Consider the following 57,671-nt stretch of genomic DNA (forward strand, 5'->3'; position numbering starts at 1 on the left):
GGCGACAAGCGCCCCATGGAAAACATATCCGCTTTTGCCGGAATACGCTGATCCACGACCACGGCGAAATCGCCTTCATTCCCGGGCATATAATTTCAGCAGTCCGGACAGAGGCCCGCAGCGGCATGCCCGCCCGTCCACGCTGCATTGGCGTCCACCACATCTGTCCCACCATAATACAGATGCCACATGTGTTTTTTCATGGCCTTGCCTTGAAAACCACCATCGTCATGGATAGCGCTGCTCCTGATATCCATTCGCAAACACGTGAAGAATATTCTCCAGCTGTCCGTCCACATAGCCGAACAGAATCTGATATCCGGCAGGGTTTTCCTGGCCATGCTCTCTCTGCCGGACCATGATGGAATGGAGGCGATCATCCTCATACAGATAATCGTAAGTCCCTTCGCCAAATTTCCCGAAATTGATGTCCTGCGCGATGCGTGCCCCGTCAAGAAAACTGAGCATGACATTCCTCAAGCTCCCTCCCGCATTGAAATGCACGCTTTTCAGTTCGCCGCGCTCATGAAAATAGAAGCTCCTGTTGATGATGGCAGCAGATCCGCCATAGCTTTCCACCAGGATGACCCTGCCTTCCCCATCGAAATAGTAGACATGGGTATCTTTCAGCGTCGCGGGCAGCGACTTCAGCTCTTTTCCCGGCTTGAAGCCGGCCCTTTGGGCTTCGAATGGCCTGACGTTACATAACGGCCCTTTGCTGATCTGCGTTCGCGCCACGCGCAGTTTGACGGCATCCAAATACGTCGCCATGAAAAAGTCGGATTTCGACGCTATCGCGTGGAATTGCTCGCCCAGTTTGTGGATTTCACTCATGCTATATCGCTCCCGCTACGACACTTCCAGCAATCAAGCCTTGCGCGGACGCTTGATCTGCAACAAGATGAAATGCGTCCACGCCAGCGCCGGCAGTACCATCAGCAACAACATCAGTCCGGCCGGCATGTCCGGCACGAAACGCACGAAGCAGGCGAGAAAGCCGGCGATGGCCAGCCAGAAGCGCCAGTTGAACGCATACGCCTTGCGCGCCACCGTCGCCAGCGCGATGCGCCAGAATTCCAGCAAGGCCCACAGGCCGCCCGTCAGCAGCAGCGCGGCCAGGGCATTGGCGCCGGGGGCGTCAGCCCAGGTGCGCACCAGGTTGTACAGCAGCACAGGATAGCCGGCCGTAATGGCCAGGGTGGCCGGGCCGGCGGCGATGACAGCTTCCAACAGCTGCCCTTTGGAACGATGATCCACTAAATCTTGCTCCTCAAGCCACGACGCCGGAATGGGCGGCGATCACTTGCAGCGCGCCGGCCGCATTGTGCGCCCAGACGCGCGTAAAACGGAAGTCGCCATGCGTTTCCACGTCGTGGTAGCTGCCCGTCAGTTGCATGCGCACGGAAACCACGGCCACGTGGCCGTTGACGCGCACGTGGCGCTCGGAGGCGCGCAAGTCCGTGATGGTCAGCAAGCGCTGCTCATGCGCGGCCAGGTCCGCATGCTTGCTCAGCAAATGCCCCAGGTGATTGGTGAACAACAAGTCATCGGCCAGCAAATCTTTCAGTACCGCAACGTCGGAGGCCATCATGGCCAGGCGCAAGCGTTCTTCCGCATCGAGTACCTGCACTTCCGTTAAAGCATTCATCTTTTTCCTTGAAATAATTGGCACGATATTAATAAATAGGCAAAACATGCTGGCATGAAATCATGTTTTTCACAATCCGCCGGAAGACTTATGCCTGTGGAGCATATTCATATAGCGTAATATTCGCAGCGGTATTGCGCAAAACGCCACCATAGTACTGTACAGTGCTTGCCCTTTCGCCCGGGGCAAGAACGAAAGTTACTGGTAGCAAAGTTCCACGCGCTCTCCGCAGTCTCGAATAAAACCAAGATAAGGCCCACTTATGGCAATTAACATCATTCTGAACCTGCTCGTTGCGCTGATCGTCTTCGCCTTCATGTTCCACCAGCAACGCAAACACGCGACGTTTACCGTGCGCGTCTTCACGGGCCTGGGCCTGGGCGTGCTGCTCGGTGCGGCCGTGCAGTGGCTGTACGGCGCCGGCTCGCCCATCATCGCCGGCACCAATGAATACATCGACATCGTCGGCAGCGGCTACGTCAAATTGCTGCAAATGATCATCATGCCGCTGATCATGGTGTCCATCATCTCCGCCATATTAAAACTCAAGGACGCGAGTTCCCTGGGCAAGATCAGCGCGCTGACCATCGGCACCCTGCTCATCACCACCACGGTCGCCGCCGCGCTGGGCATTTTGATGGCCAAGCTGTTCGGCCTGACGGCTGTCGGCCTGACGTCGAGCGCCGCCGAAGTGGCGCGCGGCGTGCAGCTGCAAGGCTCGCTGGAAACGGCGAAGGCCCTGTCCCTGCCGAAACTGCTGGTCAGCTTCGTGCCGACCAACCCCTTCCTCGACATGACGGGCGCGCGCAAGACGTCGACCATCGCCGTGGTCGTGTTTTCCATATTCATCGGCATCTCGGCCACGGGCATCGCCGCCAAGAAGCCGGAAATTTTCGCATCCTTCGAAAACTTCATGAAAGTGGCGCACGCCATCGTCATGCGCATGGTCACCCTGGTGTTGCGCCTGACGCCGTACGGCGTGTTCGCGCTAATGTTTGAAGTGGTGGCCTCGTCGAGCTACACGGACATCTTGAAATTGATCAACTTCGTCGTCGCCTCGTACAGCGCGCTGATATTGATGTTCCTCGTGCACCTGGCCATCATCGCCGGCGTGGGCCTGAACCCGCTGCGCTTCGTGAAAAAAGTCTTCCCCGTGCTGGCCTTCGCGTTCACCTCGCGCACCAGCGCCGGTTCGATCCCGATGAGCGTGCAGACGCAAACCCAGCGCCTGGGCACACCGGAAGGCATCGCCAACTTCGCCGCCTCGTTCGGTTCGACCATCGGCCAGAACGGCTGCGCCGGCATCTATCCCGCCATGCTGGCCGTCATGATCGCCCCCACCGTCGGCGTCGATCCATTCACGATCAGCTTCCTGCTGCCATTGCTGGCCATCATCACCATCGGTTCCGTCGGCGTAGCCGGCGTGGGCGGCGGCGCCACGTTTGCCGCCCTGATCGTGCTGTCGGCGATGGACTTGCCCGTCGCGCTGGCCGGCTTGCTGATCTCCGTCGAGCCGCTGATCGACATGGGCCGCACGGCCCTGAACGTGAGCGGTTCGATCACGGCGGGCACCGTCACCAGCCGGGTCATGGGACAAACCGACCTGGCCGTCTACAACAGCGACGACGCGCCCGACCTGGACGAAGCGGAACACGCCGCCTAGGAAGTTATCCAGCGCCGTGCCTTGCCGCCTCCCTCTATATTGATTGACAATAAACATGGAGGAAGGCGCAAGGCGATGAAACAGAAATGGCCGCAGCACATCTGGATCGTGCGTCACGGCCAAAGTGCCGGTGACGTGGCGCGCGATGCCGCTGAAGAGGAAAAACAGTTACTGATCGCCATCGCCGAGCGCGATGTCGATACCCCCCTCTCCCAACTGGGCGCGCGCCAGGCGCAAGCCCTGGGCGACTGATTCGCCCCCCCCCTGAACAACAGGCAACTGTCGTGCTGTACTCGCCCTACATGCGGGTGCAGCGGACAGCACAAGCCGTGCTGGCGCGCATCGGTGCGGACAGCCTCCCCTGCGTGGTAGCCGACGAGCGCCTGCGTGAAAAGGAGTTCGGCATCCTCGACCGCAGGAAGCGGCCGGCACACCCGTCACGGCCCAGCCCGACATGCCGGCCGCGCCGAAAGCCTGAGCGGAGGGTCATAACGGCATAAAAACAACAGCATAAGCATATCCAGAAAGAATCGTTAGCGCCGGCGGGCGCCTCCCTTAAGCTCATGGCAACTGTTTCCACACCGACACTAATCGAGCCCAAAGGACACCGCCTTGCATCCGCGCCATTCATCCGCCCCCGCCTCCCTTCCCGCCACGCCGCTGCGCGCCATCGTGCTGGCCTGCGCCATGCTGGGTGCACCGTCCGCCTGGGCCCAGGACGCGCAAGCCACCGCCGGCACAGGCGCTGCCGCTGACACGGCCGGCGCCGGCATCGACCAGGTCACCGTCGTCGGCTCGCGCGCGCGCAACCGCACGGTGTTCGACAGCAGCGTGCCCATCGACCGTTTCGGCGCGCGCGAAGTGAGCAATGCGCTGGCGACGGGCGACGTGGGCGCGGCCCTGCAAAACCTGTCGCCTTCGATCAACTTCCCCCGCATCGAGTCGAGCGGCGCGTCGGACTCCGTGCGCGGCATCCAGTTGCGGGGACTGGCCCCGGACCAGGTGCTGGTGCTGATCAACGGCAAGCGCCGCCACACGAGCGCCGTGCTCGACACGGAAAGCAGCTTTGCCGGCACCGTGCCGGTGGACATCAACGCCATTCCGCCGAACGCCATCGACCATATCGAAATCCTGCGCGACGGCGCCGGCGCCCAGTACGGCAGCGATGCCGTGGCGGGCGTGATCAACATCGTGCTAAAAAAAGCCCGTACGGGCGGCGCCGCGTCCATCAGCTATGGCGCCAACCACACGCATTTCGACCCGACCGATCAAACCCTGATGGATGGCCAGACCGTCATCGTCAACGCCGACTATGGCGTGCCGCTGGGCGAGGCAGGCTACTTCCGCTTCGGCGCGGAAACGCGGCGCCGCTCGCCCACGGAACGTGCCGGCCCCAGCGACGCGGGCTGGACTTCCTACAACTTCACGCCTGCCGACCAGGCGCTCGACGGCAAGGTGGTGTTCAAGTCGGGCGACTCGCGCCAGCGTAACCACTATCTGTTCTACAACACCCAGCTCACCCTGGATAACGGCCTGGACCTGTACTCGTTTGCCACCCTCAACGAGCGCACATCGGACGGCAGCGCCTACTTCCGCTATCCGGGCGACCCGTCGAATGTACTGGCCCTGTATCCGAACGGCTACCGCCCTGTCACCAACGGCGACAAGCGCGACCTCAGCATCGTAGCCGGCGTGCGCGGCAGCTTGGGCGAGTGGAACTGGGACGCCAGCGCGCGCCACGGCAGCGACCGCTTTGACTACGGCGTGAGCCACTCCGTCAACGCCTCGCTGGGCGCCGCCAGCCCCACGCGTTTTAATTTGGCCGGCTTCGACTTCCGCCAGAACGCCTTGAATCTCGATGCCACGCGCAGTATCGACATCGGCTTGCCCGCCCCCTTGAACCTGGCGGTGGGCGCCGAATGGATGCGCGAAACCTACACCAGCTCGGCTGGCGACCCTGCCTCGTATGCGGCCGGCAGCTTTACCGATGCGCCGCCGGGCGCGCAGGCAGGACCCGGCTTGCGCCCATCGGACGCCTACGACGGCAGCCGGCAAATCCGCTCCGTGTATGCGGACGTGGAAAGCGACCTCACGCCGCGCCTGCTGGTAGGCGCCGCCGCCCGCTATTCCGATTACAGCGACTTCGGCAGCGCCAGCACGGGCAAGCTGTCGACGCGCTATAAAGTGACGGACAACTTCCTCCTGCGCGGTTCGCTGTCGAACAGCTTCCGCGCACCGGCCCTCGTGCAGACGGGTTTCCGCTTCGCCACCCTGAACTTCAATGCCGATGGCACGGCCCTGCAAACGGCGGCCCTGCTGCCGGCCAGCGACCCGCTGGCGCGCAGCTTCGGCGCGCAACAGCTGAAACCTGAAAAATCGACCAACGTCTCGCTGGGCCTGGCCTGGAAACCGGCCGCCGCCACCAGCGTGACGGTGGACGCCTATGTGATCCGCATCCGCGACCGCATCACGCGCTCGAGCGACTTGCAAAGCGACGCCGTCACGGCCTACCTGGCGGCGAATGACCGCAGCGACATCCAGTCCGTTGCCTACCTGGCCAACCTGCTCGACACCCGAACCAAAGGCCTGGACGTGGTGCTGAACCACGACCTGGCGTTCACCTCAGGCAAGCTGAACCTGAATGCGGCGCTGAACCTGAACAAGACCAGCCTCGACAAGGTACGCCAGAGTTCCGCTGCGCTGGCCAATATCGATCCCAGTCTGACCCTGCTGACGGAGACGAGTTTGTTCCGCATCAAACATGCGTCACCCTCCAGCAAATTAATCCTCGGCGCCGACTGGCAGGCGGCCGGCTGGGGCGTGCAAGCGCGCGCCACGCGCTTTGGCGAGCTGAAAGATTTTTCGTACGACAGCGATGCGCCCCTGATCGACGGCATCCCCGCCCAGCGCTTCGGCGCCGTCTGGTCGCTGGACCTGGAAGGTCAATTGAAACTGAGCAAGCAACTGACCTTGAGCGTGGGCGGCAACAACATCCTCGACCGCTATCCGCAGCGCGTGCGGGAAACGAATAACGCCACGTATGGCGGCGCCCTGCCCTACAATTTCATCAACCCCATCGGCGTCAATGGCGCGTACTTTTACGCTAAATTAAGCTACACGTTCTGACACTGGATACAAAGGAAATCATGATCATCAAACGCCTCTCCCACCTCGTCGCCGGCACCTGCCTGAGCGCCCTCCTGCTGTCGTCCGCCCAGGCTGGCGCGCCGCTGGTGCTGATGACGGACTTCGGCACGGCCGATGGCGCCGTGTCGGCCATGCATGGCGTGGCCTATGGCGTCGATCCGCAGCTGACCATTTCGGACCTGACGCACCAGATTCCCGACTACGACATCTGGCTGGGCGCCTACCGCTTGTACCAGACGGCAAATTACTGGCCGCAAGGCACGGTATTCGTTTCCGTCATCGATCCGGGCGTGGGCACGGCGCGTAAGTCGGTGGTGCTGAAAACCAAGGGAGGGCGCTACTTCGTGGGGCCGGACAATGGCCTGTTCACCCTGATCGCCGAGCGCGACGGCGTGGCCGAACTGCGCGAAATCGATGAAAAGGTCAACCGCCTGGCTGGCTCCGCCGAGTCGTACACCTTCCATGGCCGCGACGTGTACGCGTACGTGGGTGCGCGCCTGGCGTCAGGCGCCATCAGCTATGAACAGGTGGGGCCTCAATTGCCGAGCGAATCCGTGGTGAAGATCGCGTATCAAAAGCCTGTGCGCGACGGCAACACGATTCGCGGCATCGTGCCCGTGCTCGACGTCAAGTACGGCAATGTCTGGACAAACATTCCGAAATCCCTGCTCGACGAGTTGCAGGTAAAACTGCACGACCCGCTGCAAGTACGCATCTTGCACAAGGGCAAGCAAGTGGCCAAGGTCACGGCGCCGTTCGAGCACACGTTTGGCGGCGTCGCCAAGGGCAAGCCCCTCGTCTACCTGAACAGCCTGCTCGACGTGGCCGTCGCCATCAGCCAGGGCGACTTTGCCGCCAAGCACCACGTCGAGTCGGGCGTGGATTGGGAAGTGGAAGTGAGCAAGGCCCCTGCCGCCAAATAAATCGTCTTGCGCGGCCAGGACGTCCTATCCTGGCCCACCCCGTATCCCTTGCGGATTTGCGCTGCGTCAAACGCAGCGCGCTCCCTGTCTCCGCCAGCACCGCGCCTGTGCAAGTCCGGTGAACCAGTACCGGCCCGCCTACTCTAAACCTTGCAAGCGATGCCAGCCTTGTTCCAGATACGCAATCTGGCGAGGCATGCGTTTCCACGACAGTTTTTCACTGAAAAGGAACAATCATGACGGCTCCACTCCTGACCACCAGCAAGCTCGTCCTCGGCAGCGCCATCGTCTGTGCGCTGCTGGGCGGTTGCAACAAGCGCAACGATACCAGCACCACCGCCATGCCCGCCGCCACCGCGCCGGCAACGCCGCCCGCCACCAGCGGCACGTCCGGCACCACGGGCACGACCAATCCGGACGCCACTACGCCAGCCACGCCTGGCATGGCACCGGGCACCACCACCAACCCCGATGGCACGACCACCCCGCCCTCCACCACGCCGCCTGGCAACGGCACAGGCACGGGGACCACGCCGCCACCGCGCAACAGCTAGCGCGCCGCGTCCTGGCCAACCGGGCAGGCAAAAAAAAGAGCCTTCCGCGGAAGGCTCTCGAAATACCACGGCGCAGCGCGAGCTGGCCTTGGCCCGGTTTTACTTTTGCAGGCTGACCGACGCCGCCTTCGGCGTGCGGCGTCCCATCAGGAACAGCACGGCCTTTTTCAGCATGCGGTAGGCGAAGCGCACCAGCAGCAGGGTCAGCACGCACTCGATCAAGGTCAAGAGCATGGCTACGGCCACGGGCATGCGCGAAGCGCGGCGGTGGAACTTGGCCACGGCGCCATCACGGGCGATTTCGATGCTGTCATAGAAGGTCGGCACGACCAGCAGGGTCAGAATCGTCGAGGTGATGGTGCCGCCGATGATGGCGATCGCCAATGGACGGTAGAACTCGCCGCCCTCGCCCAGGCCCAGCGCCACGGGGAACATGCCGGCGATCAGCGCGAACGTCGTCATCAGGATGGGGCGCAGACGCATGCGGCCCGCATACATCAGCGCATCTTCGCGGCCATGGCCCTCTTCCTCGCGCTTGCGCGCCGCGTCCAGCAACAGGATGGCGTTCTTGGCGACCAGCCCCATCAGCATGATGATGCCGATAAAGCTCATCAGGTTGAGGGTGTTATTCGTGATCACCAGCGCCACCACCACGCCGATCAAACTGAGCGGCAAGGACATCATCACGGCCACCGGCGCGGTGAAGGAACCAAACTGCATGACTAGGATCAAATACATCAGGCCGATACCCATGACCAGCGCGATCAGCATTTCCGTGAACAGTTCTTGTTGATCCTGGCCGGCGCCACCGAGCGCCAGGCCATAGCCGGGCGGGAAGTCGATGGAATTGGCCAGCTTCATGGCGTCGCTCGTCACTTCGCCGTTCGAGCGGCCTTGCGCATTGGCCGACACGGTAATCGTGCGCTTGCCATTCTTGTGCTCGATGCCGGAAGGGCCCTTGCCCATGGTGATGGTGGCGATCTGGTCGAGCGGGACCATTTGCGAAGTCCCCGTCACGCTGATCGGCAGGCGCTCGATGTTTTCCGACGCCACGCGGTCATCGGGATGCAGGCGCACGGCCACGTCGCGCGTTTCGCCCGTCGGATCGACCCAGTCGCCCACTTCCACGCCGGCGAAGGCCACGCGCAACGATTGCGCTGCGTCATTGACGGAAATGCCCATCGAGTTGGCCAGGCCACGGTTGAGCTCGATCTGCAGCTCGTTCTTCGGGTCTTGCTCGGACAGGCCCACGTCGACGGCGCCGGGAATCGTGCGCAGCTTGTCCATATAGGCATTCGTGATTTCCATCAATTTACGCGAATCCGGGCCCGTGAATTCCACCTGGATCGGCTTTTGCGAACCGTTGCTCAAGTCATCCTGCACCACGTATTCGGCGCCCACCAGGCGCGACATCTTTTCGCGCAGCTCGACGGCGATTTCCTTGGCCGAACGCTTGCGGGTATTGCGCTTGCCGATGTCGACATACACTCTTCCGCCGCCCGCATTGATGGAACTGTTGGTATCCTTGGTTTCAGGCAAGGTACGCGCCAGCACGGCCGCCGCTTCCAGTTTCAAACGCGAATACTCGATGCTGCTCGACGATGGGGTGCGCACATTGATCATCAAGTTGCCCGAATCGGATGCTGGCAGGAAACTCGTGCCGCCATGGGTAGCGTGCAGGACGATGGCGCCTACCAGGCTGCCGAAGGCGATCACGGCCATCCAGCGGCGATGATGCAGGGCCCAGGCGATCACGCGGCCATAACGGTCGGCCTGGTGGTCGAACCAGTGGTTGAATTTTTCCAGTACGCGGCCGATGCCTTTTTTCGGCGCCGAGTGTTCCTCGACCGGGTCGCCCCAGTAAGCCGACAACATCGGGTCGAGCGTAAACGAGATGCCCAGGCTGACGAGCACCGAGCACGTCACCGTCAAGGCAAACGGACGGAACCATTCGCCGGAGATGCCGGGCATGAACGCGACGGGAATGAAGACGGCGATGATGGAGAAGGTCGTCGCGGCCACGGCCATGCCGATCTCGGCCGTGCCTTCCAGCGCGGCCGTGCGGCGGTCCTTGCCCATCTGCATGTGGCGCACGATGTTTTCACGCACGACGATGGCATCGTCGATCAGCACGCCAATGGCCAGCGACAAGCCCAGCAAGGTCATGAAGTTCAGGGTAAAGCCGCACAGCCACACGGCAATGAAGGCGGCAATCACGGATGTAGGCAGGCTCAGCGCCGTGATCAGGGTCGAACGCCACGAGTTCAGGAAGGCGTAGACGACGAAAATCGTCAGCACGGCGCCCAGCACCAGCGATTCGATCACGTTGTTCAAGCTATGCTGGGCGTTTTCGCCGCCGTCGCGCGTCACTTGCAGGATCGTGCCTTTCGGCAAGGTCTTGTTGATTTCCGCCACCATGTCGCGGATCTTGTTGGCCACGCTGACGGTGGAGGCGTCGCGCACGCGGGTGATCGAAATGCCCACGTTGGGCTTGCCGCTGCGCATGCTCAGGCTGTTGACTTCGGCAAAGCCATCTTCGATGGTGGCCACTTGCGCCAGGCGCACGATTTCCTCGCCGCGGCGCTTGATCACCACTTTTTCGAAGTCGCTTGGCGACTCGATGCGGCCCACGAGGCGGATGCTTTTCTCGTCCAGGGTGCCGCGCACCTTGCCCACGGGCGCATTCGTATTCTGGTTGCGCAAGGCGGTGACGACGTCGCTGACGGAAACATTGTATTCACGCAACTTTTCCGCCCGCAGCAGCACGGACAGTTCGCGCTTGAGCGAACCGCCCACGTTGACCAGCGCCACGCCATCGACGGTGCGGAAGCGGTCCGACAGCACGTCCTCGGCCAGGCGCGAAATTTCCGCATGGCTTTGCGTATTCGACGACAGGGCCAGTTGCATGATGGGCTCGGCAGCCGGATCGATGCGCTGCAAGATAGGTTCGCGCATTTCCGTCGGCAACTTGTAGCGCACGGCGGCAATCGCATTGCGGATATTGTCGGACGCTTCGATCAAATTGGTATTGAAGGAAAACTTCAGGAAGATGCTGGCCGAACCTTCATTCGAATCGCTGTTGACTTCGGTCACGCCGGAAATGCTTTGCAAGGACTTTTCCAGGCGGTTCACCACTTCGCGCTCGACCGTGTCGGGCGACGCGCCAGGGTAAGGAATACTGACGACGATGAACGGTACTTCGACGTCCGGGTTCTGGTTGACGCGCAATTTCTTGAGCGCCAGCAAGCCGACGCACATCATGGCCAGGATCAGGACGATGGTGGCGGTGGGCCGCTTGATACTGAAATCGGAAAGGAACATGGCTTAGTTTCCTTTACCGGCAACGGCGGTGCTGCTGCTGGCCACGGCGGCGGCTGGCACGGCCTTGGCGGCCGTCAATTCCACTTTCTGCCCATCCTTGAAGGTCGAGCCCGGCGTGCGCAGCACGGTATCGCCGCTGGCCAGGCCGCTTTGCACTTCCCACTGGCCCGTGCGCACGTCGCGCGCGCCGATGCGCAAGTTGACTTTATGCAAAGCCTTGTCCTTGACTTTCCACGTGTACGTGACGTCGCCCGCCTTCACCAGGGCCGAGTCGGGTATCATCAGCGCGCTGACGGTTTCCGTCTCGATACGGCCTTCCGCATACAGGCCGGCCACGCGCGGTTGTTCCTTGTCATTGAAATCGACGAGCACGGCCACCTGGCGCGTGACGGCGTTGGCGGCCGGATCGACGCGGCGCACCTTGCCCGCGAAATCCTGTCCCGGATAACCATTGATGCGGAACAATACGGGCTGGCCCACCTTGACGACGCCGATCTTGTCGGCCGACACCAGGCCTTCCAGGCGCATGCTGGTTGGATCGATGACCTTGATCAATTCCTTGCCGATTTGCGCCGTATCGCCATTCGATACCTTGCGCTCGCTCACGATGCCGTCGAACGGCGCGCGCACGAGGGTGCGCTGCAACTGCTGGCGCGCTTGCACGGCGCGGCTTTTCGCAGCGGACAGATCGCTTTGCGCATTGTTGCGGCGGATTTCCGCGTCTTCCAGCGCCTGCGTCGAGGTCATGCCCGAAGCGCGCAGGGTTTTCATGCGCTGGAACATGCGTTCGGACTGCTCCAGCACCTGGCCGGCGGCGCGGCTGGCTTCCTCGGCCGAATTGAGGCCGTCGCGGATGGACGTTTCGTCCAGGCGCACCAGCACGTCGCCCCGCTTGACGATTTCACCATTTTCCTTCATGACCTGGATCACCACGGCCGACACTTCGGCGCGCAAGTCCGCGTTGCGCTCGGGCTGCACGGAACCGGTGATGACCGGCCCCGACGCCAGCGCATTGCTCTGGATGGTCAGCAAGTCTTCCGGGGACACGAGCAAATTGGCGGCAGCGCCCGCCTGTTCCTTGGCATTCTTGCCGCCCTTGCCGGGATCTTTGGACTCTTTGCCGCAGGCGGCCAGGGCAGAAGCGATTGCCAGAACAAACAGGGTTTTGCGCAACATGGGTAATTCTCCGGATAGATAGCACCACTACCGTTCCCGCGGCCCGGATAGGGCTGCAAGCGATAGCAAGCATAATATTTTTATTAAAACCACAAGCGCCAAAGTATCCATGAGCGCATCCGGGCATGTCAATCGGCGGTTTCCTGTAATGCTTTAATCAATGGATGAAACGTAGTTTTTACGCCCTGAAACGCAAAACCCCGCCTTGAAGCGGGGTTTTGCGTTTCAGGGGAAGCGAACTTAGCGGCCGAAAACGGTGTTGATCAGGAAACCGATGGCCACGCCCGTGCACAGGCCGCCGGCGATTTCCACCAGGGTATGGCCCATGCGCTCGCGCAACCAGGTATGCGCGGGGCTGGCCGCTTCCTTGGCCAGGCGGTTGATGGCGGCCGCCTGCTTGCCCACGTGCTGGCGCAGGCTGTTGGCGTCGATGATGACGATGAAGGCCAGGGTCACTGCCACGCCGAAGGCGGGATGGCCGATGCCTTCGCGCAAGGCGATCAGGGTCGCCATGCTGGACACGACGGCACTATGGTTGCTGGGAAAGCCGCCATTGCCGACCAGGCCGAACGCCCATTGCCGCGTGCGGACACTGTTGATCAGGAATTTGATCGGTCCGACCAGGATCCAGGTGATCAGGGGCGTGACGAGGTAAGCGATATCCACGGGGTATTCCTTCTTATATATGTATAGGGTGTGTCAGGGGAGACAGGCGCGCCGCAATTATCGCAGAACATCCGCGCCAGCAGAACTGTCTGTCGTCAGCCTATAAAACGCCGCCCCCGGCGGCAACTAATATAAAATCATGGCATATACAACAATTGACGTATATCAACACTCAGTGCGGCGCACACAGCGGCGCGGATAATCAAACGTCTTTCATACTTGCAACGGGGTACTCATGCGGCATTTCAGAATTTCCTTTTTAGTCACTTTTATCCTGATGGCTGTGTCAGGCTGGTGGGGTTACAGCCATGGCGGCATGCCGGGCCTGATCCAGGCGCTGTGGATCACGGGCGTGCTGGGCATCATGGAAGTGTCGCTGTCGTTCGACAATGCAGTGGTGAATGCCTCGGTCTTGCGTCACTGGAATGAATTCTGGCAAAAACTGTTCTTGACGGTAGGTATCCTCGTGGCCGTCTTCGGTATGCGGCTGCTGTTTCCATTGGTCATCGTTTCCGTCGCCACGGGCCTGGGCCTCGTCGACGTATGGACCATGGCCACCACGACGCCCGATGTGTACGCCAAGCACCTGACGGACAACCATGCGCAAGTGGCAGCCTTCGGCGGCGCCTTCCTGCTGCTGGTGTTCCTGAACTTCCTGTTCGACGACGAGAAGGAATTGCACTGGCTGGGCTGGGCCGAGGAAAAAGTCAACGCGCTGGGCACGGAAAGCCTGGCCGTGCTGATCACCATGGGCGCCGTGGCTGCCTGCGTGGCGATGGGCCCCGTGGAGCAAAAATACAGCGTGCTCGCGTCGGGCATCGTCGGCATCGCCGTCTACATCGGCGTGAACTGGATCAGCGGCTTGCTGGAAGAAGGCGAACCGGACTTGCAGGATGACGCAGAAGAAAGCGCCGCGCCGGCCAGGAACGGCAATGGCGACCTGGTAAAAACCGTGGCGCGCGGCAGCATCGGCGGCTTCCTGTACCTGGAAGTGCTGGACGCCTCGTTCAGCTTTGACGGCGTGATCGGCGCGTTCGCCATCACCAACGACGTCGTCATCATCATGCTGGGCCTGGCCATCGGCGCCATGTTCGTGCGCTCGATGACGGTATACCTGGTGCACAAGGGCACGCTGGACGAATTCGTCTACCTGGAGCACGGCGCCCACTATGCGATCGGCATCCTCGCCTTGATCATGCTGGCGTCCGTCAAGTACCATATTCCGGAGTGGTTCACGGGCCTGTCGGGCGTGGCCTTCATCCTGGTCTCGCTGTGGTCATCCTTGCGTTATCGCAAACGGCACGCGGCACAAGCTTGAAATCGGGGGTTCCGCCCCCAATTGAGAGAGTAATGGCACGAGCGCCTTGCGCTCATCCCATGAAGGCATGTTTAACAACACCTGACAAAACCGTAGCGAGCGGAAGGAAGTTGTGGCAGAGAAGCGCAACTGTACGAAGGTACAGTGAGCATCGCAGGCCGCAAATTACGACGCGCAGTAGGTTTTGATTGGCGTTTTGAGTTAATTACTGAAAAGGAGCACCACATGGCAATCAGTTTGCAAAAAGGCGGCAACGTCAACCTGAGCAAGGAAGCACCGAACCTGAAGAAGATCATCGTCGGCCTCGGCTGGGATCCTCGTTCGACGGATGGCGCCACCTTCGACCTTGACGGTAGCGCTTTCCTCCTGAAAAGCGACGGCAAAGTCCGTGGCGACTCTGACTTCATTTTCTACAACAACCTGAAGTCGACCGACGGCTCCGTCGTCCACACGGGCGACAACCAGACGGGCGAAGGCGAAGGCGACGATGAGCGCATCGAAATCGACCTGACCCGCGTGCCAAACGACATCGACCGCATCAGCATCACCGTCACCATTCACGACGCCGACGCGCGCCGCCAGAACTTCGGCATGGTGTCGAAAGCCTTCATCCGCTGCCTGAACGCGGAAGGCGAAAAAGAAATCGCCCGCTACGACCTGTCCGAAGACAGCTCGACGGAAACGGCGATGATCTTTGGCGAAATCTACCGTTACAACGGCGAATGGAAGTTCAAGGCTATCGGCCAGGGCTTCAACGGCGGTCTGGGCCCACTGGCCCGCTCTTTCGGCGTCAACGCCTAATTCACACTCGTTAAACCTACTGCGCCGCTCACTTTCGGGCCTGCGTTGCTCGCTGTACCTGCGTACAGCTGCGCGACTTAACCCGAAATCGAGCTTGCTCGCTACGGTTTTTCGAGGTGAATTGCATTTTTGTCATATCATCACTGCCGCCTGCACAGTTCAGGCGGCTTTTTTTTGGAGATTTATCATGCCAGTATTTAGTGTCACGGGCGACGTCGATCCTTTCCTCCACGTCAGCATGAAACAGGGCGAAACCATCTATTGCGAATCCGATGCGATGGTGATGATGGAAACGGCGCTGGACTTGAAAGGCAAGATGACGGGCGGCCTGGGCAGCGCCATCATGCGCCGCTTCGCCAACGGCGAATCGTTCTTCCAGCAGCACATCGAAGCGGTGCGCGGCAGCGGCGATTGCCTGCTCTCGCCCACCCTGCCGGGCGCCATCGAAGTGGTCGACGTGGGCGCGCGCCAGTACCTGCTCAACGACGGCGCCTTTGTCGCCGCCACCTCGGGCACGGAAATGAAGGTGCGCACGCAAAGCATCGGCAACGCATTGTTCGCCCAGTCGGGCGGCTTCTTCGTCATGGAGACGGCCGGCACGGGACAAGTGGTGGTGTCGGGCTTCGGCTCCATGTTCCAGCTCGACGTCGAGCCGGGCAAGGATGTCGTGATCGACAATTCCCACGTCGTGTGCTGGGACAATAGCCTGAAATACGAGATTTCCGTGACCACGGGCGGCGGTTCGGGCGGCGGCGGCATCGGCGGCTTCCTCGGCAATATCGTCAACAGCGTGACCAGCGGCGAAGGCATCGTGCTGCGCTTTTCCGGCTCGGGCAAGGTGTTCATCTGCTCGCGCAACCGCGACGCCTTCCTGAAGTGGACGGCCAGCGGCAAGGCCGGCTGATTCCCCCTCCTCTCTAAGGCCAGGTTAAGTCTGGCCGCTTAGAATCCCCGCGCGCGCACCTGCGCGCGGCTTCCCCCTATTTCCACCCGGTCCCCGTACATGCAAAGAGTCTGGTTCAACAAAACATTTTCCTCCGTCGGCACGGCCATGCGCCTGATCCGCGAGGCCGATATGGCCGCGACAAACGGTGCGCCCCGCTATCACCTCGTGTGCAGCAATACGAACGCGCACGCGGCCGCCTTCCTGGCGGCCCACGAATACGCGGTCGAACCGTCCGGCCTCACGGGTCTCGATTATGTCGCGTGGTGCCTGGAATTTTGCCGCGACCGGGGCATCACGATTTTCTGGCCCGGCAAGGAAGCAGGCCTGATCGGCAGCGCCAGCGCGCGCTTCGCCGCCATCGGCACGCGCGTGCTCAGCGTGGCCAGCGAAGAGACCTTGACCCTGATGCATGACAAGGCGCGCTTCTGCGACGGCCTCGACCTGCCCATGGCGCGCCCTGCCGACTACCGCGCCGTCACAAACATCGCCGAATACGACGCCGCCTGCGCCGAACTGCGCCCGCTGCATCGCAAGCTGTGCATCAAGCCGTCCGAATCCGTGTATGCCCTGGGCTTTGCCATTCTCGATGAAGAGCGCACCAGCGCCCAGCTGTTGCTGGCCGGCGCCGCCTACCAGATCAATGCGCAAGAGCTGCGCAACGGCCTGGCGCAGATGGCATCGTTCAAGACCCTGCTGCTGATGGAATACCTCGATGGCCACGAATACAGCGCCGACTGCGTCGCCGACCAGGGCAAGCTCATTTGCGCCGTGCCGCGCAAGAAGCTGCACGGGGGCGGCAGCGGCCAGCTGATCGAGCTGCGCGCCGACTTGCTGGCGGCCTGCGACAAACTGGCGCGCGACTACCGCCTGAATGGCGTCTTCAACATCCAGTTCCGCGAAGGCGCGAATGGCCTGGCCTTGTTGGAGATCAATCCGCGCATGTCGGGCGGCATCGGCATGGCGTGCGCGGCCGGTCCCAACCTGCCCTACCTGGCGCTGGCCGGTTTCGACCAGGGTTTCGACAAGCTCACCGTGCCCGCCATCCAGGAAGGCATGCGCGTGGGCGAAGCCGCCTACGCCGTGGAGCTGCCATGAACCTCGTCAAGCAGCAGATGCCCACGGGCGAACTGACCTTGAAAGTGGACGAGGCGCGCTTTCCGCTGGATTGGCTGATCGGCTTTGCCGCGCGCGCCAACGCCAAGCGGGGCTTTTTGTTCCTGTCCAAGGTGCTGGGCAAGCACTGGCCCGTCACGCCGCGCGCCATGGAAGCCATCCACGACGACCTGGCCGCGCAGATTCCCCCCAGCCTGCCCGGTCCCGTCGTCTTCATCGCCATGGCGGAAACGGCCGTCGGCCTGGGCCAGGGCGTATTCGAGGCGTGGCTGCGCGCGAACCCGAATGGCAAGGCCCTGTTCTTGCACAGCTCGCGCTACCGCGTGGGCAGCGTGCCCTTCTTCGAATTCGAGGAGTCGCACAGCCACGCGCCGCGCCAGTTCCTGCACCTGTCGGACGCGGCCAGCGCCCTGTTTTCCACGGCGCGCAGCCTGGTGCTGATCGACGATGAAGCGTCGACCGGCAACACCTTCGCCAACCTGGTGCAAGTGTGCCGCGCGCGCTATCCGCAGCTGGAAAAGCTGCACCTGGGCGTGATCACCAATTTCATGGGCCAGGCAGCCAACGCGGGCTTGAGTGAGCGTTTCGGCCTGCCCACCAGCATCGGCGCGGCGCTCTTCGGCCAGTACGCCTTCCAGGCCGGCGATGCGCCGGCACCCGTGGCGGCCAGCGCGCAGCGCTTCGAGGCGAATGCGGAACGGGGCGCCAGCCCCGCCTTCGGCCGCATCGGCGTGGGACGCGCCTTGAATCCGCCGCAAGGCCTGGCGGTACAGTTGGCGCAGGAAATCGGCGCCGGTGACTCCGTGCTGGTGCTGGGCACGGGCGAATTCATGCATCCGTCGTTCCTGCTGGCGCGCGAATTGGAAAGCCTGGGTAAGAACGTGGTGGTGCAATCGACCACGCGCTCCCCCATCCTGTCGTGGGGTTCCGTCGGCCACATCGTCCGCTGCGACGACAATTACGGCGAAGGCATCGCCAATTACCTGTACAACGTGGCTCCCGGCCAGTACCAGCACGTTTTCATCTGCCATGAAACCCCGGCCAGCCCGGCCCTCATGCAACTCGCCGGCCAGCTCAATGGCCGCCTGTTCCACTTTCAGTCAGAGACCAAAATTGAAGAAATTCCTGTTTGTTGATCTGGACGACACACTGTTCCAGACCCCGAAAAAATGCCCCGGCGAGACCGACCTGCAGCCAGCCGCCTACCTGAAAAATGGCGACGCCTGCTCGTTTACGACGGCGCGCCAGCGCGCCTTCTTTGACTTTGCGCAAAGCGGCATGACCCTGATTCCCGCCACGGCGAGAAATGGCGACGCCTTCCGCCGCGTCGACCTGCCGTTTACCAGCTACAGCGTGCTCGATTACGGCGGCATCGTGCTGCAGCCGGGCGGCGCGCTCGACGCGGGCTGGCTGTCCCTGATGCAGGACGACATGCAGACGGCCTTGCCGGGCCTGCGGGACGCCATGCGCATCATCGACGATTTCCAGGCCAAAACGGGCATGCCCTCGCGCGCGCGTCTGATCGAAGACTACAACACGCCGTTCTACATCGTCGTCAAGGACCATGAAGCGCGCGGCGAGCGCCTGGCCGACATCGAAGAGCAGGTGCTGCAGCAGTGGATCGCCACGGAAGGCAGCGATTACTTCATCCACCGCAACGGCAACAACCTGGCCGTGCTGCCAAAGACCCTGAACAAGGCGCGCGCCGTGGCTTACCTGCGCGCGGAACTGGAAGCCGAACACGGCCCCATCGTCAGCTTCGGCATGGGCGACAGCCGTTCGGACGCCCGCTTCATGGCCGCCTGCGACTACGCCATCATCCCCAACGGCACCCAGCTGGCGGCACTCACGGTGGCGGCGCTATGACCAGGCAGCATTTCAGCGGCAGCTACCGCCAGGAAGACGTGGAGTTCCTGCTCACGCCGATGGCGCTCGAACCCATCCTCGACCTGGCCGAAAAGGAGCGGCTGATCCAGTCGGGCCAACGCCATTACAGCGAAATGCTGTCGCCGGAATCCCTGCCCTCGCCCGCCTACCTGGCCCTGTTCCAGAGCGCGTTCGCGGCCAACCGCCTGCAGATGGCGCGCGACTGCCTGCGCCTGGCGGCCCTGATCGCGGCGCGCCGCACGGGGCCCGTCACGCTGGTGTCGCTGGCGCGCGCCGGCACGCCCGTGGGCGTCATCCTGGGCCATTTGCTGCGCCAGGTGTTCCAGCGCGAGTGCCAGCATTATTCCGTCTCCATCATCCGCGACCGCGGCATCGATGCGAACGCCTTGCAGCACATCCTGGCGCAGGGCCACAGTGACGCCTCCCTCGTCTTCGTCGATGGCTGGACGGGCAAGGGCGTGATTTCACGCGAACTGCGCCAGACGGTCAACGATTTCAACGCGGCGCATGGCACGGCCATCGACGGCGGCCTGTTCGTGCTGTCCGACCTGGCCGGCACGGCCGCCTGCGCCGCCTCGGCCAGCGACTACCTGATCCCGTCAAGCATTTTGAATGCCACCGTCTCGGGCCTCGTCAGCCGCTCCGTGTTGAATGATGCCATCGGTCCGGACGACTTCCACGGCTGCGTGTATTACGCGCAGTTCGAACAGCACGACCAGTCGCGCGCCTTCGCCGACGGCCTCGTGGCCGACGCCATGGCGATTGCCGCCAGCAGCGGCATCCCGCTGGCCGAAGCGAGCGATGCGCCAGCCATGGCGGCCCGCTCGCAAGCCTACATGGCCGCGGCGCAGCAAGAGTACGGCATCAGCGACATCAACCTGATCAAGCCAGGCATCGGCGAAGCGACCCGCGTGCTGCTGCGCCGCGTGCCCGAGCGCCTGATCGTGCGCGACACGAATGCGCCGGACGTGGCACATTTGCTGCTTCTGGCGCAGGAAAAAGCCATACCCGTCACAGTAGAACCGGCGCTGCCTTACCAGGCGGTCGCCCTTATCAGGAGCGCAGTCGATGGATAACAACTCCCTACACCCGCAAAGCGAACACAAGGCGGCGCTGGGCGCCTCCATGTATGTGCCGACCACGCACAAGGACTTGCTGGCGATCGCCAATGGCGACAAATTCAGCCATTTGCGTTCGGTCATACTTTGCACCGAAGACGCCATCGCGGAACGCGACCTCAGTTACGCGCTGTTCAATTTGTCGCTGGCGCTGCAAAACATGGGCGCCGAATCGGATACCTTGCGCTTCGTGCGCGTGCGTAATCTCGAAGTGCTGGCGCGCGTACTGTCCATGCCCGGCGCCGACAAATTGAGCGGCTTCGTGCTGCCCAAGTCCACGCGCCACAACTTCGCCGCCTACTTCGAGCTGGTGCGCCACACGCACCATTTGCTGATGCCGACCCTCGAAACGGCGGAAGTGTTCGACGACGAGGAAATGAAGCAGTTCCGCCTCCTCCTGTCCGCGCCGGAAGTACGCCGCCGCATCCTGGCCCTGCGCATCGGCGGCAATGATCTGCTGGCCCTGCTGGGCCTGCGCCGCCCCACCAGCGGCACCATCTATTCAACCCCGCTGGGACAGGTCATCGGCCGCCTCGTGACCATCTTCAAGCCGCACGGCTTCCAGCTGACGGCGCCCGTCTTCGAGCACCTGTCGCAAGGCAGCTGGCTGGACGCGGAAGTGGCGCAGGACATGGCGCACGGCATGATCGCCAAGACGGCCATCCACCCGGACCAGGTGCCGCAGATCGAACGCCACTACCAGGTGGCGCAGTCGGACATCGAACTGGCGCTGCGCATCATCGACCCGGACAGCCCGGCCGTGTTCCGCATGCAGGAATCGATGTGCGAAGTGGCCACGCACAGCAGCTGGGCGCAGCGCATCATCGAGCAGGCGCGCCTGTTCGGCATCCGCCACGCGGCCGACACGGCGCCGGCGCACGCACCGACTACCTCATTGACTCAACTCTCAAGCGACGAAGGGATTGCACGACCATGACCAATTTCACACGCGGACAAAAAGGCAAACTGGCTGACCTGGGCTTGAATGGCCCGTTTGCCGTCACGCTCGATATCGTATCGGGTTCGATGGAAGTGGACGTCAGCTGCTTCGGCGTCGATGCGGCCGGCAAGCTGTCGGACGACCGCTACATGGTGTTCTTCAACCAGAAAAGCGCGCCGGACAACGCCATCACGGTGGACTTGAACGGCCCCCGCTCCACCTTCCAGGTCGACCTTTCCCGCCTGCCCGCCTCCATCGACAAGCTGGTCTTCACGGCGGCGACGGAACAGGGCAGCATGCGCGCGCTGGGCAACTCCAGCATGGCGCTGGGCCAGGCAGCCACGTTTGCCTTCACGGGCAATGACTTCCAGGACGAAAAAGCCGTCATCATCGGCGAACTGTATCGCCGCGACGGCAGCTGGCGCTTCGGCGCCGTGGGCCAGGGTTTCGCGGGCGGCCTGGCGGCGCTGCTGAAGCACTTCGGCGGCAGCGAGGCGGCGCAATCGTCCCCGGCACCGGTCCCCGTGCCTGCGCCAGCGGCCCCGCCGGCGGCGAATAAAATCTCGCTGTCGAAGATCCGCCTGGAAAAGCGCGGCGACAAGATTTCGCTCGACAAGCGCGACAGCGGCGGCTATGGCCGCATCCGCGTCAACCTGAACTGGAACCAGAACGCGTCGCAAGGCCAGGCGCCCGCCTCGAAGCTGGACACGGGCTTCCTCGGCAAGCTGTTCAACAAGCCGGCCGGCCGTGCGGGCGGCATCGACCTCGACATCGGCTGCCTGTTCGAAATGAGCGGCGGCGCCAAGAGCGCCGTGCAGGCGCTGGGCAACAGCTGGGGCGCATATGACCGTCCGCCGTACATCCACCTGGAAGGCGACGACCGCACGGGCAGCGTCAGCAGCGGCGAAAACATCTTCATCAACGGCACCCATTTCGACCAGATCAAGCGCGTGCTCGTGTACGCGTTCATCTACGAAGGTGTGCCGAACTGGGCCGCCACGGATGGCGTCGTGACGATCGAGATTCCCGGCCAGCCAACCGTGGAAGTGCGCCTCGACAGCGACAGCCAGCACGCCATGTGCGCCATCGCCATGCTGGAAAACCACGGCGGCAACCTGCAGGTGACAAAATTGGTGGAATACTTCGGCGGCCAAGGTAAAATCACGGCGCACCAGGCGATGGACGAGCGCTACAACTTTGGTCTCAACTGGAAAGCCGGACGGAAAGATTAATTCTTTCTCCAATTAAACAATTCACCTCCCAACATGACCCCAACGACCAAAAAAGTCACCTTCGCCTTCGCCATCTTCCTCGTGGCCGGCTTCCTGCTGCTGGCAGCCTACACGTGGATGGCCCTCAGCTTCTCGTACTCGGAAGGCGAACGGGCGGGCTACCTGCAAAAGTTCTCCAAGCGGGGCTGGATCTGCAAGACATGGGAAGGTGAATTGCTGCTGACGGCGCTGCCGGGCACCATCCCGGAAAAATTCCAGTTCAGCGTGCGCGATGAAGAAGTGGCGAAGCAATTGACGGCAGCCGCCGGCAAGCGCATCCTCGTCACCTACAGCCAGCACAAAGGCGTGCCCACGCAATGCTTCGGCGAGACGGAATATTTTGCCGATAAAGTCGTATTGAGCCAGTAATAAGACAGCAATACGCCCGCAAGTCCAGCAATCCTGCGCCGGCCAGCCCTTCCAGGCCGGCGCCTCACACATTCTCACTTTCTTGTACACTTGTGACGAGTTCTGGCTGAACAGTTTACAAATGTAGTCAATGTGCAAGATTCTTGTGCCATCGCATGTGGCTCCGCCAGCCGATCGTTAGCGTGTATTCACCCGCCACTGGAAACGTCATGCGCATACCATTCATCGTACTAGCGCTGCTGGCCGCCTCGCACCCCCTGTCCGCCCGGGCACAGGACTTGTCCGGCATGGCCGGCGCCCTGAAAGTCAGCTCGACCAGTGAGCGCACCTTTGTGGCCGCCATCAGCTACACGCAGCCGGTGGGCAACTACAATGCCGTGAGCCTGTCCTACATCAATGAAGGCCATCCGCAAGACCATCACCGCGACGGCATGGCGGGCCAGGCCTGGCTGCGCACGAAAAAAGTGGAGCAAGGCCTGATGCTGGGCGCCGGCGTAGGCCGCTACTTCTTCTTCGACACGGCCAGGACCGACGACGGCCTGCATAACTTCGACAATGACCACGGCTGGGGCTCCATCGTCAGCCTGCAGGCGCGCTGGCAATTCGACAACCGCTGGTATGCGCAAGCGCAGCTCAACCGCATCAAGCCCGACGGCAAGGACAACACCACGCACCTGCTGATCGGCGCCGGCTACCGCTATGACGGCGTGCCCGGCGCCAAGCTGCACTTGCAGAACTGGACGCACGACGACACCTTGACCCTATCGACAGGCCACACCATCGTCAACAGCCTGCGCTCCGAGTCCTCGCGCCCCTTCACCCTGGAATACCGGCGCGCGGCGGGAAAATACGTGGACTGGACCGTCACCGCCCTCGATGAAGGCAACACCGACCTGGCGCACCGGCGCGGCGCGGCCGCCCAGCTGTGGCTGATCCGCTCGCTCAATGAAAAGGTGGAATTCGGCATGGGCGGCGGCCCGTACGTGGCCTGGGACGGGCGCGACAGCCAGGGCCACGGCACGCGCCTGACAGGCTTGCTGTCGGCCGTGGCCCGCTACCACGTCGACCGCCGCTGGGTGGCGCAAGTGGCGTGGAACCGGGTCATCACCGATTATCACCGCGATGCGGATGTGCTGCTGGTGGGGGTGGGACGGAAGTTTTGAGCGAGATGCAGACGTAACCCAAACCTGGGACTGGGGTCGGTCGCAGCGCGATTGGAACGCAGTCCATTGGACTGCGTTTCCCCGTTAAGGTCCGACCCCGGGTGTTATCGGGTTTTCAGGCCTTCAACGTGAGCGCCAGACGGCGCCTGCGGATTCATTCGGCTGCGTCAGGCGCTCGATCACTTCGCGCGTCAAACTGGCCGAGCTGACTTGTTCGGCTTTCGCGCGGGCGGCGCTCAAGGAGCTGGAAAACGCGCTTTGCGGCTGCTCAAGGCTGGCGCGCAGGGCGGCCAGTTCGCGCTCCTGCTGCTGCGCGCGCGCCGTTTCCATCTCCAGCAATTGCTGCTTGGCCTCGGCCATCGCGCGCGTCGTGTCGGCGGCCTTGCGCTGCAGGGCGGCGTGGGCCTGGGCGCTGGCCAGCAAGGCTTGCTGCGCGGCAAGCTTCTCGCTGGCGGCCTGCTGCGCGGCCAGTTCCAGCTGCTCGCGCTGACGCATGGCGTCCAGCGCCTGCTGTTCCAATACGGCGCGCGCGTCGGCTGCCGCCGTCGCCTGCTTTTCCGCTTCCAGACGGCCGGCAATCGCTTGCGAGGCGCGCTCTTCGGCGCCGCTGGTCTGGCGCTGCTGCACCAGTTTTTGCGCAATCAGCGCCAGCGACTCGCGTTCGGCCGCGACGAAATCGCGCTCGGACGCCAGCAGCGCTTCGGCGGCTTGCGCCTTGTCTTCTTCCACGCGGGCGCGCTCGCTGTGCACCTGCCCCAGTTCCACGGCCAGGCGCGCCTGCGCCTGCACGGCTTGCGCGGCGGCGGCTTTCTGCTCGCCTTCGACCAGCGCCTGATCCATCAGGATGCGGATCGCGTCGGCTTCCTTCTGCGCCGCTTCCTGCAAGGCCAGTTCGGCCGCATGCTGGCCGCGCAGCAGTTCCGCCTGCGCGCCTTCGGCAGCGATGCGTTCCTGCGCCGCGTTGCACGCCAGCGCTTCCGCTTCCAGTTTCTCTTTCAAGGCGGCGATGGCAGCTTGTTCGGCGGCCAGGCGTTCCTGTTCCGCCTGCAGCAGCTGCTCGGCCTGCAAGGCTTTTTCCTGCGCCAGTTGCGCTGCCTGTTCCTGCGCGGCTAAAGTTGCTTTCCCGGCATCGACCTCGGCCTGCTCGGCGTCGTTCTGGCTGGCCGCCAGTTCCGCCGCCTGGCGCGCCAGTTCGGCTCGTTCATGCGCCAGGCTGGCGGCGCGCTGCTGCTCTTCCAGTTCGCGGGCCGCCGCGACGGCAGCTGCCTGCTCGGCCGCTTCGCGTGCCTTGGTCTGTTCCAGTGCGGCCGTTTCCGCCTCCAGCTTGGCATGGCCGGCGATTTCCGCATCCTGTTCGGCGGTGACGCGGGCCAGCGCCACGGCGCGCAGCTGGCGGTCCACCTCGATGCGCGCCTCGGTGGCGGCCAGGATGCGCACGTCGGCATCGCGGCGCGCCTGCGCGCTGGCCACGGCGACCATTTCCAGGCGCTCGCGGTGGATGGCCGCGTCGCGCAATTCCTTTTCCGTCTGCAGGCGCAAACGCAGGGATTGCGCCGCATGGCGTTCCGATTCCGCCTGCGCCAGGGCGATGGCTTCGCGTTCCTGCTCCAGATGCGCCAGCGCGCGCGCTTCTTCCAGGGCGCGCACTTCGGCGGCGGCGCGGTTGAAGGCCGATTCCAGCGCGATCTGGTCGGCGCGCTCGCGCTGCACCGTCAAGTCCAGCGCTTCGCTTTCCGCCTCGGCCAGCATCTGCGCCGTCTGGCGCGCGCCGTGCGCATGGCGTTCGCGCTCGCGGGCCAGCACGGCGACTCTGGCGTCGGCCGAGGCGATGCCCACCATTTCTTCCTTGGCCGCCTGCACGGCGGCGACGCGCTCGACGGCCTGCAGGCGCGCCTGCTCCGTCTGCACTTGCAATTCCTCGGCGGCGCGGGCGGCCTGTTCGGCCAGTTCCGACTGCACGGCCACTTGCTCGCTAGCGCGCAAGCGGCTTTCCTGTTCGGCGCGCGCACGCTGTTCGGCGGCCAGGCGGATTTCATTGTCCGATTCCACGCGGGCGCGCAGTTCCGCCGTTTCCTGCTTGACGGCTTCCAGGCGGGCCACGCTGGCTTGCGCGGCGGCGCGCATGGTATCGAGACGTTCGCGGTTGGCGGCAATCGCCTCTTCGGCGGCCTGCGCATTTTGCTGCGCGGCGGCGGCAGCGGCGGCGTCGATGGCGGCGCGGTCCTCGGCCAGCGAGCGCACGCGCGCCTCGGCCAGCGCGCGGCTTTCGGCGGCGCAGGTGGCCTTCGCTTCCGCTTCCACGCGGGCAATCGCCTCGTGGATGGCTTTCAATTCCATTTTCTGGCGTTCCGCGGCCGGCGCCTTGGCGTCGGCTTCCGCTGCCGGTTCGGCTTGCGGTTCGGGCATCGCGGCGACGGGAGCCTCAGGAACAGGTGCTGGCGCAGGTACGTCAGCCTTGCGCTCCAGGTCCTTGAAATCATGCAGCGAGACCATGCTGTCCTGGTCGAACTCGTCGTCTGCGGAATACGCGACGGTGAGGGAGGCGGCCTGGCGCTGATTTTGCTGTGCTTGCATGATTTCTCGCTTATTCGGGTGAATTCCGTTGCTTATGGGAATTTATTACCACCATTATCGAACAGGCATGCACAAATCAGCGCCGCAAGAAGAGGGGCGTTTACCGCCCTTTTCCCGCGTTTAGGTCAAACAGGCCACAATGGCGCTTCATCCATCAAGGCCACCTGTTCGCGCAACTCGAGGATGCGGTCCTGCCAGTAGCGCTGCGTGTTAAACCACGGGAAGGCGACGGGGAAGGCGGGATCGTCCCAACGGCGCGCCAGCCAGGCGGAATAATGGATCAGGCGCAGGGTGCGCAGCGCTTCGACCAGGTACAGCTGGCGCGGGTCGAAATCGCAAAAATCCTCGTAACCGGCCAGGATGTCGCTCATCTGGCGCAGCATATCGCCCCGCTCGCCCGACAGCATCATCCACAGGTCCTGGATGGCCGGGCCCATGCGGCTGTCGTCGAAATCGACGAAATGGGGGCCCGCATCCGTCCACAGAACGTTGCCGCCATGACAATCGCCATGCGTGCGCAGCACGGCCACATCGCCCGCGCGGTCATAGCAGCGCTTGACGCCGTCGAGCGCCTGCTGCGCCACGCTGGAATACGCAGCCAGCAGTTCGGGCGGCAAGAAATTACCTTCCAGCAAGAATTCGCGCGGCTCGACGCCGAACGTCTGGTGGTCGAGCGCCGGCCGCTCCTTGTAGGTGGACAGCGCGCCGACGGCGTGGATGCGGCCGATGAAGCGCCCTATCCATTCCAGGGTCGCCGGGTCGCCCAGCTCGGGCGCGCGGCCGCCGTGGCGGGGGAAGACGGCAAAGCGGAAGCCCTGATACTGGTGCAGGGTGCTGCCGTTGATTTCCAGCGCCGACACCACCTGGATTTCGCGCTCGACCAGTTCGGACACGAACGCGTGTTCTTCCAGGATGGCCGTATCGCTCCAGCGCGCGGGGCGGTAGAACTTGGCCACCAGGGGCGCGCTGTCTTCGATGCCCACCTGGTAGACGCGGTTTTCATAGCTGTTCAGGGCCAGCAGACGGCCATCGCCGCGCAGCCCCACGCTGTCGAGGGCGTCGAGCACGCAATCGGGGCTCAGGGCGGAAAAAGGATGGACGGGCCGGTCGTCCTCGTGCGGCTGGTTTTCATTGTGCATAAGCGACATTGTAAGGCGCGCGCGGGCCGCCGGTGCAAACACTTCGGTGATGAAGCGCCGCAAGGCGTATACTGGCGGCTTACATTCAATACAAAGAGCAAGCCATGCAACTCGAACAGCCATTATCAGAAAAAGAATTCGACGAATTAGACCAATTCCTGTTGTCGGAGCGCTGCTCCGAAGACGCGATGACCATGGATATGCTGCACGGCTATCTGACGGCCGTCGCCATCGGCCCGGAACCGATCATGCCGGCCGAATGGTTGCCGCGCGTGTGGGGCGAGGATGCCGAAGATGCGCCGAAATTCAAGAACAGCAAGGAAGAAGAGCGCATCGTCAACCTGATCATGCGCTTCATGAACGAAGTGCTGGTGACGTTTGAAGTGGCGCCGAAGGAGTTCGAAGCCCTGTTCGTCGAACACGACTACGAAGGCCAGACCCTGATCGACGCCGAAGCCTGGTGCTGGGGCTTCTGGGACGGCATGGAACTGCGTCCTGGCTCGTGGAACGAAATCTGGGATTCCGAAGTGGCCGAGCTGATGCAGCCTATCTACCTGCTGGGCGCCGACGAAATCAAGGAAGAAGAGCTGAAACTGGTGGAAGACCCGGTCAAGGCGCACAAGCTGGCGCAGGAACTGGAAGCGAACCTGCCGGCCATCCACCGTTTCTGGGTCCCGCGCCGCAAGGCTCCCGTGCAAACCATGAAGCGCGAAGAGCCGAAAGTGGGCCGCAACGACGACTGCCCTTGCGGCAGCGGCAAGAAGTTCAAGAAATGCTGCGGCGCCGAGCCGGCAGCCGAGTAATCCCGCAGCAGCATCCCCTGATGCGCCGGCGTCCTGCCGGCGCATCGCTGGCATTGGCCCCCGGGCTATAATCGCCGCATGAAACTCCCCGACCTGAACCTGCTCGTCGCCCTCGATATCCTGCTCGAGGAAGGCAGCGCCGTGGCCGCGGCGCGGCGCATGAATTTGAGCGCACCGGCCATGAGCCGCACCCTGGCGCGCATCCGCGACGCCATCGGCGACCCTGTCTTCGTGCGCTCCGGGCGCGGCCTGGCGCCCACCCCGCGCGCGCTGGAATTGCGCGAACAGGTGCGCGGCGTGGTGGAGCAGGCGCACGCCATCTTCACATCCGGCCGCGAAGTGAACTTGCGCACGCTGGAACGCACCTTCAGCCTGTGCGCCAACGACGTGTTTGTCGGCGCCTACGGCGGCAAGCTGCGCGACCTGCTGGCCAGCCATGCGCCGCACACAGTGCTGCGCTTCGTGCCCGAAGGCGACGGCGCCACGGAAAACGACGCCCTGCACGCGGGCCGCGTCGACCTGTACATCAGCGCGCGGCGCGCCTTTGCGCCCGACATCAAGCTGCAGCAGCTGTTTACCACCGGCTTTGTCGGCATCGCCCGCAGCGACCACCCGATCTTCGACGGCCCCGTCAACCTGGACAGCTTTACCGAGTACGAACATATCAGCGTCTCGCGGCGCGGCCTGGCGCGCGGCCCCTTCGACACGGCCCTGGCCGAGCGGGGCTACATGCGCCGGGTGTCGCTGATCAGCCCCAACTTCCAGTCCGCCATCTTCGCCGTGGCCGATTCGCGCCTGCTGCTGCCGCTGATGCCCACGCCCCTGCTGGCCATCGTCGAGCGCCTGGGCTTGAGGCTGCGCACCTTCCAGCTGCCCATCCCCGTCGACAGCGTGGAAGTCTTCCAGGCCTGGCACCCGCGCCTCGACCACGACCATGCGCACCGCTGGCTGCGCCGCATGATCAAGGAGCTGTGCGGCAGCGCGCTCCCTTTCACCTGAATCATTGCGCCAGACGCAATTCAGACTTCATTAATTATCAATTTTCACAAGATTAACGGCTACCTATACTGCGTGGACTGATTCTCATCCACGGAGTTCCCTGTGTCCGCTGTACTGCTACCCGGCGCCGTCCCGACGGCGCCGCCTCCCCCTTCACCGCCCGCGCCCCCCGTTTTTGGCCTGCGCCTGGCCACGGGCCTGGCCGGCGTGCTGCTGGCCGTACTGGTGTCCGGCCTGAATGAAAACATCACCAAGGTCGCGCTGGCCGACATCCGCGGCGCCATGGGCATCGCGCGCGACGACGCCAGCTGGCTCGTCGCCCTGTATGCGGCCGCTTCGGTATCGGCCATGGCGTTCGCGCCGTGGTGCTCCGTCACCTTTTCGCTGCGGCGCCTGACGGCCGCCGCCATCCTCGTCTGCATGGCCGCCGGCGTGCTCTGTCCCTTCGCGCCGAACCTCTCCGTGCTGATCGCCCTGCGCGTGGTGCAGGGCGCGGCCGGCGGCGCCCTGCCGCCCATGCTGATGACGGTGGCGCTGCGCTTCCTGCCGCCGAACATCAAGCTGTATGGCCTGGGCGGCTATGCGCTGAGCGCCACCTTCGGTCCCAGCCTGGGCACGCCGCTGGCCGCCTTCTGGACGGAATACCTGGGCTGGCAATGGGCGTTCTGGCAAATCGTCCCGGGCAGCATCGTCGCCCTGCTGATGGTGTCCTGGGGCTTGCCGCAAGACCCGCTGCGCCTGGAACGCTTGCGCCAGTTCGACTGGCGCGGCTTGCTGCTGGGCTTACCCGCCATCAGCATGCTGGTGGTGGGATTGCTGCAGGGCGAGCGCCTGGCGTGGTTCGCCTCGCCGCTGATCTGCGTGCTGCTGGGCGGCGGCCTGTTGCTGCTCGTCTTGTTCTTCATCAACGAATGGTCGCATCCGCTGCCGTTCTTCAAGCTGCAGCTGCTGTCGCGGCGCAACCTCAGCCACGCCCTGCTGACCCTGGGTGGCGTGCTGTTCGTGCTGCTGGCCGTGATCCTGATTCCCTCGTCCTACCTGGCGCAGGTGCACGCCTACCGCCCGCTGCAAACGGCGCCCGTGATGCTGATGGTGGCGCTGCCGCAATTGATCGCCTTGCCGCTGGTGGCCGCCCTGTGCAATATCCGCGCCGTCGACTGCCGCTGGGTGCTGGCCATCGGCCTGGCCCTGCTGGCCCTGTCCTGCGTGCTCGGCGCGCGCATGTCGCCGGACTGGATCCGCACGCATTTCTACCTGCTGCAAGCGGTGCAGATCTTTGCGCAACCGATGGCCGTGATTCCCTTGCTGCTGCTGGCCACCACGGGCCTGGCGCCGCAGGACGGCCCTTTCGCCTCCGCCTGGTTCAACACCATCAAGGGCATGTCGGCCGTCGTCGCCACCGGCGTGCTCGATGCGCTGATCACGCGCCGCAACCACTTTCATTCGACGGTGCTCAGCGAACGCCTGGGCAACCTGCCGACCGGCGTGGACGTGGCGGGCCTGGGTGCGCGCATGCATGCGCAAGTCGTCACCCTGACCTCGTCCGACCTGTACCTCACCGTGGCCGCCATCGCGCTGGCCATGATCCTGATCATTCCCATCCTGCCGACGCGCGTCTATCCGCCGCGCGCAGCCTGATTTCCATTTTTACGAAAGAGCTTCACCATGCAAACACCCATACTGCGCTCACGCGCATTTCTTCTCGGCCTGGCCTTGCTGGCCTGCGCCCTCGCCTTTTGCGCCTGGCAACTGCTGTTCGCCCGTGGCGACGAACAAGCCACCGACGACGCCTTTGTCAGCGCCGACTACACCGTGCTTTCCCCCAAGGTGGGCGGCATCGTGCGGGAAGTGCTGGTGGAAGACAACCAGACTGTCAAGGCAGGTCAGCTGCTGGCCCGCATCGACGACCGCGACTACCAGGCCGCCGCCGCCTCGGCCCGTGCCGAGGTAGCCGGCGCCGAAGCGCAACTGGCGAATGCCCGCGCCACCTTGCAGCGCCAGCAATCGGTGATCGAGCAAGCCACGACCCTGGTCGACGCCAACCAGGCGGAAGACAAACTGGCGCAGCAGGAGCTGGCCCGCTCGCAGCACCTGGCAGGCCAGGGCGCAGGCAGCGTGCAGAATGCCCAGCAGGCGCAATCGCGCTTCGACGTGAGCCGCGCGCGCCTGGCGCAAAACCGCGCCGCCCTCGTCTCCACCCGCAAGCAGACGGACATTCTGCAGGCGCAGCAAGGCGCGGCCGAAGCGGCCCTGCTGCGCACCCGCGCCAGCCTGCAACGGGCCGAACTTGATCTGTCGCATACGCAGCTGCGCGCGCCCATCGACGGCATCGTCGGACGCCGCGCCGTGCGTGTCGGCGCTCTGGTGGCTCCTGGCGCCAGCCTGATGGCCGTGGTGCCATTGAACCGCAGCTTCGTCGTCGCCAACCTGCAGGAAACCCAGCTGACCCACGTGCGCCAGGGCCAGCGCGCCAGCATCGCCGTCGATGCCTATCCGGGCATGCTCCTGCGCGGCACGGTGCACAGCATCGCGCCCGCCACGGGCGTCACGTTCGCCGCCATCGCGCCGGAAAACGCCACCGGCAACTTCACCAAGGTGGTGCAGCGCATTCCCGTCAGGATCGCGCTCGATCCCGGCCAGGATGGCGACGCCCGCCTGCGCGTGGGCATGTCGGCCGAAGTGCGCATCGATACGGCCATGCGCCGTCCACAGCTGCAACAGGTGAGCGCGCGATGAAAGCACTGATACTCTTCACGGCCCTGGGCCTGGCCGGCTGCGGCAGCGTCGGCAGCGACTTCCAGCGCCCGCACCATGAGCTGGGACAGCAATGGCGCCAGGCGGAAGATGCCCGTTTCGCCGCCAGCCAGGATGCCGCCATCGAGCAGCGCTGGTGGGACAGCTTTGGCGACGCCACCCTGTCTTCCCTGCTGCAGCGCGCCGCCGGCGCCAACCTCGACGTGCTGGCGGCAGGCAGACGCCTGGAACAGAGCCGCGCCGCGCGCGGCGTGGCCGGCGCCGCGCAAGGCCCGTCCCTGGGCGCGAATGGCAGCTATGGCCGCGCGCGCAACAGCGAACAAGGCTTGAGCGACCCGTCGCGCCACAACGGCCAGTCCGCCTACAGCCTGTGGCAAGGCAATCTCGATGCGGCCTGGGAGCTGGACTTGTGGGGCCGCGTGCGGCGCGAAGTGGAAGCTGCCGACGCCAGGGTCGACGTGGCCGTGGAAACGCAGCGCGGCGTGCTGCTGGCCGTGCTGGCCGAGACGGCGCGCGACTACATCGAGTTGCGCGGCGCGCAGCAGACCTTGGCCATCACGCAGCAACTGCTCGATATCGCCCGCCATACCTTGGACCTGACGCGCATCCGCCTGCGCGAAGGCGCGGCGACGCAACTCGACGAGGCCGAGGCGGCGGCCCACGTGGCCACCATCGAAGCGCGCCTGCCCCCATTGCAGCAGCGCGAAGCGCGCCTGGGCAATGCCCTCGCCCTCTTGCTGGCGCTGCCGCCGCAAGCCTTGCAGGCGGAACTGGCAGCGGGCAAGGACATTCCGGACGTGGCCCTGCAAGTGCAGCTGGGCGTGCCGAGCAGCCTGGCCGAGCGGCGTCCCGACATCCGCCGCGCCGAGGCGCAGCTGCACGCGGCCACGGCCAGCATCGGCGTCGCGCAAGGCGACTTTTATCCGCGCATCACCTTGTCGGGCAGCGTCGGCCTGCAGGCGATGCAGCTATCCGACATCGGCTGGGACGCCAAGCGCTTTGCCTTCGGCCCAGGTTTCAGCGTGCCCCTGTTCGATGGCGGCCGCCTGCGCGGCAATCTGCAATTGCGCGAAGCGCAGCAGCAGGAAGCGGCCATCGCCTACCGCCAGACGGTGCTGGCCGCCTGGCACGAGGTGGAAGACGCGCTCTCGGGCTACCAGGCCAACGCCCGCCGCCAGGCCAGCCTCGATGAAGCCGTCAAACAGGGGCGCCGGGCGCTGGGCAGCGCGGAACTGCAGTACCGCCAGGGCGGCACGGACCTCATCAACGTGCTGCATGTGCAAAACACGCTGTTGAACAACGAAGCGGCGCTGGTCGACAGCCGCGCCACCGCTTCGCTGTCGCTGGTCCAGGTCTACAAGGCGCTGGGCGGCGGCTGGCAAGCCTTTTCAACCCCATCGCAAGGAAGCACGCCATGAAACCGAATCCCGCACATTTCTCCATCCACGACGTCAGCGACTTTCCCGTCGTGCGCTTTCGCCCTGAAACGGCCGTCACCGGCTATGCCCCGCTGTGGGAAAACGACATGGACGCCCTGCTGCGCCATGGCGTACCGTTCGTCATGCTGTTCGAAGAGGAACGCGGCGATGAAGCGCACATCGACCGCAAGCGGCGCGGCCTGTGGCTCAAGCACAACAAGGCAGCGCTGGCCGCCCTTTGCCGGGGCCTCGTGTCGGTCGAGGCGGACGCGCAACAGCGCGCGCGCCTGCAGGCGATGGCGGCCGGCGCCATGAAGGCCTTCGGCATCCTGCAGGAGGTGGTGGCCACGCGCGAACAGGCCGATGCGCTGATGGTGTGGCTGCTGGGCAGCGGCCAGATGGCGCGGCCGCGCACGGCGGACGTGTGGTGAGTGAGTAAGTGAGTAAGTCGCTCAGGCGGCCCTGCGCACGGCGCTTCTGGCAGGGATGACGCACACGTCGCCATCGCTGCTGGTCGCCGTCGTCAGGGCGATGCCGTACAGCGCCGCCAGGGCCGGCACGGCGCCGGCATCGCTGGCGATGTCGGCGACCAGCTGCCCCGAACGCACCAGCAGCAGGCGCTCGAAGCCCAGCAAGGCGTGGTTGATGTCGTGCAGGATGGCGACGACGGCGTGACCGCGCGCGGCGCAAAACTGCTGCAGGCTGTCGAGCAAATCGAACTGCAGGCCGGGATCGAGCGCCGCCAGCGGTTCGTCGACGAGTATCAAGCCATCGTGTACATCCCACATCTGCGCAAAGATGCGCGCCAGCTGCACCCGCGCCTGTTCGCCGCCGGACAGGGTGTCCAGGCGGCGGCCCAGCAAATGCGCGGCGTGCGCCAGGGTAGCCGCGTCCTGCACAATCTGTTCCAATTGCGGGTCGACCAGGCGCGCCACCCGCCCCAGGCCGATCACCAGCTCGCACTGCAGTCCGAACGCCACGTTCGAGCCTTGCGGCAGGACGGCGCGGCGCCGCGCCAGTTCGGCCAGCGGCCACTGCGCCAGCGGCCGGCCCGCGAACGCCACCTGGCCCGCCTGCGGAGGCAGTTCGCGCGCCATCAGTTTGAGCAGGGTCGACTTGCCCGCGCCGCTGGGGCCGAGGATGGCGATGCGCTCGCCCGGCGCTACCTGCAGATTGAAGGGGCCGAAATACTGCTGGCCCAGTTGCGTGGTGGCGAAGGAGAGTTCCAGCAGGGGCGTCATGCGCATCCTTTCAGGCGGTGCCGTGGCGGAAGCGCCGCAACAGCATCAGGAAAAATGGCCCGCCCAGCAAGGCCGTGAAAATGCCGACGGGGACTTCCGCCGGAATGGCCACCGTGCGCGCCAGAGTGTCGGCCAACAGCAGCAGCAAGCCGCCCATCAGCATCGCCAGCGGCAGTACCTTGCGCTGGTCCGCCCCCAGCCAGGTGCGCACCAGGTGCGGCGCGATCAGGCCGATGAAGCCGATGCCGCCGCACCAGGCGACGGCAAAACCCGTCAGCACGGCCACCAGCACGATCACCTGCGTGCGCAGCCGGCCCACGTCGATGCCCACGTGCAGGGCCTGCGCCTCGCCCAGCGCCAGCGCGTTCAATGAGCGCATCAGGAAGCGCGTGGCCCACAGCGCGCCGGCCAGCACCACCAGCAAGGCCGCCACCTGACGCCAACTGCCAGCCGACAGCGAGCCCAATGTCCAGAAAGTCAGGGTGCGCAACTGGTCGTCGCTGGCCAGGTAGATGCACAGGCCCATGACGGCCACCGTGATGGCGTTCAGCGCCACGCCCGTCAGCAGCAGGCCGACGATGGAGCCGGGCGTGGCCCAGCGGGCGACCCGGTCGAGCAGCACGCAAATGAGCATGGCGCCCGCAAACGCGGCGGCCGGCAGCAGCCATACGCGCAGCTCGGGCGCCACGTGCAGGCTGGCGGCAAAGACGATGGTGGCCGCGCCCGCGCAGGCGGCGCCGCTGCTCACGCCAAGCAGGCCAGGATCGGCCAGCGGATTGCGGAACAGCCCTTGCGTCAAGCCGCCAGCCAGCGCCAGCGCGGCGCCGATCAGGATGGCAAACAGGGCGCGCGGCAGGCGGATATGCCACAGCACATACGCGCCGCCGGACAGCGCCTCGTCGCCAGCCTGCAAGGGCGTGAGCCAGTCGGCCAGCGCCACCGGCACAGCGCCCGCCTGCACGGCGATGAGCAAGCCGCACGCCAGGGCGGCAGCCAGCAGCCCGCCAGCGCCCCAGCGCGGCCAGCGCCAGGGCGTGACGGACACCAGGGAGGCCACGTTCATGCGGCCATGGCTTTGGCAAACGCTGCATCGAGTTCGGCCAGCGCCTGCGGCATGCGCGGGCCAAAGCCCAGCAGCAGCATGGCTTCCAGCGAGACGATGCGGTGCTTGCGCCCGGCCGGCGTCTGCGCCAGCCCTGGCAGTTTCAAGATGCCGTCCACGCCGCCCGAGGCCTTCAAGCCCTGGTCCGTGACGAGCACCAGGTCCGGCCGCGCGGCGATCACGGCTTCCGGCGTGAGCGGCTTGTAGCCGGCAAATCCGCCCTGCCCGCCCATCACGTTGACGGCACCCGCATACGCCAGCATGGCGTCGGCGCCCGTCTCGCGCCCGCCCACCATCACCTGGTTCGGCGCATGGGCGAGGATGAACAGCACGCGCACCGGGGCATGACTGCGCTGGCACACCTTGCCCAGGGCGCCGTCCCACTGCTGTTGCAAGGCTTGCGCCAGGCGCGCGGCGGGGTCGGCGCGTCCCGTGATCTGGCCCACCTGTTTTACCCGTTCGAGCAAGCCTTCGAATCTGTTATTCGCATTCAGTACCGCCACCGGCACGCCCGCATCGCGCACCTGGCGCAGCACCGTTTGCGGCCCCGCCTCCTCGGTGGCGATCAGCTGCGTGGGCGCCAGCGACAGCACGCCCTCGGCCGACAAGGTGCGCGCATAACCGACCTGCGGCAGCTGCTGCGCCACGGCCGGATACAGCGAGGTGGTATCGACGCCCACCAGTTCGCCCTGCGCCTCGAGCGCGTAGACGATTTCCGTCAGGGCGCCGCCCACGCTGACGATGCGCCGCGCCTTGACAAGCGGCTTGCCCGCGTCGGCCACGGCGGCCAGCACCTGCATCGGCGCGGCCAGGGCCAACGCTCCCGCCCCCATTTTTTTCAGCGCGATGCGGCGCGCCACGCTGGCGGCGATCATGCGGCGCATAGTTCGCCCTCCTGCAGCACGCGCTCGACGACGTTGCGCCATTCGCACAGTTCATGCACGCCCGGCTTGCGTTCGCCGAAGAACATGACGATGGTGTCGCCCTTGGCGTCGAACAGTTCCACCGACGTCACCAGGCCGTCGACCGTGGGTTTTTTCACCACCCAGGCGCTGGCGATATGGTCTTCGCGCAAATGCAGGTTGAAGCGCTGGTCCAGGACATTGATCCACGGCCCCATCACGGCGATCTTGTGCACAGGCCCCGAATGGATCTGGATCATGCCGGCATTGCCGACGAAGGCCATGATGGCGACTTTTTCGAGGGCGGCGCTGTTGAGCAGGTCGAGCACGCAGGATTTGTCGAGCTGCTGCACGAAGCGCGCCTCGGCCAGGCGCAGGCCTTGCAGGCGCGAGACCGAATATTTTTTCAGCAAGGTGAAAAATTCATGCGTGTCGCGCAAATCGGCCCAGGCGGCGCGAAAGCCGGCCGCGTCGATCTGCGCGTCGGGCAGTTCGGCCGGCGGCGCAGCCGGCGCCGTCACGGCGATGCCGGCCGCCTGGTCCGCGTCGGCAAAATGCGCGACCAGCGCGTCATAGGCGGCCAGGTCGCTTTGCGGCTTCATGAAAATCTTGTGCACGGCGTGGCCGGCAGCATCGAAAAATTGCAGGCTGCGCTGCACTTCCTTCGCGCCCCCTTTTTCGTTCACCTCGCGCACGGCAAAGCCATGCGCCCACTGGCGGTAAAACACGCGCAAGTCGATGTCGCCACCGAGCACCAGGCCCACGTGGTTGTTGTGACTGGCTTTTCGATAGACACCCGTCTTTTCATGCACGCACGAAGCGTTGCGCGTCAGCGCCATGACTTCGCCCAGCGGTTCCAGCGCGGCGATGATGGCGGGCCAGTCGGCCTGCAGGCGCTCGGCGACCAGCAAGGCGCCATCGGCCGGCGACAAGCCGGCATGCGCGGCGATCAACTCGCCTTCGGAAATGGCCAGTTCCTCGGCGATGTCGCGGTGGCGGGCTTTCTTCTCGCGGCGCAGGCGGGCAAATTCGCTGGCGACCAGCTCGGTGTTGCAAATAGGGGGCATGCTCGTCACGGTGTCTCCTTTCAAGGCGAACACTGGCTGGCATGGGCTGGCTGGTGGTGGGGGAATCTTGAAGTTAATTATAAATGAGAATCATTCGCAATCAAGGCTTATTTATGTGAAAAAAATTACGCGCAAAAAAAAGCGCCGCAACAGGAAACCCGTCGCAGCGCAAAGGAGACCGATCGATACGACTGATCAGTGTTGAGAAAATGTCAGCGTTGAACTCAGGCGCTGGCCTGTACCGCCGGCATGGATGCCGGTTTCGCCGTCGGGCGCTGCGCCAGCAATACCACGGCGGCCAGGACCATGGCGCCGCCCAGCAATTGCGTGCCGCTGACGGATTCCTTCAGCAGGGTCACGCCGAACGCCATCGTGATGACGGGCTCGAACGTGGAAATGATGGATGCCTTGGCCGCGCCGATTTGTGCCACGCCGGCAAAGAAGGCGGCAATCGCGATGGCCGTCGAGAACAGAGCGATGGCGCTGACGGCCAGCCAGCCCGTCGCCGTGCCCGGCAAGGACACGCCTTGCCACAAGGCAATCGAGCTGTTCGACAGACCTGCCGTGCCCAGGATCACCACGCAAGCGGCCAATGGGTGAATATTCTCGCGGCTTTTCGACAGGCTGTTGCCAAACAGAATGTACACGGCGTACACGCCGGCGGCCATCAAGGCCAGGGCGATGCCGATGGGCTGGCCCTGCAGCTTGCCGCCCAGGGTGATGGCCATGCCGGCAATCGCCAGCGCCATCAGCACCAGCATGCGGCGGTCCAGCTTTTCCCAGCCCAGCGCCAGCGCCAGGATCGTCACCAGCACGGGATACACATACAGCAACATGCCGCACAAGCCGCTGCTGGCATACATGAGGGCATTGAAATAGCCTTGCGACTGGGCCGTGTACATCAAGCCCATCAGCATGTAACCGGCCAGCAGGCGGCCGCGCGGCAAGCGCCAGCCACCCAGCCACACGAGCGGCAGCAACAGCATGGCGGCGATAACGAAACGCAAGGCCAGCATGGTCGACGGGTTGACCCCGGACGCATACGCCGCCTTGGCAAACACTGCGGAACTGCCGAAACCGGCGGCCGACAGCAACACCAGCGCAACAGCGCGGCGATCAGACATGACTAAACCTCTTTGAGTACGCCAGGGCAAACCTGCTGCGCGTCGCGCTTTGCGGCCTGCGATGCTCACCGTACTGAAGTACGGTTGCGCTTCTCAGCCACAAATCACTGCCGCTCGCGACGGTTTTCCCAGGCGTTGTAAATATTAATGCCAAGCAAGGCTGGAAGGTGATGCGTGCGTGAAATACATGCGTGAATCCTATTGCGGGTCACTTCACGCATAGACGGCATCATATTCGCTTGCGCAAAATGAAACAAACCAATATTCTTCACGGATAGGCCGAATATTACTGAGGCTCAATTCACTTGAAGAGTGCCATGTCACGTCCCTTGCCCCCGCTCGCCGCCCTGCACGCCTTCGAGGCGGCTGCCCGCCATGAAGGCTTCCAGCGCGCAGGCGAAGAATTGCACGTCTCGGCCGGCGCCATCGGCCACCACGTAAAACAGCTGGAAGCGTGGCTGGGCATCGTGCTGTTCCAACGCATGCCGCGCGGCGTGGTGCTCACCAGCGCCGGGCAGCGCTATGCGGCTTCGCTGGGGCCGATACTCAACCAGTTGGCCGACGTCTCCGAGCAGGCGCGGCGCCAGGGCGACGACAAGGTGGTGACGGTGACGGCCACCAGTTCGCTCGTCTCGCGCTGGCTGATGCCGCGCCTGGGCCGCCTGCGCGACCGCTATCCGCAGATCGAGCTGCGCGTGCTGGCCTCGATGCACCCGGTCGACCTGGCGCGCGATGGCGTGGACGTGGCCATCCGCCTGGGACCGGGCCGCTATCCGGGCCTGAAAGTCGATTTATTGATGGAAGAATGGTTTTCCGCCGTCTGCAGCCCCGATTTCCGCGCCAACGCGGCCAGCCTGCGCCAGCCCGCCGACCTGCTGCGCTACCCGCTGCTGCACGACGAACCGGAAGTGCACCTGCCCGGCGAAATCGACTGGACGCGCTGGCTGCACAGCTGCGGCGTGCATTACAGCGGCAATAGCGGCAACAGCGGCGCGCGCTTTTCGCACACGTATCTATGCCTGGACGCGGCCGCCAGCGGCCAGGGCGTGGCCATCGCCGCCAGCCCCCTGATCGGCGACGATTTGCGCTCGGGCCGCCTGGTGCGCGTGTTCGAGCACGCCGTGCGCGGCCCCCACTGCTATTACCTGCTGCGCTCGCCCCAGGCGGAAACGCGGCCCCTCGTGCACGCCTTCTGCGAATGGCTGATCGCCGAGGCGCGCGCCGACCAGGAAACCGTCTGGCCCACCGTGGAGACAGCATGACGAGCAGGGAACTGGCGCGCAGCGCCCGATTTATTGTCCAGCATGAATATGAACACGCCAAGGTGACGGCGGCCGATGGCCGGCAAGCCAGCCTGGGCGAGTTCTATGGCGACCCGGCCGTGGCCTTGATCGACATCAATGAGCAATGGTGCGCCGTAGCGGGCGAAGGATTGGTGCTGTGCCGGCTGGAGCAGCCGTTCGGCCAGTGCGCGGCCTATTTCCGCGAACCTGGCAAGACAGTGTGGATCACGGGCTTGCGGCAAACGGGACCGTTTGCGCTGCAGTGGCAAGGCGAGGATGGCGCTTGGTCCACCTTTGACTTGGATACGATGTAACAGATCCTTCGCGACGCCTCGCAAAACCGTAGCGAGCGGAAGGGAGAGGTGGCTGAGAAGCGCAACCGTACTCAAGTACGGTGAGCATCGCAGGCCGCCTATACCGACGCGCAGTAGGTTTTGCGAGGCGTCATCACATTACAGCTTGATGAAGTGTTCGCGGTAGTACTTCAGCTCTTCGATCGATTCCAGGATATCGGCCAGGGCCGTGTGCTTCTGGTGTTTCTTGAAACCGGTGGCGATTTCCGGCTTCCAGCGCTTGCACAGCTCTTTCAATGTCGATACGTCAACATTACGATAGTGGAAGAACGCTTCCAGCTTCGGCATGCCGCGCACCATGAAGCGGCGGTCCTGGCCGATGGTGTTGCCGCACATGGGCGACTTGCCAGCTGGCACGTATTTCTTCAGGAACGCGATCAATTCCGCTTCCGCCTGCGCTTCCGTCACGGTCGACGCCTTGACCTTGTCGATCAGGCCCGAGCGGCCGTGCGTGCCCTTGTTCCAGGCATCCATCTTGTTCAGGGTTTCATCCGATTGATGAATCACAAACACGGGGCCTTCGGCCAGCAGGTTCAAGTGCATGTCCGTCACCACCACCGCCACCTCGATGATGCGGTCGGTATCGGGCTCCAGGCCCGTCATTTCCATGTCGACCCAGACCAGATTCATCTCATTGGGACGTGCCGGAACAATCGGTGCGGGGGTGGATGCAGTTAAGTCGGTCGCTTGTGACATAATTCTCTCTTGGCCTAATCAAACTAAATAATCAGCCATTTTCTCACAGGCACAGAATGTATTCACTCGCGTTTTCGATTTTGTTTGTATCCGTCCTCGTTTTGACCCTGGCCGTGCGCTTCTGGCTCGCTTCGCGGCAGATTCGCCACGTGCTGGCCCACCGCGCCGCCGTGCCCGCCGAATTTGCGGAAAAGATCCCGCTGGCCGCGCACCAGAAGGCGGCCGACTACACGGTGGCGAAGACCAAGTTCGGCTTGCTGACCTTGCTGGTCAACTATGCCGTGCTGATCGGTTTTACCTTGCTGGGCGGCTTGCAATGGCTGGCGCTGCACCTGAATGAATGGATGGGCTCTGGCTCGCCCATGCTGTACCAGATCGGCCTGATCGCCGCCTTTGCCGCCATTTCCGGCCTGATCGACCTGCCCTTCGATTACTACCGCCAGTTCGTGCTGGAGCAGCGCTTCGGCTTCAATACCATGGCGCGCAAGCTGTTCTTCACGGACATGCTCAAGGGCGTGGGCCTGGGCGCCGTCATCGGCCTGCCGCTGATCTGGGTCGTGCTGACCCTGATGGCCAAGTCGGGCGACCTGTGGTGGCTGTACGCGTGGTTCGTCTGGAGCGGCTTCCAGTTGCTGATGATGGTGTTGTTTCCGACCGTCATCGCGCCCCTGTTCAACAAATTCACGCCGCTGGCCGACGAAGCGCTGAAAAGCCGCATCGAAGGCTTGATGCAGCGCGTGGGCTTCGCCTCGAAAGGCTTGTTCGTCATGGATGGCTCGAAGCGCAGCGCCCACGGCAATGCGTATTTCTCGGGCTTTGGCGCCAACAAGCGCATCGTCTTCTTCGATACCTTGCTGTCGCGCCTGGCGCCGCAGGAAATCGAAGCCGTGCTGGCGCATGAACTGGGCCACTTCAAGCTCAAGCACATCGTCAAGCGCATCGCCATGATGTTCGTCATCTCGCTGGGCTTTTTGGCGCTGCTGGGCTTCCTGAAGACGCAGCCGTGGTTTTACGCGGGCCTGGGCGTCGACCCGGTCGCGCTGGCGCTGACGGGCCAGCCGACGGATGCGCTGGCGCTGCTGCTGTTCATGCTGGCCTTGCCCGTCTTCACCTTCCTGCTGGGCCCCTTGACCTCGCTCAGCTCGCGCAAGCATGAATTCGAAGCGGACGCCTTTGCCGCCACGCACACGCAGGCGGACGACCTGGTCTCGGCGCTCGTCAAAATGTATGAAGACAATGCGTCGACCCTGACGCCCGACCCGCTGCACTCGGCCTTCTACGATAGCCACCCGCCGGCCAGCGTGCGCATCCGCCACCTGAAAGGGGCTACGACATGAATACGCCATCGACTTCGCAAGACCTGTCCCAACTGTCCTGCACGCCGCGCCAGCAGGCGCTGGGCGACACGGACATTGCCACCCTGCACGCCCTGCTGCCGCAATGGAGCTTGCAAAATGGCAAGCTGTGCCGCGACTTCGGCTTCAAGAATTACTACCAGACCCTGGCGTTCGTGAACGCCCTGGCCTATATGACCCATACGCAAGACCACCATCCGGAGCTCATCATTACTTACAAAACCTGCGCCGTGCGCTACGACACGCACTCGGTCAACCATGGCGCCGGCGGCCTGTCCGAAAACGACTTCATCTGCGCCGCCAAGGCCGACCTCATCTACCAGAGCAGCCAGGTGGCCCCATGAGCGAAGGCAAGTTGACGGGCATCATCATCGCCGCCCACGGCCGCCATTACCTGGCCGACGTGGACGGCGCCAAGCTGCAATGCGTAACGCGCGGCAAGAAAACCAATGTGGCCGTGGGCGACATCGTGCACCTGACGCGCACCTCCAACGACCAGGCCGTCATCGACCGCATCGAGGAACGCAAGACCCTGCTGTACCGCTCGGACCAGTACAAATCGAAGTTGCTGGCCGCCAACCTGACGCAGCTGTTCATCGTCGTGGCGACGGAACCGGGCTTTGCCGACGACCTGATCTCGCGCTCGCTGGTGGCGGCCGACGCGGCCGGCATCGAGGCGCGCATCATCCTCAACAAGACGGACGTGACCGCTTCGCTGGAGCGCGCCCGCGAACGCCTGCTGCCGTATTCATCGATGGGCTATCCCGTCGATGAAGTGTCGGCGCGCGCCGAACCGGAGCACGCGGTGGCCACCCTGGCGCCCCTGCTGGCGGGGCAGTCGTCGATCCTCATCGGCCAGTCGGGCATGGGCAAGTCGTCATTGATCAACCTGCTGGTGCCGGATGCCGACATCGCCGTGCGCGAAATCTCGGCCGCGCTCGACACGGGCAAGCACACGACGACCTTTACGCGTCTGTACAAGCTCGACGAACTGGGCGCAAACAGTTCCATCATCGATTCGCCCGGCTTCCAGGAGTTCGGCCTGTACCACTTGTCCGAGGGCATGCTGGAGCGGGCCTTCCGCGAATTCCAGCCTTACCTGGGCGGTTGCAAGTTCTATAACTGCCGCCACCTGATCGAACCGCAATGCGCCATCCTGCAAGCATTGTCTGAAGGCAAGATCGCCAAGATGCGCCATACCCTGTATGGCCAGCTGCTGCACGAATCGGCGCAAACGCTGTATTGATCGCGCCTGGCGCCCGTCGTCGAGACGGGCGCCAAACCGATAAAAAGTTTACCACCACGAATTAAACAGAATTAAATTCTGCCGCAGAGCCTGCTTTCTCCCATTCATTCCAAAACCATCCATCGCCTGATTTCGCGTTTCAGCGCCGGATTCCGGCGTTTCATCGCTTTGCGCTGGCATGGCACCCCTCCGCTTGCTACCTTGGCATTGTCCCCGCCAGCGAACCTGCTGGAGACAACATTGGTCTAACTCCAACCAGCATCTCGATCACAAGGTGAAATCATGAAAGCATCGTTCTCGCGTACCCTCGCCCTCGGTAGCGCCGCCCTCGTCCTCGGCCTGTCTTGCCTCAGCGCCAGTGCGCTGGAAATCGGCGAACAGGACAAGGTCCAGGTTTCCGGCAAGGTGTATAAACTGGCCCCGCAGGAATTCAGCCAGTACGGCAACAGCTACCAGCTCGACACGGGCGATACCTTGCTGCTGCGCCAGCAAGTCAACCGCTATTTCACGCAAATCAAGGGACAGCCCGAAGTGGAGCTGTTCGGCCGCGCACCGGGCGTCTTTGAAACGGCCAGCGGCACCCACATGGAATTTCGCAACGATGGCGACGTCATCGCCATTACCGGGCTGAACAATATTCCGGGCGCCGTCGCCAAGGCTGGCGAAACGGCCAGCACCGTGCACTTCGCCGGCCGCTAGCACAGGCGGCACGGCACAGCACGGCAAACGGGCGGCAAGCCGTGCCAGGCTGTCCACGTGCATCAGCCGGCAGGGGCTGGTGCACGCCCCGCCTGCTTTGCGCAGCCTGAAAGGGCGCGCGTAAAAAAATACTGTCGAGTCGACCAAACAACTGCATCCGATGCAGCTTACAATGCGATCCAATAAGGTGTCACTGGCCGCTGGCCAACACCATCGCCTTGCGGGAGATTTCGGATGGAAATGTTCGCACTCGAACATGACATTGCACAGTGGGAAGATACACTGCGGCCATTGCGCGCCCTGGAGCGCCTGCCCTTGCTGATGCTGCTGGCATGGCATTTGCGCCAGCGCAACTGTGCCCAGGCGCTGCACCATGCGGCCGAAGCGGCAGCCTTGCTGCCCCAGGCCCAGCTGCCGGCCCACGCCCTGGCCATCGCGCAGGCGCGCCTGCAACTGGTGCAGGCGGAAGTGGCCTGGCTGCAAGGTGCGCTCGATACGGCGGAAAGCCTGGCCATGGCGGCGCACGCCATCCTGTGCGCGCACGGCGACGGCGCCGCCTGCGCCGACGCGCACTGGCTGCTGTCCTCGATTGCCGTCGACCGGGGCGACCATGCCCGCTGCGATGCCGAACTGCTGGCCGCTGCCGAGCAGGCGCACAGCGCCGGCGATACGATGCGCGCCAGCCTGGCCGACGCGGCCGCGGCGCGCTGGGCCGTGCTGCGCGATGCGCCAGCCGCACAGGCGCGCTGGGGCAGCCATTTCCAGGCCGACAGCACCAGCGGCAAGCTGCCCGCGCCGCTGGCCGCCTGGGTGCATGACTTCCGCGGCTTGCTGGCGCACACCTCGCGCGACCTGGGCACGGCCGCCGGCCACTACATGCAAAGCTACGAGGCGGCGCTGGAAAGCGGCCAGCTGCGCGGCGCCATCACGGCCGCCATCAATATCGGCGACTGTTTCGCCAGCCTCAACGACAACGAATCGGCCCTGGAGTGGATGCAGTGCGCACTGGATCTGGCGCGCCCCACCGGCTGGCCGCGCAGCATCGGCGCTTGCCAGACGCATACGGCCGAAACCATGCGCAAGCTGGGCCGCCTGGCCGCGGCCGAAGACTTGCTGCGCCAGGCGCTGCTCATCCTGGCGCCCGTGGCTGGCGCGCGCACCTATGCCAACGCCCTGTTCCACCTGGGCGAACTGAGCCTGGACAAGGGCGACTACGACACGGCGCTCGACGCCTTCAGCCGGCTGGCGCAGCGCGCCGAAGCGCTGGGCCAGGCCGATTTCCGCAGCATGGCCCAGCGCGGCAGCGCCCACGCGCTATCCTACCTGGACCGCCCGGACGAGGCGCTGCAGGCGGCCGAGCGGGCTTGCCAGCTGGCCACCGCGCAGGGCGACGCCATGCACCAGGTGGCGGCGCTGCGCGTCTTGTCGATGTTGCATGCGCGCCATGAGTTGCCGCCGCCCGCAGACATGCTGGAACGCAATCCCGCCCTGCATTTCCTGCACCAGGCGCTGCAGGTAGCCGCCTCGATCGACGGCTATTCGCCGCCCGGCGAACTGCTCGATGCGCTGGCGCGCGAATACGCGCATGCGGGCGATTATGCGCGCGCCTACGATATCGCCCTCGATGCGGGCATGGCGCGCGAAAAAAGCCATACCCAGCAAGCGAGCAACCGCGCCACCGCCATGCAGGTCTACCACCAGACGGAACATGCGCGCTCGGAAGGCTATCACCACCGCGAACTGGCCGCTTCCGAAGCGCGCCGCGCCGAAGTGCTGCAACAGACCAGCGACACCCTGGAACGGCTGTCGGCCATCGGCCAGGAAATCACCACCCACCTCGACGCCAGCGCCGTGTTCCAGGTGCTCGACCGCCACGTGCATGCCTTGCTGCCAGTCAACACCTTCGCCGTCTACATGCTCGACGCCGCAGGCACGGCGCTGCGCCGCGCGCATGGCATGGAAGCGGGCCGGCCCCTGTCCGACAACGCCATTCCACTGAGCAATCCACGCGCCTATTCCGTGCGCTGCCTGCTGGGCCGACGCGAAGTGTATATCGACCAGGTGCCGCCGCGCCGCCACGCCTACACGGTGCCCGGCACGCTGCATAACCAGAGCGTGCTGTACGTGCCGCTGATGGTGGGCGAGCGCGTGCTGGGCGTGATGACGGTGCAGGCTTGCCACGCCAACGCATATGGCGAACGCGAGCGGCTGATCTTCCGCACCCTGTGCGCGTATGGCGCCATCGCGCTCGACAACGCCAGCGCCTACCGGCAATTGCAAGATGCCCAGGCGCAACTGGTATCGCAGGAAAAACTGGCCGCCCTCGGTTCGCTGATGGCCGGCGTGGCGCATGAACTGAATACCCCGATCGGCAATAGTCTGTTGATCGCCAGCACCATGCAGCAAAAGACGGAAGACGTGGAACGCCTGATGAACGGTCCCGGCCTGCGCCGCTCGGACCTGGCCGCCTTCATCGACGATGCGGGCAAGGCGTCGGCGCTGGTGATGCGCGGCCTGCGCAGCGCGGCCGACCTGGTCAACAGCTTCAAGCAGGTGGCCGTCGACCGCACCACCGAGCAGCGGCGCCGCTTTGACTTGCAACAAGTCAGCAATGAAATCATCGCCACCGTCATGAACCGCATCCGCAGTTCGGGCCACCGCATCGAAATGGAGATAGCCTTCGGCATCGCCATGGACAGCTATCCCGGCCCGTTCGGCCAGGTGATCACCAATCTGATCAACAATGCCCTGCTGCACGCCTTCGCCCCCGCGCCCAACGATGGCGGCGTCGGCACGGGCTGCATGCACCTGTCCGCCACGGCGGACGCGGCGCGCGTGCGGATCGTCTTCGAAGACAATGGCGGCGGCATCGCGGAACAGCATTTGTCGCGCATCTTCGACCCCTTCTTTACTACCAAGCTGGGCCAGGGCGGCAGCGGCCTGGGTTTGTCGATCAGCTACAACATCGTCACGGCCCTGCTGGGCGGCACCATCCAGGTGGCCAGCAGCCCCGCTGGCACGCGCTTCACGCTGGACTTGCCGCTGGTGGCGCCCCAGCTGGACGGCGCCGCGCCCGCCAGCATCTATTAATCCACCGCCCCGTTGCCCGGGCGCAGGCTTGCCTATACAAGTACGCGCCCGGGCAGTCTTTCCAATCTAAAAGCAAAACCCTTATAATTGAACGGCTGAAGTACTTGCCATTGCATTATTTTCAACTTGGCAAACCGCATCGTACCGCGCGACAGGCGTCGCGCTGGCACCGATCAACACAGCAGCGCGCCGGGCGAGGCAGTCATCAGACGAGATGTTGTACGCTGATGCAACCCGGCGGGAAAGGCACGCCGCCGGCGGCCTGCGCATCTTCAAGTGGTCATTATGTCGACAAAAAAACCGATCAAGCACTACCTCCAGTTCTCCGATTTCACGTTGGAAGAGTACGAATATGTGATCGAACGCGCCCATCTGATCAAGCGCAAGTTCAAGAACTACGAAATCTACCATCCACTGATCGACCGCACCCTGGTGATGGTCTTTGAAAAGAACTCGACCCGCACGCGCCTGTCGTTCGAAGCGGGCATGCACCAGCTGGGCGGCGCCGCCATCTACCTGAACACGCGCGATTCCCAGCTGGGCCGCGGCGAGCCGGTGGAAGACGCGGGCCAGGTCATGTCGCGCATGTGCGACATCATCATGGTGCGCACGTTCGGCCAGGAAATCATCGAGCGCTTCGCCGCCAATTCGCGCGTGCCGGTGATCAATGGCCTGACCAATGAACACCACCCGTGCCAGGTCTTTGCCGACATCTTCACCTACATCGAACACCGCGGCTCGATCGCCGGCAAGGTGGTCGCCTGGATCGGCGACGCCAACAACATGCTGTACTCGTGGCTGCAAGCGGCCGAAGTGTTCGGCTTCCATGTGAACGTGTCGACGCCGAAGGGTTACGACATTGACCTGGCGCAAGTCAAGACCGAGCGCTACACCTTCTTCGCCAATCCATCGGATGCCTGCGAAGGCGCGCACCTGGTCAACACGGACGTGTGGACCAGCATGGGTTACGAAGCGGAAAACGCGGCCCGCATCGCCGCCTTCGACGGCTGGATCGTCGATGGCGCGAAGATGGCCCGCGCCGCGCCCGACGCCCTGTTCATGCACTGCCTGCCCGCCCACCGCGGCGAGGAAGTGGCCGCCGAAGTGATCGACGGCCCGCAATCGGTGGTGTGGGACGAGGCGGAAAACCGCTTGCACGTGCAAAAAGCGCTGATCGAATACCTGTTACTCGGTAAAATCAACTAATTCGCCAGGCACTGCATAACTCCTGGCAGCATCGCAATACATACATCGACAACGACAACTGGAAGCAATATGAGCGACATTAAAAAAGTAGTCCTGGCCTATTCCGGCGGACTCGACACCTCCGTCATCCTGAAATGGCTGCAAGATAACTACCAGTGCGAAATCGTCACCTTCACGGCCGACCTGGGCCAGGGCGAAGAACTGGAACCGGCGCGTGCCAAGGCCATCAAATTCGGCATCAAGCCGGAAAACATCCATATCGAAGATGTCCGCGAAGAATTCGTGCGCGATTTCGTCTTCCCGATGTTCCGCGCCAACACCGTGTATGAAGGCGAATACCTGCTGGGCACCTCGATCGCCCGTCCGCTGATCGCCAAGCGCCTGATCGAAATCGCCAACGCCACCGGCGCCGACGCCATCTCGCACGGCGCGACCGGCAAGGGCAACGACCAGGTGCGTTTCGAGCTGGGCGCCTACGCGCTGAAGCCAGGCGTGAAGATCATCGCCCCATGGCGCGAGTGGGATCTGCTGTCGCGCGAAAAACTGCTGAAGTACGCGGAAGACGCCGGCATCGAAATCGACATGAAGCACAAGAACGGCGGCGCGCCGTACTCGATGGATGCCAACTTGCTGCACATCAGCTTTGAAGGCCGCCACCTGGAAAACCCGAGCGCCGAAGCGGAAGAAACCATGTGGCGCTGGACCGTCAGCCCTGAAAAGGCGCCGGACGAAGCGGAATACCTGGACATCGAATACGAAAAAGGCGATATCGTCGCCATCAACGGCGTGCGCATGTCGCCCGCCACCGTGCTGGCCGAACTGAACAAAGTTGGCGGCAAGCATGGCGTGGGACGCCTGGACCTGGTGGAAAACCGCTACGTCGGCATGAAATCGCGCGGCTGCTATGAAACCCCGGGCGGCACTATCATGCTGAAAGCCCACCGCGCCATCGAATCGATCACCCTGGACCGCGAAGTTGCCCATCTGAAAGATGACCTGATGCCGCGCTACGCATCGATGATCTACAACGGCTACTGGTGGGCGCCCGAGCGCGTTGCCCTGCAAACCCTGATCGACCACACGCAGGAAACCGTGAACGGCTGGGTACGCATCAAGCTGTACAAGGGCAATGTGATCGTCGTGTCGCGCGATTCGAAAACGGATTCGCTGTTCGACATGAACATCGCCACCTTCGACGAAGACGGCGGCGCCTACAACCAGGCCGACGCCGGCGGCTTCATCAAGCTGAACGCCTTGCGCATGCGCATCGCCGCCATCGCCCGCGAAAAGCGCGGCCAGAAGTAATTAGTTACCGGGAGGCACTACCTCCCGCGCCCGCCAAAAGCCGCCTCCGGGCGGCTTTTTTACGTTTGAAACGCACTCGGCAGCGATTTACCGCCCCGCGCGTCCCCAGATCGCCCCCATTTTGCTGTCCTCATGGCAAAATGCTACAGTGCAATTGTGCTGACCTTCCCGCTTCCGGAGCCCTCCCATGTTCAAAGACCTGAGTATCAAGAATAAACTGTACCTGGGCTTCGGCTCCATCGTGGCCATCATCCTGATCCTGCTGGGCGTGGCCTACAACAGCTTTGCGCGGCTGTCGGAAGCCAATGCCTGGGACAGGCACACGATGGAAGTGCTGGTCGAGATCGACAAGATTCACAATTCCATCCTGCAAATCCAGGTGGAGGCGCGCGGCTTCATTCTGACCGGCAACGAAGCCTCGCTGACGCCGGAAACCGATGAAACAGGGGTGCTGAGCCAGCACACGCAAAAAGCCATCAGCATGACGGTGGACAACAAGGTACAGTCGGAACGCTTCCGCAAGATCGACCAGCTGAGCAGCACCTGGGTCAAGGAGTGGATCACCCCCCTGATCGAGAAACGCCGCGCGCTGGGCAATGCGCCGGGCGCCACGGAAACGGTGGCGCGCCTGCTTCCGCCGGCGGGCTCGCCCGGCATCGTGCAGGCCAACAAACTGCTCGACGAAGCCGCCGCCGAAGAAAACCGCTTGCTGGCCGAGCGCACGGCCACGTCAAGTCGCCTGCAGGAAACCATGCTGCTGACCCTGGCGCTGGGCGGCGTGCTGTGCGTGGTGCTGGCGCTGGGCATTTCCTTCGTCCTGGCCAAGGCCATCCTCGGCCCGCTGAACAGCCTGACGGACGCCGTCGGGCGCATCGCCGGCGGCGAACAGGGCGCGCGCGCCGCCATCATCTCGCGCGACGAGCTGGGCAAGGTGACGGAAGAGTTCAACCGCATGGCGCAAACCATCCAGGACAACCAGGCCAATGAACTGGCCGCCACGAATAGCCTGCGGGCCAAGGTCGATTCCCTGCTGGAAGTGGTATCGAAGGCCGCCTCGGGCGACCTGACGGGCAAGGTCGGCATCACGGGCAACGACGCCATCGGCCAGCTGGGCAACGGCCTGGCGAAGATGTTTGAAAACCTGCGCAGCCTGCTCAACAATGTGCAAAAGGCCGGCATCCAGGTCACGACCTCCGCCACGGAAATCGCCGCCTCGGCGCGCCAGCAGGAAGCCACGGGTATTGAGCAAGCGCAAACCAGCGTGGAAATTCTCAGCACCACCAAGGAAATCTCGGCCAACACGAGCCAGTTGCTGAAAACCATGGAAGACGCCACCGCCGTGGCCGACTACACGACGAATGCCACGGCCGAAGCGCAAAACAACCTCAAGCGCATGGATTCGACCATGCAGCACATGGTCTCGGCCACCGATTCCATCAACGCCAAGCTGGCGGCCCTGTCGGAAAAAGCCAGCAATATCAATAGCGTACTGATCACCATCACGAAAGTGGCCGACCAGACCAACATCCTGTCGCTGAACGCCGCCATCGAGGCGGAAAAAGCGGGCGAAGCGGGCCGCGGCTTTTCCGTCGTGGCGACGGAAATCCGCCGCCTGGCCGACCAGACGTCCGTCTCCACCTGGGATATCGAGCAAATGCTCAAGGAAATGCAGTCGGCCGTGTCCGCCAGCGTGATGGGCATGGATAAATTCTCGGAAGAAATTCGCCGCAGCGTGGGCGAAGTGCGGCAAGTGGCGGAACAATTGTCGTCCGTGATGGATCAGGTGCAAAAACTCACGCCGCAATTCGATGCCGTGCTGCAAGGCATGCAGTCGCAGGCGATCGGCGCGTCGCAAATTTCCGACACCATGATGCAGCTCAACGACGCCACGCAGCAGACGGTGGAATCGCTGAAGGCCACCAGCGAAGCGGTGCACCAGCTGCAATATGCGGCGGGCGACCTGCAGTCGAGCGTGTCGACCTTCGCCGTCACCATCTGATCCCATGAAAGTGCTGCTCTTTCACATCGGACGCGACCGCTATGGCCTGCCCCTGGCCGGCATCGTGCGCGTCCTGCCGCTGCTGGAGCTGAAACAGTTGCCGCTCACGCCAGACTACGTGGCCGGCCTGATGGACTTGCACGGCACGCCCGTGCCCGTGATCGACCTGTCGCGCCTGGCCGGGCTGCCTGCCGCCGCCGCGCAATTCGACACGCGCATCGTCATCGTCGACTACCGCGCGCCTGGCGGCGCCACGCATGCGCTGGGCTTGCTGGCCACGCAAGTGCGCGGCATCGCCGACATCGCGGCGGACAAGCTCGAGGATAGCGGCGTGGCCACGGCGCCCTTCCTGGGCCAGGTGGCCAGCGACGCCGACGGCATCGTGCAGCTGGTGGAACTCGAACACCTGCTGCCGCCGGACGTGCGCGCGCTGCTGTTTCAAGACGCGGGCGCGGCATGACGGCACAAGCCCTGCTGCGCCGCGCGACCGGCCTGTCCGTCTCCAAAGCCGTGGCCGAACGGGCCGTCGGCCAGCGCATGGAACAAACGGGCTTCAGCGATAGCGAAGCCTACCTGCAAGCGCTCACGCCGGCCGAAATGACGCAATTGATCGAGCTGGTGGTGGTGCCGGAATCGTGGCTGTTCCGCGACCCGCAGGCGTTCTACGCCACCGTCGAACTGGTGCAGGAACGCTGGGCGCGGGGGCGCGCCACGCGCATCCTGTCGATCCCGTGCGCGGGCGGCGAGGAACCGTATTCGATGGCCATGGCGCTGCGCGACGGCGGCGTGCCGAAACAGGCGTTCAGCATCGACGCGTATGACCTGAGCCCCGGCTGCATCGAACGGGCGCAGGCCGGCGTGTACGGCCGCAACGCCTTCCGCGCGCAGGACGTGGCCTTCCGCGAGCGTTATTTCACGCACGTGGCCGACGACGCCTACCGCATCATCGACTCCTTGCGCGAGCAAGTCACCTTCAGGCAGGGTAATCTGCTGCAATTCGACACCGCCACCTACAGCCGCCATTACGACGTCATCTTTTGCCGCAACCTCTTGATTTACTTCGACAAGCCGACCACGCGCGCGGCCATCCACAACCTGTCCGCCCTGCTGGCCGACGACGGCATGCTGCTGGCCGGCTATGCGGAAGTGCCGTCGTTCTGCCAGAACGGCTTTGCGCCGCTGCAGTTCCGCCAGGCCTTCGCCCTGAAGAAGGAAACGGCGGCGCCGACCAGCCCCGTGCAAGTGGCGCCGCTGCCGGCAGCGCGCCCCCTGCGCAGCGTGCCGCCCGCGCCAAGGCGCGCGGCCGCAGCCGCCGCCCCTGCCGCCGCGACAGCGCCGCGCACGCGCCCCGTGTCCGTGCCGTCGCCGGCGCCGGCCGCGCCAACCGCGCAAGCCGATTTGCTGGCCGAGGCGCGCCTGCTGGCCGACCGTGGCCAGTTGCGCGAAGCGGGCGAAAAATGCCACGCCCACCTGGCGCGCGTGCCCGAGGCGGCGGAAGCGTATTTCATGCTGGGCATCATCAATGAACTGGCCGGCAAGATGGACCTGGCCGACGATTACTGGCGCCGCTGCATCTACCTGCAGCCCGACCATTACGAGGCGCTGTGCCACCTGTCGCTGCTGGCCGAACGCAATGGCAACCACACGGCCGCCGCCACCCTGAAGGCGCGCGCGGCGCGCATCTACCAGCGCCGCCAGGCGTCCAACTAAGGGGCAAGCATGACCAACCTCATCGCCACCGAGTCCCCCGACGCCATCGACGACTGCTGGAACCATATCGGCGTGGTCGGCGACCAGAGCTGCCCCAGGCTGCCGGCCAACGTGCATTGCCGTAACTGCGACGTGTATGCGGGCGCCGCCCAGCGCAACCTGCAGCGGCCCGTGGATGAACATTACCAGCGCGACTGGGCCAGCCACTTCCGCCAGATCGATGCGGGCGGCGAAGTGCGCGACAGCTCGGCGCTGGTATTTCGCATCGGCCGCGAATGGCTGGCGCTGCCCACGCGCGTGTTCGACTCCGTGGCGCCGCAGGCCAAGCCGCACGTACTGCCGCACCGCGGCGGGCGCGGCCTGGCGGGCATCGTCAATATCGGCGGCAAGCTGTATCCGTGCATGTCGCTGGCACACTTGCTGGGCATCGACGAACAGGGCGCGCCAGCGGCGCGCGGCCGCCACACCTTTGCGCGCCTGCTGCTGATGCGCTGGGAAGAACAGGCTTACGCGCTGCCCGTGGCCGACCTGCACGGCATCGTGCGCTATGCGTCGAGCACCGTGCAAGCGCCGGCGGCCACCATCAACAAGGGCCTGTCGCGCTATCTGTCCGGCGTCATCACCGAGGGCGACATGCGCATCGGCTGCCTCGACACGGCGCTGATCGGCTTTCAACTTGCGAGACTATTACGATGAGCCAGGACCAGCACGACGACCTGAGTGCCTTTTCCATGCTGGACCTGTTCCGCATGGAGGCGGACAGCCAGACCCAGATCCTCACCGACGGCTTGCTGGCCATGGAGCGCCATGCGGGCGATGCGGCCGCCGTCGAAGCGATGATGCGCGCGGCGCACTCGATCAAGGGCGCCGCCGCCATCGTCGGCCTGCAAGTGGTGGTGCAGCTGGCGCACGGCATGGAAGACAGCTTTGTCGCCGCCCAGCACGGCCGCCTGAAACTCACGCCGGAGCGGGTCGACGTGCTGCTGTCGGGCGTCGACCTGATCGTGCAGCTGTCGCGCCTGGACGACGCGGGAGCCGAAGCGTGGCTGGCCGCCAATGCGGCGCAGATCGACCAGACCCTGAACGCCATCGCCGGCATCGCCGACCTGCCCGAATTGCCGGCCCTGCCCCCGGCGCCGGCGCCCGTGCCAGCGCCGGCAGCGGCGGCGCCACAGGCTCCCGTGGCCAGCGGCCTGGCGGGAGAGGACGCGGAAGCGGAAGCGGCAGAAGCTGCCGCGCCCGCGCCGCGTACAGGTGCCGCACCGGCCAAGGCCCAGGCGCAGAATTTCGACAAACTGCTGTCGCTGGCCAGCGAATCGCGCATCAATGCGCACCAGATGCATCCGTTCATCGGTGCCTTGCAGCGCTTCAAGCGCAACCAGAGCAGCCTGTTTTCCGCCATCGAGCACCTGCACGAAGCCATTGCCCGCTCGGGCGACGCGGGCCTGATGGAAAAATCCTTGCTGGCACTGCAAAAGACACAGCCCCTGAAGCAGTTCATGCTCGAGCACATCGCCGACATCGAAACCTATGAGCGGCGCCTGCTGGCCGTCTCGCAAGGCATGGTCGACGAAGTGCTGGCGCTGCGCATGCGCCCTTTCCGCGACGGCATCCACGCCTTCCCGCGCATGGTGCGCGACCTGGCGCGCAGCCTGGGCAAGGAAGTGCAGCTGGAGATCGAAGGAGAAGACACCCTGGTCGACCGCGACATCCTGGCGAAGATCGAAAGCCCGCTGAACCACATGCTGCGCAATGCCATCGACCATGGCATGGAAGGCCCGTACGAGCGCATCGACGCGGGCAAGGAAGCGCTGGGCACGATACGCATGGAAGCGCGCCACCGCGCCGGCATGCTGAGCATCGAAATCAGCGACGACGGACGCGGCGTCGACCTGGAAAAGATCCGCCAGTCCGTCATCGAGCGCAAGATGGCCAGCCCCGCCATGGCCGCCGCGCTGTCGCCGGGCGAGCTGCTGGAATTTTTGTTCCTGCCCGCCTTCAGCCTGAAGGCGACGGCCAATCAATTGTCCGGACGCGGCGTGGGCCTGGACATCGTGCACGAGACGATACGCCAGCAAAACGGCACAGTGCGCCTGGAATCGGAGCCGGGCCGGGGGTTCCGCGCCCTCATCACCCTGCCGCTGACGCAATCGATCGTGCGCGCGCTGGTGATCGACATCCAGGGCGAAGCCTACGCCATCCCCATCGTCAAGGTGGAAAGCGTGGTGCGCGTGCCGCAGGCGGCCATCCATACCCTGGAAAACAAGCAGTTCTTCGAACTCAAGGGCGAGCATCTGGGCCTGGTCTCGGCGGCGCAGGTGCTGGAGCTGGGCGAAGCGGCGAACCAGGCCGAGGACTTGCCGGTGGTGGTGATCGGGCGCGGCAAGCAAAGCTATGCCCTGGTGGTCGACGCCATCCGCGGCGAGCAAAGCCTGGCGGTGCAGGCCATCGATCCGATCTTCGGCAAGATGCGCGACATTTCCGCTGCCGCCCTGCTCGATGACGGCGAGCCGGTGCTGATCCTCGACGTGCCCGACCTGCTGCTGTCGATCGACAAGCTGCTGCACGAAGGCGGCCTGCACCAGCTGGCGCAGGCGGGCCGCGCGCAGCAGCGCCGCGCCAAGCGCATCCTCGTCGTCGACGATTCGCTGACGGTGCGCGAGATGGAGCGCAAGCTGCTGCTGGCGCGCGGTTTCGAAGTCGACGTGGCCATCGACGGCATCGACGGCTGGAACGTCGTGCGCAGCGGCGAATACGACCTGGTGATCACCGACGTCGACATGCCGCGCATGGACGGCATCGAGCTGGTTTCGCTGATCAAGAAGGACCTGCACCTGCACAAGCTGCCGGTGATGATCGTCTCGTACAAGGACCGCCCGGAAGACCGCGCGCGCGGCCTGTCCGCCGGCGCCGACTATTATCTGACCAAAGGCAGCTTCCACGACGAGACCTTGCTCGACGCGGTGGCCGACCTGATAGGAGATGCCCGCTTATGAGTTGTACTTCATGAAAATTGCCATTGCCAACGATGTCGCCATGGCCGCCGAGGCCCTGCGCCGCGTGGTGGCCAGCACGCAGGAACACCAGGTGCTGTGGATTGCCCGCACGGGGCTCGAAGCCGTGCGCATGTGCGAGGGCAACCGTCCCGACCTGATCCTGATGGACCTGAACATGCCGGAGATGGATGGCGTTGAGGCGACGCGCCTGATCATGGAGCAAAGCCCTTGCGCCATCCTGGTGGTCACGGGACGCCCGCAAGACAATGTCAACCAGGTCTTCCGCGCGCTGGGCGCGGGTGCGCTCGACGTCACGGCCACCCCCGTGCTGCAGGGACAAGTGGGCGGCGACAGCGAACTGCTGGCCAAGATCAAGACCATCGGCAAGCTGATACGCCACAGCGCCGAAACGCCGCCGCCGCGCCAGGCGAACGGCAATGGCGGCGAACGGGCCGACGGGCAAGTCACCACGCTGGTGGCCATCGGCGCCTCGACGGGCGGCCCTTCGGCCGTGGCCAAGGTGCTGTCCGGCTGGACGGCGCCGCCCGGCTGCGCCATCGTGGTGGTGCAGCATATCGATGAAACC

Annotated in this window: 53 protein-coding genes (1 of these 53 only partly in view); 38 read left to right on the forward strand and 15 right to left on the reverse strand. The window is 64.2% G+C overall.

The window, feature by feature from the left end:
• Positions 1-228: 228 nt before the first annotated feature.
• From VPH40_RS21645 to VPH40_RS21655, 3 genes are read right to left on the reverse strand one after another with little or no spacing between them, the layout of a single operon-like run.
• Entirely contained in the window at positions 229-834 is a 606-nt protein-coding gene (locus VPH40_RS21645; RefSeq protein ID WP_328574461.1) for a hypothetical protein, read from the reverse strand.
• A 33-nt stretch (positions 835-867) separates the two neighbouring features.
• A complete protein-coding gene (locus VPH40_RS21650) occupies positions 868-1,257 on the reverse strand; it encodes a hypothetical protein (protein WP_328574462.1) in 390 nt (129 codons plus the stop codon).
• Between the two features lie 13 nt (positions 1,258-1,270).
• Positions 1,271-1,648 (reverse strand): nuclear transport factor 2 family protein, encoded by a 378-nt coding sequence (locus VPH40_RS21655; RefSeq protein ID WP_305053557.1) that lies wholly within the window; start codon positions 1,646-1,648, stop codon positions 1,271-1,273.
• 262 nt (positions 1,649-1,910) lie between these two features.
• Here VPH40_RS21655 and VPH40_RS21660 point away from each other — a divergent pair, with 262 nt between their 5' ends.
• The 6 genes from VPH40_RS21660 (at position 1,911) to VPH40_RS21685 (ending at position 7,935) form a co-directional block, all read left to right on the forward strand.
• Positions 1,911-3,311: an L-cystine transporter gene (locus VPH40_RS21660; protein WP_251350914.1), complete on the forward strand. Its 1,401-nt coding sequence runs from the start codon at positions 1,911-1,913 to the stop codon at positions 3,309-3,311.
• 75 nt (positions 3,312-3,386) lie between these two features.
• Positions 3,387-3,563 (forward strand): hypothetical protein, encoded by a 177-nt coding sequence (locus tag VPH40_RS21665; protein WP_328574463.1) that lies wholly within the window; start codon positions 3,387-3,389, stop codon positions 3,561-3,563.
• Positions 3,564-3,613: 50 nt separating this feature from the next.
• The gene (locus tag VPH40_RS21670; protein WP_328574495.1) at positions 3,614-3,811 is read left to right on the forward strand and encodes a hypothetical protein; all 198 of its coding nucleotides are present in this window, start codon (positions 3,614-3,616) and stop codon (positions 3,809-3,811) included.
• 112 nt (positions 3,812-3,923) lie between these two features.
• On the forward strand, positions 3,924-6,437 hold the full coding sequence (locus VPH40_RS21675) for a TonB-dependent receptor plug domain-containing protein (protein ID WP_328574464.1): 2,514 nt from the start codon (positions 3,924-3,926) through the stop codon (positions 6,435-6,437).
• Between the two features lie 20 nt (positions 6,438-6,457).
• Positions 6,458-7,381, forward strand: coding sequence for an SAM hydrolase/SAM-dependent halogenase family protein (locus VPH40_RS21680; RefSeq protein ID WP_099664989.1), 924 nt, complete (start codon positions 6,458-6,460; stop codon positions 7,379-7,381).
• Between the two features lie 236 nt (positions 7,382-7,617).
• Complete coding sequence (locus VPH40_RS21685) at positions 7,618-7,935, forward strand: hypothetical protein (protein ID WP_328574465.1); 318 nt, start codon at positions 7,618-7,620, stop codon at positions 7,933-7,935.
• A gap of 99 nt (positions 7,936-8,034) precedes the next feature.
• Here VPH40_RS21685 and VPH40_RS21690 read toward each other — a convergent pair whose 3' ends face one another.
• The 3 genes from VPH40_RS21690 to VPH40_RS21700 all read right to left on the reverse strand — a co-directional run bounded on the left by VPH40_RS21690 (position 8,035) and on the right by VPH40_RS21700 (position 13,098).
• Positions 8,035-11,256: an efflux RND transporter permease subunit gene (locus tag VPH40_RS21690; protein ID WP_328574466.1), complete on the reverse strand. Its 3,222-nt coding sequence runs from the start codon at positions 11,254-11,256 to the stop codon at positions 8,035-8,037.
• Positions 11,257-11,259: 3 nt separating this feature from the next.
• Positions 11,260-12,432, reverse strand: coding sequence for an efflux RND transporter periplasmic adaptor subunit (locus tag VPH40_RS21695; protein WP_077401247.1), 1,173 nt, complete (start codon positions 12,430-12,432; stop codon positions 11,260-11,262).
• 240 nt (positions 12,433-12,672) lie between these two features.
• Positions 12,673-13,098, reverse strand: a complete 426-nt coding sequence (locus VPH40_RS21700) for a divergent PAP2 family protein (protein WP_289899324.1) — start codon at positions 13,096-13,098, stop codon at positions 12,673-12,675.
• A gap of 235 nt (positions 13,099-13,333) precedes the next feature.
• Here VPH40_RS21700 and VPH40_RS21705 point away from each other — a divergent pair, with 235 nt between their 5' ends.
• From VPH40_RS21705 to VPH40_RS21755, 11 genes are all read left to right on the forward strand, one after another.
• Complete coding sequence (locus VPH40_RS21705; RefSeq protein WP_328574467.1) at positions 13,334-14,416, forward strand: DUF475 domain-containing protein; 1,083 nt, start codon at positions 13,334-13,336, stop codon at positions 14,414-14,416.
• A gap of 225 nt (positions 14,417-14,641) precedes the next feature.
• Entirely contained in the window at positions 14,642-15,217 is a 576-nt protein-coding gene (locus VPH40_RS21710) for a TerD family protein (RefSeq protein ID WP_099664994.1), read from the forward strand.
• Positions 15,218-15,404: 187 nt separating this feature from the next.
• Complete coding sequence (locus tag VPH40_RS21715; RefSeq protein WP_070224704.1) at positions 15,405-16,121, forward strand: TIGR00266 family protein; 717 nt, start codon at positions 15,405-15,407, stop codon at positions 16,119-16,121.
• A gap of 99 nt (positions 16,122-16,220) precedes the next feature.
• Entirely contained in the window at positions 16,221-17,258 is a 1,038-nt protein-coding gene (locus tag VPH40_RS21720; RefSeq protein ID WP_305061233.1) for an ATP-grasp domain-containing protein, read from the forward strand.
• Entirely contained in the window at positions 17,255-18,412 is a 1,158-nt protein-coding gene (locus VPH40_RS21725) for a phosphoribosyltransferase domain-containing protein (protein WP_328574468.1), read from the forward strand. Before VPH40_RS21720 ends, VPH40_RS21725 begins: the two co-directional genes overlap by 4 nt.
• The gene (locus tag VPH40_RS21730) at positions 18,390-19,142 is read left to right on the forward strand and encodes an HAD family hydrolase (RefSeq protein WP_099664997.1); all 753 of its coding nucleotides are present in this window, start codon (positions 18,390-18,392) and stop codon (positions 19,140-19,142) included. Before VPH40_RS21725 ends, VPH40_RS21730 begins: the two co-directional genes overlap by 23 nt.
• Complete coding sequence (locus tag VPH40_RS21735; RefSeq protein WP_328574469.1) at positions 19,139-20,239, forward strand: cysteine protease StiP family protein; 1,101 nt, start codon at positions 19,139-19,141, stop codon at positions 20,237-20,239. The genes VPH40_RS21730 and VPH40_RS21735 overlap by 4 nt, the downstream gene beginning before the upstream one ends.
• Entirely contained in the window at positions 20,232-21,218 is a 987-nt protein-coding gene (locus VPH40_RS21740) for an HpcH/HpaI aldolase/citrate lyase family protein (protein WP_289899329.1), read from the forward strand. Before VPH40_RS21735 ends, VPH40_RS21740 begins: the two co-directional genes overlap by 8 nt.
• Positions 21,215-22,453, forward strand: a complete 1,239-nt coding sequence (locus VPH40_RS21745) for a TerD family protein (RefSeq protein ID WP_099665000.1) — start codon at positions 21,215-21,217, stop codon at positions 22,451-22,453. The genes VPH40_RS21740 and VPH40_RS21745 overlap by 4 nt, the downstream gene beginning before the upstream one ends.
• A 33-nt stretch (positions 22,454-22,486) precedes the next feature.
• Positions 22,487-22,861, forward strand: coding sequence for a hypothetical protein (locus VPH40_RS21750; RefSeq protein WP_046682297.1), 375 nt, complete (start codon positions 22,487-22,489; stop codon positions 22,859-22,861).
• Between the two features lie 209 nt (positions 22,862-23,070).
• Positions 23,071-24,024, forward strand: a complete 954-nt coding sequence (locus VPH40_RS21755; protein ID WP_328574470.1) for a hypothetical protein — start codon at positions 23,071-23,073, stop codon at positions 24,022-24,024.
• Positions 24,025-24,147: 123 nt separating this feature from the next.
• Here the strand turns inward: VPH40_RS21755 and VPH40_RS21760 are convergent, their stop codons facing one another.
• Together VPH40_RS21760 and VPH40_RS21765 are read right to left on the reverse strand one after the other, a co-directional pair.
• Positions 24,148-26,598 carry a hypothetical protein gene (locus VPH40_RS21760; RefSeq protein WP_328574471.1) on the reverse strand — a complete coding sequence of 817 codons (2,451 nt, stop codon included), beginning with the start codon at positions 26,596-26,598 and terminating at the stop codon, positions 24,148-24,150.
• 125 nt (positions 26,599-26,723) lie between these two features.
• Positions 26,724-27,737: a serine/threonine protein kinase gene (locus tag VPH40_RS21765; RefSeq protein ID WP_328574472.1), complete on the reverse strand. Its 1,014-nt coding sequence runs from the start codon at positions 27,735-27,737 to the stop codon at positions 26,724-26,726.
• Positions 27,738-27,841: 104 nt separating this feature from the next.
• On the opposite strand from VPH40_RS21765, the gene VPH40_RS21770 reads away from it, so the two are divergent.
• The 6 genes from VPH40_RS21770 to VPH40_RS21795 all read left to right on the forward strand — a co-directional run bounded on the left by VPH40_RS21770 (position 27,842) and on the right by VPH40_RS21795 (position 34,142).
• Positions 27,842-28,540 (forward strand): UPF0149 family protein, encoded by a 699-nt coding sequence (locus tag VPH40_RS21770; RefSeq protein ID WP_034785080.1) that lies wholly within the window; start codon positions 27,842-27,844, stop codon positions 28,538-28,540.
• Positions 28,541-28,618: 78 nt separating this feature from the next.
• Positions 28,619-29,539: a LysR family transcriptional regulator gene (locus VPH40_RS21775; protein WP_328574473.1), complete on the forward strand. Its 921-nt coding sequence runs from the start codon at positions 28,619-28,621 to the stop codon at positions 29,537-29,539.
• Positions 29,540-29,641: 102 nt separating this feature from the next.
• Positions 29,642-31,177, forward strand: coding sequence for an MFS transporter (locus VPH40_RS21780; RefSeq protein WP_328574474.1), 1,536 nt, complete (start codon positions 29,642-29,644; stop codon positions 31,175-31,177).
• Between the two features lie 27 nt (positions 31,178-31,204).
• Entirely contained in the window at positions 31,205-32,275 is a 1,071-nt protein-coding gene (locus VPH40_RS21785) for an HlyD family secretion protein (protein ID WP_328574475.1), read from the forward strand.
• Complete coding sequence (locus VPH40_RS21790) at positions 32,272-33,711, forward strand: efflux transporter outer membrane subunit (RefSeq protein ID WP_328574476.1); 1,440 nt, start codon at positions 32,272-32,274, stop codon at positions 33,709-33,711. Before VPH40_RS21785 ends, VPH40_RS21790 begins: the two co-directional genes overlap by 4 nt.
• Positions 33,708-34,142: a hypothetical protein gene (locus tag VPH40_RS21795; protein WP_180278603.1), complete on the forward strand. Its 435-nt coding sequence runs from the start codon at positions 33,708-33,710 to the stop codon at positions 34,140-34,142. Before VPH40_RS21790 ends, VPH40_RS21795 begins: the two co-directional genes overlap by 4 nt.
• Positions 34,143-34,163: 21 nt before the next feature.
• Here VPH40_RS21795 and VPH40_RS21800 read toward each other — a convergent pair whose 3' ends face one another.
• The 5 genes from VPH40_RS21800 to VPH40_RS21820 all read right to left on the reverse strand — a co-directional run bounded on the left by VPH40_RS21800 (position 34,164) and on the right by VPH40_RS21820 (position 39,147).
• On the reverse strand, positions 34,164-34,952 hold the full coding sequence (locus VPH40_RS21800) for an ATP-binding cassette domain-containing protein (protein WP_328574477.1): 789 nt from the start codon (positions 34,950-34,952) through the stop codon (positions 34,164-34,166).
• 10 nt (positions 34,953-34,962) lie between these two features.
• Positions 34,963-36,015, reverse strand: a complete 1,053-nt coding sequence (locus VPH40_RS21805; protein ID WP_289912206.1) for a FecCD family ABC transporter permease — start codon at positions 36,013-36,015, stop codon at positions 34,963-34,965.
• Positions 36,012-36,938 carry a heme/hemin ABC transporter substrate-binding protein gene (locus VPH40_RS21810; protein WP_328574478.1) on the reverse strand — a complete coding sequence of 309 codons (927 nt, stop codon included), beginning with the start codon at positions 36,936-36,938 and terminating at the stop codon, positions 36,012-36,014. The genes VPH40_RS21805 and VPH40_RS21810 overlap by 4 nt, the downstream gene beginning before the upstream one ends.
• Positions 36,926-38,023, reverse strand: a complete 1,098-nt coding sequence (locus VPH40_RS21815; protein WP_328574496.1) for a hemin-degrading factor — start codon at positions 38,021-38,023, stop codon at positions 36,926-36,928. Before VPH40_RS21815 ends, VPH40_RS21810 begins: the two co-directional genes overlap by 13 nt.
• Positions 38,024-38,247: 224 nt before the next feature.
• The gene (locus tag VPH40_RS21820) at positions 38,248-39,147 is read right to left on the reverse strand and encodes a DMT family transporter (RefSeq protein WP_289907394.1); all 900 of its coding nucleotides are present in this window, start codon (positions 39,145-39,147) and stop codon (positions 38,248-38,250) included.
• Positions 39,148-39,464: 317 nt separating this feature from the next.
• On the opposite strand from VPH40_RS21820, the gene gcvA reads away from it, so the two are divergent.
• Both gcvA and VPH40_RS21830 read left to right on the forward strand, forming a co-directional pair.
• Positions 39,465-40,409, forward strand: a complete 945-nt coding sequence (gene gcvA, locus VPH40_RS21825; protein ID WP_099665012.1) for a transcriptional regulator GcvA — start codon at positions 39,465-39,467, stop codon at positions 40,407-40,409.
• On the forward strand, positions 40,406-40,744 hold the full coding sequence (locus tag VPH40_RS21830; RefSeq protein WP_328574479.1) for a hypothetical protein: 339 nt from the start codon (positions 40,406-40,408) through the stop codon (positions 40,742-40,744). The genes gcvA and VPH40_RS21830 overlap by 4 nt, the downstream gene beginning before the upstream one ends.
• A 138-nt stretch (positions 40,745-40,882) precedes the next feature.
• Here the strand turns inward: VPH40_RS21830 and orn are convergent, their stop codons facing one another.
• Entirely contained in the window at positions 40,883-41,479 is a 597-nt protein-coding gene (gene orn, locus VPH40_RS21835) for an oligoribonuclease (RefSeq protein WP_289899341.1), read from the reverse strand.
• Positions 41,480-41,535: 56 nt separating this feature from the next.
• Between orn and VPH40_RS21840 the strand changes: the two genes are divergently transcribed.
• The 3 genes from VPH40_RS21840 to rsgA are packed head-to-tail and all read left to right on the forward strand — an operon-like array spanning position 41,536 to position 44,080.
• Positions 41,536-42,816, forward strand: a complete 1,281-nt coding sequence (locus tag VPH40_RS21840) for a M48 family metallopeptidase (RefSeq protein WP_328574480.1) — start codon at positions 41,536-41,538, stop codon at positions 42,814-42,816.
• A complete protein-coding gene (locus VPH40_RS21845; RefSeq protein WP_099665015.1) occupies positions 42,813-43,178 on the forward strand; it encodes a 4a-hydroxytetrahydrobiopterin dehydratase in 366 nt (121 codons plus the stop codon). Before VPH40_RS21840 ends, VPH40_RS21845 begins: the two co-directional genes overlap by 4 nt.
• A complete protein-coding gene (rsgA, locus tag VPH40_RS21850; RefSeq protein ID WP_099665016.1) occupies positions 43,175-44,080 on the forward strand; it encodes a ribosome small subunit-dependent GTPase A in 906 nt (301 codons plus the stop codon). The genes VPH40_RS21845 and rsgA overlap by 4 nt, the downstream gene beginning before the upstream one ends.
• Positions 44,081-44,128: 48 nt before the next feature.
• Here the strand turns inward: rsgA and VPH40_RS21855 are convergent, their stop codons facing one another.
• Positions 44,129-44,260 (reverse strand): hypothetical protein, encoded by a 132-nt coding sequence (locus VPH40_RS21855; protein ID WP_257218698.1) that lies wholly within the window; start codon positions 44,258-44,260, stop codon positions 44,129-44,131.
• A gap of 102 nt (positions 44,261-44,362) precedes the next feature.
• Here VPH40_RS21855 and VPH40_RS21860 point away from each other — a divergent pair, with 102 nt between their 5' ends.
• From VPH40_RS21860 to cheB, 10 genes are all read left to right on the forward strand, one after another.
• Positions 44,363-44,779, forward strand: a complete 417-nt coding sequence (locus tag VPH40_RS21860; protein ID WP_099665017.1) for a hypothetical protein — start codon at positions 44,363-44,365, stop codon at positions 44,777-44,779.
• A gap of 240 nt (positions 44,780-45,019) precedes the next feature.
• Entirely contained in the window at positions 45,020-47,869 is a 2,850-nt protein-coding gene (locus VPH40_RS21865) for an ATP-binding protein (protein ID WP_328574481.1), read from the forward strand.
• Between the two features lie 285 nt (positions 47,870-48,154).
• Positions 48,155-49,075 carry an ornithine carbamoyltransferase gene (gene argF / locus VPH40_RS21870; protein ID WP_077401165.1) on the forward strand — a complete coding sequence of 307 codons (921 nt, stop codon included), beginning with the start codon at positions 48,155-48,157 and terminating at the stop codon, positions 49,073-49,075.
• 69 nt (positions 49,076-49,144) lie between these two features.
• Positions 49,145-50,380: an argininosuccinate synthase gene (locus tag VPH40_RS21875; protein WP_034759383.1), complete on the forward strand. Its 1,236-nt coding sequence runs from the start codon at positions 49,145-49,147 to the stop codon at positions 50,378-50,380.
• Positions 50,381-50,567: 187 nt separating this feature from the next.
• Positions 50,568-52,379: a methyl-accepting chemotaxis protein gene (locus VPH40_RS21880; RefSeq protein WP_328574482.1), complete on the forward strand. Its 1,812-nt coding sequence runs from the start codon at positions 50,568-50,570 to the stop codon at positions 52,377-52,379.
• Between the two features lie 4 nt (positions 52,380-52,383).
• Positions 52,384-52,839: a chemotaxis protein CheW gene (locus tag VPH40_RS21885; protein WP_099665020.1), complete on the forward strand. Its 456-nt coding sequence runs from the start codon at positions 52,384-52,386 to the stop codon at positions 52,837-52,839.
• Positions 52,836-54,089, forward strand: a complete 1,254-nt coding sequence (locus tag VPH40_RS21890; protein WP_328574483.1) for a CheR family methyltransferase — start codon at positions 52,836-52,838, stop codon at positions 54,087-54,089. Before VPH40_RS21885 ends, VPH40_RS21890 begins: the two co-directional genes overlap by 4 nt.
• Before the next feature lie 9 nt (positions 54,090-54,098).
• Positions 54,099-54,785, forward strand: a complete 687-nt coding sequence (locus tag VPH40_RS21895; protein ID WP_099665022.1) for a chemotaxis protein CheW — start codon at positions 54,099-54,101, stop codon at positions 54,783-54,785.
• Positions 54,782-57,085: a hybrid sensor histidine kinase/response regulator gene (locus tag VPH40_RS21900; protein ID WP_328574484.1), complete on the forward strand. Its 2,304-nt coding sequence runs from the start codon at positions 54,782-54,784 to the stop codon at positions 57,083-57,085. Before VPH40_RS21895 ends, VPH40_RS21900 begins: the two co-directional genes overlap by 4 nt.
• A gap of 10 nt (positions 57,086-57,095) precedes the next feature.
• Positions 57,096-57,671 carry the 5' portion of a chemotaxis-specific protein-glutamate methyltransferase CheB gene (gene cheB, locus VPH40_RS21905; RefSeq protein ID WP_099668186.1) on the forward strand. Its footprint extends 477 nt past the window's final position, so 576 of the gene's 1,053 nt are visible here — the first part of the coding sequence; its start codon is at positions 57,096-57,098; the stop codon falls past the right edge of the window.

The sequence above is a fragment of the Janthinobacterium sp. P210005 genome (assembly GCF_036231865.1).
Classification (GTDB): domain Bacteria; phylum Pseudomonadota; class Gammaproteobacteria; order Burkholderiales; family Burkholderiaceae_D; genus Janthinobacterium; species Janthinobacterium kumbetense.

Coding starts and splice junctions, on each gene's coding strand:
- VPH40_RS21755 (WP_328574470.1), top strand. CDS start 23,071: ATGCGCATACCATTCATCGTACTAGCGCTGCTGGCCGCCTCGCACCCC.
- VPH40_RS21660 (WP_251350914.1), top strand. CDS start 1,911: ATGGCAATTAACATCATTCTGAACCTGCTCGTTGCGCTGATCGTCTTC.
- VPH40_RS21800 (WP_328574477.1), bottom strand. CDS start 34,952: ATGACGCCCCTGCTGGAACTCTCCTTCGCCACCACGCAACTGGGCCAG.
- VPH40_RS21760 (WP_328574471.1), bottom strand. CDS start 26,598: ATGCAAGCACAGCAAAATCAGCGCCAGGCCGCCTCCCTCACCGTCGCG.
- VPH40_RS21860 (WP_099665017.1), top strand. CDS start 44,363: ATGAAAGCATCGTTCTCGCGTACCCTCGCCCTCGGTAGCGCCGCCCTC.
- VPH40_RS21855 (WP_257218698.1), bottom strand. CDS start 44,260: ATGCCAGCGCAAAGCGATGAAACGCCGGAATCCGGCGCTGAAACGCGA.
- VPH40_RS21845 (WP_099665015.1), top strand. CDS start 42,813: ATGAATACGCCATCGACTTCGCAAGACCTGTCCCAACTGTCCTGCACG.
- VPH40_RS21795 (WP_180278603.1), top strand. CDS start 33,708: ATGAAACCGAATCCCGCACATTTCTCCATCCACGACGTCAGCGACTTT.
- VPH40_RS21805 (WP_289912206.1), bottom strand. CDS start 36,015: ATGAACGTGGCCTCCCTGGTGTCCGTCACGCCCTGGCGCTGGCCGCGC.
- VPH40_RS21810 (WP_328574478.1), bottom strand. CDS start 36,938: ATGCGCCGCATGATCGCCGCCAGCGTGGCGCGCCGCATCGCGCTGAAA.
- VPH40_RS21875 (WP_034759383.1), top strand. CDS start 49,145: ATGAGCGACATTAAAAAAGTAGTCCTGGCCTATTCCGGCGGACTCGAC.
- VPH40_RS21685 (WP_328574465.1), top strand. CDS start 7,618: ATGACGGCTCCACTCCTGACCACCAGCAAGCTCGTCCTCGGCAGCGCC.
- VPH40_RS21680 (WP_099664989.1), top strand. CDS start 6,458: ATGATCATCAAACGCCTCTCCCACCTCGTCGCCGGCACCTGCCTGAGC.
- VPH40_RS21645 (WP_328574461.1), bottom strand. CDS start 834: ATGAGTGAAATCCACAAACTGGGCGAGCAATTCCACGCGATAGCGTCG.
- VPH40_RS21880 (WP_328574482.1), top strand. CDS start 50,568: ATGTTCAAAGACCTGAGTATCAAGAATAAACTGTACCTGGGCTTCGGC.
- VPH40_RS21740 (WP_289899329.1), top strand. CDS start 20,232: ATGGATAACAACTCCCTACACCCGCAAAGCGAACACAAGGCGGCGCTG.
- VPH40_RS21735 (WP_328574469.1), top strand. CDS start 19,139: ATGACCAGGCAGCATTTCAGCGGCAGCTACCGCCAGGAAGACGTGGAG.
- VPH40_RS21720 (WP_305061233.1), top strand. CDS start 16,221: ATGCAAAGAGTCTGGTTCAACAAAACATTTTCCTCCGTCGGCACGGCC.
- VPH40_RS21895 (WP_099665022.1), top strand. CDS start 54,099: ATGACCAACCTCATCGCCACCGAGTCCCCCGACGCCATCGACGACTGC.
- orn (WP_289899341.1), bottom strand. CDS start 41,479: ATGTCACAAGCGACCGACTTAACTGCATCCACCCCCGCACCGATTGTT.
- VPH40_RS21890 (WP_328574483.1), top strand. CDS start 52,836: ATGACGGCACAAGCCCTGCTGCGCCGCGCGACCGGCCTGTCCGTCTCC.
- VPH40_RS21775 (WP_328574473.1), top strand. CDS start 28,619: ATGAAACTCCCCGACCTGAACCTGCTCGTCGCCCTCGATATCCTGCTC.
- VPH40_RS21900 (WP_328574484.1), top strand. CDS start 54,782: ATGAGCCAGGACCAGCACGACGACCTGAGTGCCTTTTCCATGCTGGAC.
- VPH40_RS21865 (WP_328574481.1), top strand. CDS start 45,020: ATGTTCGCACTCGAACATGACATTGCACAGTGGGAAGATACACTGCGG.
- argF (WP_077401165.1), top strand. CDS start 48,155: ATGTCGACAAAAAAACCGATCAAGCACTACCTCCAGTTCTCCGATTTC.
- VPH40_RS21715 (WP_070224704.1), top strand. CDS start 15,405: ATGCCAGTATTTAGTGTCACGGGCGACGTCGATCCTTTCCTCCACGTC.
- VPH40_RS21885 (WP_099665020.1), top strand. CDS start 52,384: ATGAAAGTGCTGCTCTTTCACATCGGACGCGACCGCTATGGCCTGCCC.
- VPH40_RS21690 (WP_328574466.1), bottom strand. CDS start 11,256: ATGTTCCTTTCCGATTTCAGTATCAAGCGGCCCACCGCCACCATCGTC.
- VPH40_RS21770 (WP_034785080.1), top strand. CDS start 27,842: ATGCAACTCGAACAGCCATTATCAGAAAAAGAATTCGACGAATTAGAC.
- VPH40_RS21725 (WP_328574468.1), top strand. CDS start 17,255: ATGAACCTCGTCAAGCAGCAGATGCCCACGGGCGAACTGACCTTGAAA.
- gcvA (WP_099665012.1), top strand. CDS start 39,465: ATGTCACGTCCCTTGCCCCCGCTCGCCGCCCTGCACGCCTTCGAGGCG.
- VPH40_RS21840 (WP_328574480.1), top strand. CDS start 41,536: ATGTATTCACTCGCGTTTTCGATTTTGTTTGTATCCGTCCTCGTTTTG.
- VPH40_RS21670 (WP_328574495.1), top strand. CDS start 3,614: ATGCGGGTGCAGCGGACAGCACAAGCCGTGCTGGCGCGCATCGGTGCG.
- rsgA (WP_099665016.1), top strand. CDS start 43,175: ATGAGCGAAGGCAAGTTGACGGGCATCATCATCGCCGCCCACGGCCGC.
- VPH40_RS21785 (WP_328574475.1), top strand. CDS start 31,205: ATGCAAACACCCATACTGCGCTCACGCGCATTTCTTCTCGGCCTGGCC.
- VPH40_RS21765 (WP_328574472.1), bottom strand. CDS start 27,737: ATGCACAATGAAAACCAGCCGCACGAGGACGACCGGCCCGTCCATCCT.
- VPH40_RS21695 (WP_077401247.1), bottom strand. CDS start 12,432: ATGTTGCGCAAAACCCTGTTTGTTCTGGCAATCGCTTCTGCCCTGGCC.
- VPH40_RS21655 (WP_305053557.1), bottom strand. CDS start 1,648: ATGAATGCTTTAACGGAAGTGCAGGTACTCGATGCGGAAGAACGCTTG.
- VPH40_RS21705 (WP_328574467.1), top strand. CDS start 13,334: ATGCGGCATTTCAGAATTTCCTTTTTAGTCACTTTTATCCTGATGGCT.
- VPH40_RS21710 (WP_099664994.1), top strand. CDS start 14,642: ATGGCAATCAGTTTGCAAAAAGGCGGCAACGTCAACCTGAGCAAGGAA.
- VPH40_RS21665 (WP_328574463.1), top strand. CDS start 3,387: ATGAAACAGAAATGGCCGCAGCACATCTGGATCGTGCGTCACGGCCAA.
- VPH40_RS21820 (WP_289907394.1), bottom strand. CDS start 39,147: ATGTCTGATCGCCGCGCTGTTGCGCTGGTGTTGCTGTCGGCCGCCGGT.
- VPH40_RS21815 (WP_328574496.1), bottom strand. CDS start 38,023: ATGCCCCCTATTTGCAACACCGAGCTGGTCGCCAGCGAATTTGCCCGC.
- VPH40_RS21750 (WP_046682297.1), top strand. CDS start 22,487: ATGACCCCAACGACCAAAAAAGTCACCTTCGCCTTCGCCATCTTCCTC.
- VPH40_RS21790 (WP_328574476.1), top strand. CDS start 32,272: ATGAAAGCACTGATACTCTTCACGGCCCTGGGCCTGGCCGGCTGCGGC.
- VPH40_RS21830 (WP_328574479.1), top strand. CDS start 40,406: ATGACGAGCAGGGAACTGGCGCGCAGCGCCCGATTTATTGTCCAGCAT.
- VPH40_RS21745 (WP_099665000.1), top strand. CDS start 21,215: ATGACCAATTTCACACGCGGACAAAAAGGCAAACTGGCTGACCTGGGC.